We start from the raw sequence: 57,671 nt of genomic DNA on the forward strand, positions 1-57,671 counted from the left end.
GGGCGCCGCCGATGGCAGTGCCGGCCGCCGCGGGTGCCGCCGACGGGCAGGACCCGACCCCGTTTACCGGCACGGCGCCATTCGGTGCGCCCACGTTCGTCCCGAAAACCGGCTCAATGGTGGGCGTCGGACAGCCGATTATCATCAATTTCCCCGGCCGGGTCGATGACTCCGGCGCGGCTCAAGCTGCCGTGCACGTGTCGTCGATCCCGCCTGTCCCGGGCAAGTTCTACTGGATGACACCGACCCAATTGCGTTGGCGTCCAACGAGTTTCTGGCCCGCCAACACCGCGGTGAACATCGATGCCGGTGGCACCAAGTCCAGCTTCCGGACCGGAGACAGCCTGGTGGCGACGGCCGACGACGCCACGCACCAACTGACGGTCACGCGTAATGGCGTGGTGGAGAAGACCATTCCGATGTCGATGGGCATGACCGCCGGTAACCACCAGACCCCCAACGGCACCTACTACGTGCAAGAGAAGATGCCTTCGGTGGTGATGGACTCGTCGACCTACGGGGTCCCGGTGAATTCGACGTACGGCTACAAGGTGACTGTCGAGCTGGCTGTGCGGTTCGACAATGTCGGCGACTTCGTGCACAGCGCCCCGTGGTCGGTTAACGACCAGGGCAAGCGCGACGTCAGCCACGGCTGCATCAATATCAGCCCCAGCAACGCGAAGTGGTTCTTCGACAATTTCGGCACGGGCGATCCGATCATCGTGAAGAACTCCAGCGGCGGCTCGTACAAGAAGAACGACGGTTCCAGCGACTGGATAACCAACTAGCCGGACGGCAGGCGGTCCGGGCCGAGATTGTTCGTGACGACCAGGTGTTCGTCGGTGGTCGACAACGGCGCGTCGGACCGATTCGATTCGCTCGCATGGTGATTCGCACGCAGAATCAGCGGCCGGCTCATGTCGACTGACAGGCTGAAGATGTCCGCGCGGTTGTAGGTGCCCACGATGTCGTGGGCCTGCTTGGCGATGACCTCTTTGCTCAGGTCGACCTCGGCGTGCAGGATCCCTTCCGGCTGGGTCATCGGCCCGGCGACGACCTGACCGTCGGGGCCGATCACCATCGCGGCGGGAGGGGCTGCCGTCAATGCCTTTTCGATGCGAGCATCGCCGCGGGCGACCGCACGGATGGCAGTCTCGTCCAACGTCGTCGCGGCGACCACGACGAACACCTTGCCCTCGAACGCGTGGGCGGCGCTGCGAAGACGGATGAACTCGGCGAGGTCGTAGTCGAAGTCCTCGGACCGGCCGTCGAACGGCCAAGCCGGTGGATAGGTCGCGATATGCAGCCGTTCCCCCTGGGCGAGCAGAGTGAATCTCGCCAGCGTATTAGTGTTTTCGCCGCAGATGAGCGCACCGAGGCGCCACCCGCCGAGTTCGACCGGCCGCAGGTCGTGAGCGTCTCCGTGGGACCAGGTCAGGCGCTCGTACCAGGTGGCCACGAGCTTGCGGCGGTGATTCACCAGCCGGCCGCTCGGGTCGAACACCAGGTTCGAGTTCCAGAGTTGGCCCAAGCTGTCGGGGTTGCGTTCGTTTATCCCCACCGACAATGTCACCCCGTGCGTGCGGGCGATGCGACCGAGTCGATCCGTAGCGGGACTGGGTACCACGATCGATTCGGCAACGAGTCGCTCGTGCCAGTCATGCTGATCGATCGGAGGCAGAACAGCGTTCCAGACCGGGAATCCGGCAAGAAACGCCTCACCGAAAACGACCAACTGCGCCCCGTCTCGAGCTGCGGTTGCCACCAGGCTATCGACCTTGTCGAGGCTGGCCTGCAGGTCGAGAAAGACGGGCGCCGCGTTCACGGCGGCGACCGCCACCTTCGGGAGGTCGAGTGACGACATGTCGTTGCCCTTCTCGAGACTGTTTTGATCTATCGACAATATTGCGGGTTCCGATCGACCCGCGAATCCCACCTTATCCCTGACCGATTGACTATCAATTAGATTGTCCTGTCAACGATTCCGCTGCGATTGTCGACATTTCTCGACAACCACGAGCGGCTGGAAGTTTCTACCGAGCAGCTAGGAGGTAAAGCCTTCCACCGCTGAGTTGCCGATGAAGAATCGCCACTTATAGTGATGCACAACACTATTCGAAGCTGTCATCAAGTGTGTCGACGTTTCTCGACGCACTATTTTGCGCTGAATTCGGAGGTTCACGTGTCACAGCCAACAACGAGTAGCGAGCAGCAACGTGGTGCTGCGGCGCCTGGTGCGCCGCTGCAGCCGCCCAATAATGGCTATGTGTCCACTAATTCGGCTCCGGTAAGTCTCGATACCGGTCGGCCAGCAGAGCATCGCGCGGTGCGCACAACGCCGAGTCTTGACGACTTCGCGCGAGTGCAAGCCTCCCCGGAGTTCCAGGAACTGCGACACCGGCTGCGCCGATTCGTCTTTCCGATGACGGCGTTCTTCCTGGCCTGGTACCTGGTCTACATGTTGCTCGCCACCTACGCGCACGCGTTCATGGCGACAAAGGTGTTCGGTCACATCAATCTCGGTGTAGTGCTTGGCTTTGGGCAATTCGTCACGACCTTCGGGATCACGATTCTGTACGTGAGGTTCGCCGGCCGAACGCTCGATCCGCGGGCCGCGAAGATCCGCGCCGAACTGGAAGGAGCCGGCGCGTGACCGCCAGGCTGGTGGCTGCCGCCAACGTCGGAAATCCACTGATCAACATCGGAGTCTTCGCGGTTTTCGTGATCGGCACCATGGCGTTGGTGATCTGGGCCGGCCGCAGCACCAAGAAGCCCAGCGATTTCTACACCGGCGGCGGTGAATTCACCGGAGCCCAAAACGGATTCGCCATCTCCGGCGACTACCTGTCGGCGGCGTCGTTTCTCGGCGTGTCCGGCGCCATCGCGGTCTACGGCTATGACGGATTCCTCTACTCGATCGGCTTCTTGGTGGCGTGGCTGGTGGCGCTGCTCCTGGTCGCGGAGTTGCTGCGCAATACCGGCCGATTCACGATGGCCGACGTGTTGAGCTTCCGGCTCAACCAACGTCGCGTCCGGATGGCTGCGGCGGTGTCAACCCTGACCGTGTCGCTGTTCTACCTGCTCGCCCAGATGGCCGGCGCCGGCGGACTGGTCGCGTTGTTGCTCGACGTCAAAAGTGAAGTGGGCCAGTCGGCGGTGGTCGCGGTCGTCGGCGCGTTGATGATCGCCTACGTGCTCATCGGCGGAATGAAGGGTACGACGTACGTCCAGATGGTGAAGGCCGTTCTGCTGGTCACGGGCGCGGCGATCATGTTTGCACTGGTCGTGATCGCGGTGCGCGGCAACTTCTCCCAACTGCTCGCCAACGCGCAAGGCGTGGTGGATCATTCGAAAAACCATGCCGTCGCCGGTCACAACATCCTGGAACCGGGTGCCAAGTACGGCGCCACAGCAATCACCAAACTGGACTTCCTGTCGCTGGGGATTGCTTTGGTGCTGGGCACCGCCGGATTGCCCCACGTGCTGATGCGCTTCTACACGGTCCCCACCGCCATCCAGGCACGCCGCTCAGTGACGTGGGCGATCGGCGCGATCGGCCTTTTCTACCTGTTCTCGTTGGCCATCGGTTATGGCGCGGCCTGGCTGGTCGGCCCCGACGTGATCCTTGCGACCGCGGGCAAGGAGAACTCCGCCGCGCCGTTGCTCGCGTTCAAATTGGGCGGGATAGTATTCCTCGGTGTGATCGCCGCCGTCGCATTCGCGACGATCCTGGCCGTGGTGGCCGGTCTGGCGATCACCGCAGCCACCTCGTTCGCCCACGACATCTACGCCGGCGTGATCAAAAGGGGTGCGGCCTCCGAGGCACAACAGGTTCGGGTGTCGCGATTCATGGTCGTGGTGATCGGCATCCTGGCCATCGTTCTCGGAATCCTGGCGATGGGCCAGAATGTGGCGTTCCTGGTGGCTCTGGCATTTGCCGTCGCCGCCTCGGCCAACCTACCGACCCTGCTGTATTCGTTGTTCTGGAAGCAGTTCAACACCGTCGGCGCCTTGTTCAGCATCTACGGCGGGCTACTCAGTTGCCTGGTGCTCATCATCTTCTCGCCCGCGGTTTCCGGAAATCGCTCGGCGATGTTCCCGCACGCCGACTTCGCCTGGTTTCCGCTGGCGAACCCGGGCATTGTCAGCATTCCGCTGGCGTTCGCGCTCGGCATTGTCGGCAGCTACGTCGGGCGACGCCAGCCCGAGGATCCGGCCAAGCAAGCTGAAATGGAGGTGCGATCCCTCACGGGCGTCGGTGTGGAAAAGGCCCTGGTCCATTGACGCAGATCTGATCGGAGAGACACGCAATGTGGGCAGAGCTCGTTGAAGCCGGGCTTGAACCGAAGGAGGCTCAGTTCTACCTGGCCGCGCTCAACATGGACTCGGCAACCATTGCCCAACTCGCCGAGGCGTCGCGGATCGGCCGCACCAACGCGTACGACATCGCCAAACGCCTTGCCCAGCGTGGGTTGATCTCGCTGATCGAAGGCGGTAGCCATCACGATGACCCCAAAGCCAGCGGACGCCCCAGAATCATTGTGCGAGCGGCAGATCCGCAACGCCTGCTGGACGAATGGAGTCAGCGGCGCCGGGTCCTGGAATCGGTGGTGCCACAACTGCGCGCCTTTCATGCCAAGGCCGGCACGGCCCCCCGGATGCGATATCTAGAGGGCGCGACTGGCATCAGGACCGCCTTGTTCGAAACCCTGGACTGGTCTTCGCCGGTGCGCGGTGTGCTGTCGATGCGCGACTTGTTGAGTGTGCCGGGAGTCGAGGCGATGGAGGAGTACATCGCCGGCCGTCGTGCGCGTCAGTTGTGGCTGCATGTGCTGCGCTCACCCGAGAAGGACCTGCCCGGCGGCTGGCCCACCAGCCAGCGCGACTATCGCCGCACCCGGTATGTGCCCGCCGAATATGTCTTCACGATGTCGATGATCATCGGCGATGTGTCGGCGGCGATGATTTCGTCCAAGCGCGAAAACTTTGCTCTGGTGGTCGAGAGCCTCGAGTACGTCGAGATGCAGCGCAACCTGTTCGAGGTTCTTTGGGCCTCTGGTAGGGAAGCCGCGCAAGATCCGCCCGCGCCCGGTTCGCACGGCCGCCGCGACGACTGATCCCGCCAATTTGCTACCGAGAACTTCCGCTAGCAGGCGAATTATGTATAGCATCATACATAGGCTGAGAGGAGCCCCGATGCGAAGTCCCCGCGAGCGGATGGTCATCTCCGCTGCGTTGTTGATCCGGGAAGGGGGCGCCCACGCCACCGCGATTTCGGACGTTCTGCAGCACAGCCGCGCGCCGCGCGGGTCGGCCTACCACTACTTCCCCGGCGGGCGAACCCAACTGCTCTGCGAGGCGGTCGACTATGCCGGCGATCACGTCGGTGCCGTCATCGACCGGGTCGGCAGCGGCCTTGACCTGCTGGACACGCTGATGGACAAGTATCGGCGCCAACTGCTCGACAGTGACTTCCGGGCCGGCTGCCCGATCGTGGCGGTCTCCGTGGAATCCGGTGACGAGCAGGACCGCGAGCGGATGCTGCCCGTGGTCGAACGGGCGGCAGCGGTGTTCGACCGCTGGACCAGTCAGATAGCGCAGCGCCTGATCTCCGACGGCATCCCGGCCGAGCAGGCCCATGAGCTGTCGGTGCTGACGACCTCGGCGCTGGAGGGCGCCATTGTGCTGGCAAGGGTGCGGCGCGACGTGGCGCCGCTGGATCTCATTCACCGTCAGCTGCGCAACTTGCTGCTGGCTGCGTTAGAAAAGTAATCCGAAAGGAAGTCCCGCGATGGCCGCTGAGTGGCAGTCAACCGCATGCATCCTCTGCGAATGCAACTGCGGCATCGTCGTAAACGTCGAAGATCGCACGCTGGCCCGCATCCGCGGCGACAAGAACCATCCGGCGTCGCAGGGCTACACCTGCAACAAGGCGTTGCGACTGGACCACTACCAGAACAACCGTGCTCGCCTGACCTCGCCAATGCGCCGTCGCGCCGATGGCACGTTCGAGGAAATCGACTGGGACACCGCGATCGTGGAGATTGCCGAGGGTTTCAAGCACATCCGTGACACCTATGGTGGGGACAAGATCTTCTACTATGGCGGCGGCGGGCAGGGCAACCACCTGGGCGGGGCATACAGCGGCGCCTTCCTGAAGGCCCTCGGGTCGAAATATCGGTCAAATGCGTTGGCACAGGAGAAGACCGGCGAGGCTTGGGTCGACGCGCACCTCTACGGCGGGCACACCCGCGGCGAGTTCGAGCACGCCGAGGTGTCGGTGTTCGTCGGCAAGAACCCGTGGATGTCGCAGAGCTTTCCCCGAGCCCGGGTTGTGCTCAACGAGATCGCCAAGGACCCCACGCGATCGATGATCGTCATCGACCCCGTCGTCACCGACACCGCCAAGATGTCCGACTTCCATCTGCGGGTGCGACCGGGCACCGACGCCTGGTGCCTGGCCGCCCTGGCCGCGGTGCTGGTTCAGGAAAACCTTTGTAACGAAGCATTTCTCGCCGAGTACGCGCACGGTGTCGAGACCGTGCGCGACGCGCTGCGCGACGTCCCGGTCGCTGACTACGCCCAGCGTTGCGGGGTGGACGAAGAGCTGCTGCGGACCGCGGCCCGGCGCATCGGCACCGCCGAGAGTGTCTCGGTTTTCGAAGATCTCGGAATTCAGCAGGCGCCCAACAGCACGCTGAGTTCCTACCTGAACAAGCTGCTCTGGATTCTCACCGGAAACTTCGGGAAAAAGGGTGGCCAGCACCTGCATTCGTCGGTGGCGCCGTTGTTCAGCACCGTTTCGGGCCGCACACCCGTCACCGGTGCGCCGATCATCGCCGGCCTGATCCCGTCCAATGTCGTGCCCGAGGAAATCCTCACCGATCACCCGGACCGATTCCGGGCGATGATCGTCGAAAGCGGAAATCCCGCGCACTCGCTGGCCGACTCGACGGCGTGCCGGGCGGCATTTGAATCCCTGGAACTGATGGTAGTCGTCGATGTCGCGATGACCGAGACCGCACGACTGGCTCACTACGTGTTGCCCGCGGCGTCGCAATACGAGAAGACCGAAGCCACATTCTTCAATTTCGAGTTCCCGCACAACGGCTTTCACCTGCGCCGACCGCTGCTCAAACCGCTGGCGGGAACGCTGCCCGAACCGGAGATCTGGGCTCGGCTGGTGCGGGCGCTCGGCGTCCTGGACGACGCGGAGCTACGGCCGCTGCACGAGGCCGCCCAACAGGGCCGCGAGGCTTACGCCGAGGCGTTCCTCACCGCCGTCGCGGGCAATCCGACGATGGCGCGCCTGGTTCCGTACCTGCTCTACGAAACACTCGGGCCGACGCTGCCCGACGGCATGGCCGGGGCGGCCGCGGTGTGGGGGTTGGCCCAGAAGACGGCGATGACCTATCCCGACGCCGTGCGGCGAGCTGGACATACCGACGGCAACGCACTGTTCGACGCCATCATGAACAGCCCGTCGGGCGTCGTCTTCACCGCGCACAACTACGAGGACGACTTCGCGCTGATCAGCCATTCCGATCACAAGATCGCCCTCGAAATCCCGGAAATGCTAGACGATTTGCGGGCGCTCGCCGCCACGCCGCCACAACTGACCACGTCGGAATTGCCGATCGTGCTCTCGGTGGGCGAGCGGCGCGCATACACCGCCAACGACATATTCCGCGACCCGTCCTGGCGTAAACGCGACACCGATGGAGCCCTTCGCGTCAGCGTCGAAGATGCGCAGAACCTCGGACTCGTTGACGGCGCTCGGGCTCGCATCACCACCGCGGCCGGCAGCGCCGAGGCGACCGTCGAGATCACCGAGACGATGCTTCCCGGACATGCGGCCCTGCCCAACGGTTTTGGGCTCGACTACGTCGATCAGGACGGGCGAACGGTCATTCCCGGCGTCGCACCCAACGCGCTGACGTCAACCGGGTGGCGCGACTCCTACGCCGGAACGCCCTGGCACAAGCACGTACCGGCCCGCATCGAGGCGTTGGCTGGGGTCAGTTCCAGATCCTGACCCGGCGCTGCGGCGCCAGGAACAACGCGTCGTCCTCGGCCACGTCGAAGGCTTGGTAAAAGGCGTCCAGGTTGCGGATCACGCCGTTGCACCGGAACTCCGGCGGCGAGTGCGGATCCACTGCTAGTCGCCGGATCGCTTCTGCCTCACGGGATTTAGTGCGCCAAACTTGGGCCCAGCCGTAGAGTACCCGTTGCACGCCGGTCAGGCCGTCGATCACCGGGGCAGGCTCGCCGCCCAGCGACAGCTGATAGGCCAGCAGCGCGATAGACAGCCCACCCAGATCGCCGATGTTCTCACCGACGGTGAAGGCGCCGTTGACGTGGTGGGTGTCGCCGAGCTCGCGGGGGATGTACGCCTCGTACTGCTCGATCAACGCCTTGGTGCGGGCGCCGAACTCGCTGCGGTCGTCGTCGGTCCACCAGTCGACCAGATTGCCGTCGCCGTCGTACTTGGCGCCCTGATCGTCGAAGCCGTGCCCGATCTCGTGTCCGATCACCGCCCCGATGCCGCCGTAGTTGGCGGCATCGTCGGCCTGGGCATCGAAGAACGGCGGCTGCAAAATGGCTGCGGGGAAGACGATCTCGTTCATCCCCGGGTTGTAGTACGCGTTAACGGTCTGTGGTGTCATGAACCACTCGTCACGGTCCACCGGTCCACCCAGCTTGGCCAGCTCACGGTCGTGATTGACGGCGTACCCGCGCAGGTAGTTGCCGTACAGGTCGGCGCGGTCGATCACCAGCGGCGAATAGTCCCGCCACTTCGCCGGGTAGCCGACCTTCGCGGTGAACTTACGCAGCTTGGTCAGTGCGCGCTCGCGGGTCTGCGGCGTCATCCAGTCCAGGTCGCTGATGCTGACCCGGTAGGCCTCTTGCAGGTTGTCCACCAGCGTGTCGATGCGGGCCTTGGCATCCGGCGGGAAATGCCGCTTGACGTATAGCTTTCCGACGGAGTCACCCATCAGGGTCTCCACCAGCGAAACGCCGCGCTTCCAGCGGTCGCGGATCTGCTCGGTCCCGGTCAGCAGACGGCCGTAGAAGTCGAAGTCCGCGGCGACCAGAGCATCGGTCAGCCACGAGGCGCGGGCGCGGATCAACCGCCAGCGCGCCCAGCACTTCCAGTCGTCGAGGTCTTCGCTGTCCCATAGCGCCGCGAAGGCGGTCAGATAATCAGGTTGGCGCACAACGATTTCCGCAACAGCGTCGGCAGTGCTGCCCAGCGCGGTGACCCAGCCGGTCCAGTCGAAACCCGCACCTTCGGCCTGCAGCGCCGCGAAGGTACGCAGGTTGTAGGTCAGATCGGCGTCGCGGCGTTTGACTACATCCCAGTGCGCGGCAGCAAGTTTGGTCTCCAGCGCCACGATCCTGGCCGCGGTCTCGGCATGGTCTTTCGCGTCCCCGCCGTACACCAGGTGAAACATCCGCGCGATGTGTCCGGGGTAAGCCGCGAGGACCGCGGCGTGCTGTTCGTCGCGGTAGTACGACTCGTCGGGCAACCCGATGCCGGACTGGTTGACGTGCACCAGGTAGCGGGTCGAGTTCTTGGCGTCGGTGTCCACGTAGACGCCGACGCCGCCGCCCACCCCGGTGCGCTGCAACGCACCGACGACAGCGGCCAGGGCCGCGGCATCGACGGCGTTGTCGATGGTGGCCAGTTCGTCGTGCAGCGGTTGGGTGCCCCGGCGCTCGACGGTGTCCTCGTCGAGGAAGCTGGCGTACAGGTCGCCGATGCGTTGTGCGTCACCGTGGGCGGCGCAGCTTTCGCTCGCTTCGATGATCAGGTCGCGGACCTGCTCCTCGGCCTGGTCGAACAGGGTGCGGAAGGCGCCGTCGGTGGCCCGGTCCGGGGGAATCTGGTAGTCGGCCAGCCAGCGACCGTTCACATAACCGAACAGGTCGTCCTGGGGACGGGCATTTTCGTCGATGTGGCTCAGGTCGAGGCCGGAGCGGGTGGCCGCATACGTCACCCTGCCATCCTTACCATCTTCCGCGTGCCGGGCGCCTGCTGCGCCGACCCCGAGCGGCGGCGGGGTAACCTCGCGCCCATGCCTGAGGCCGAACAGACCGAACCGGCGGCCGACGAAGACACGCAGGATGCCGAGGCCAGTGCGCCGGAGGCCGACGAGGCGCAGGATGCGGGTCTTTCCCCGTACGGCGTCGCCTCGGCAGTTCTCGGCGTGCTGTCGGTCGCCGCGGTCGTGCTCGTCGCGATCATCTGGTCCGACCACCGCGACGAGTCAGCCGAACGCAGCTACCTGAGTCGCGTCATGCAGACCGCGGCCGACTGGACCGGCGTGCTGATCAATATGAACAGCACCAACATCGACGCCAGCCTGCAGCACTTGCATGACGGAACTGTCGGCGAGCTCAACACCGACTTCGACGCGACGGTGCAGCCCTATCGCCAGGTGGTCGAGAAGCTGCAGTCGCAAAGCAGTGGGCGTCTCGAGTCGGTGGCGATCGAGTCGCTGCACCACGACCTGGACACCCAACCCGGTCTCGCGCGGCCGGTCGTCACCACCAAGCTGCCGCCGTTCGCCAGCCGGACGGATTCGGTGATGGTGGTCGCGACGTCGGTCAGCGAGAACGTCGGCGCCAAGCCGCAGACGGTGCACTGGAGCCTGAGCCTCGACGTCTCCAACGTCGACGGCAAGCTGATGATCTCCCACCTGGAGTCGATCCGATGAGAAACCTCTGGCGGCTGCTGGCCTTCGACGTGCTGGCGCCGTTGGCCACGATCGGCGCGCTGCTGATGATCGGCGTCATTACCGGCTGGCCGCTGTGGTGGGTGTCGGCGTGCTCGGTTCTGCTGGTGCTGATCGTGCAGGGGGTGGGAGTCAATTTCTGGCTGCTGCGCCGTGATTCGGTCAGCGTCGGCACCGACGACGAGGCACCGGGTCTGCGCCTGGCCGTCGTGTTCTTATGCACGGCCGCCCTGTCGGCCGCGGTGCTGACCGGATACACGCACTGGACCAGCACCGACCGTGCCTTCAAAAAGGACTCCCGGGACGCGGTCCAGGTCGCCAGCGGGATGGCCGAGGCGATGGCGTCGTTCACCCCGAGTTCCCCGACCAGCTCCATCGACCGGGCCGCGGCGATGATGGTGCCCGAGCGCGCGGACGCGTTCAAGGAGCAGTACCACAAGTCCAGCGTCGATCTCGGGCAGCGCAATGTCACGGCGCAGGCCTCGACACTGGCGGCCGGTGTCGAGGCGATCGGACCCACGGCGGCCAGTGTTGCGGTCATTCTGCGGGTAACCCAGAACACTCCCGGTCAGCCGCCGAGTCGGGCGGCGCCGGCGTTGCGGGTGGCACTGGTCAAGCGGGGCAGCGACTGGCTGGTCAACGACGTGCTGCCGATCAACGCCCGCTGACGAATCAGATTGAGTCGGACGTGGGTGGTGACTTCACCTTCACGAACCGGTCCGAGAGCCGGCGTATCCGGATCATCAGCGAGGCCGACGGGCTGACGCTGCCGTCGAGGTAGCTGGCCAGGTCGCCGGCCGCCACCCCGATGCGGGCCGCGAATTCCTGCTGGGCCAAGCCGGAGCGCTCGATCAGCAGCCGCACGTGGCGGGCCACCTCGGTGCGTTCGTTTGCCTCCAGGTGGGTGCGGGCGCGCTCCAGCACCTCCCACAGTGCCTTGGAGATGCCGTAGGGGCGGGTGCCCTCGAGGACTTCCTCCACCTGGCGGGCGGTGCGTCCGAACGGGTCGCGTTTCAGCGCGGCGGCAATCCGCTTCCAGGTGTCGATGTCGCCGCCCTGCAGCGCCGAGCGGACGGCGGAGGTCGGCCAGAACTCCACCGGCTGGTCGAGATCATGAGGACGAGGTTCCGTGGCGGGCTGCTCGGGCGGCGGCACGCGTCGTCGGTCGGCTGCCAACGTCACCTCGCCTCCTCCAGCATTGCGACGGCCACCGACAGGCAGCGCTGCCTGACCTCATCCCAGTCTGCCTTGGCCTCTGGTTCTGACCAATGATCGTCAGGCAAATCGGAAGGATGCGGATCCGCGAGTTGACGGACCAACTCCGACGCGATCCATTGCTGTCTGGGCGGTTGACAACAGTAATACCTGTCCATTCCGGCCAGCACCACTGCCGCTGTTTCGGGTTCTAATGTGTCGACCATGTCAGCAAATTCGGCATAATCGCGGCTGCTGTTACGGCACATGATCAGGTAGCCCTTTAGGCGCAATGTCTCGGCACCGGTCGGGACCTGCAGCCGATCGCCGGTAGGCAATTGCACGTGGGTGGTTTCCACCGGGCTGCGACGCGCGAATTGCGGCGGGTTGGCCGATTTGGCGCCGGCCTCGAGTGCGTCGATGGCAACCGACAAACGCCCCCGCCACAGCGTGACCGGATGCACCGGCCGGTCGCCCCACGGCATGGCTCGGGTGATGCTATTGCGCGACGCCAGGCCGTCGACCAATTTCTTGGCCCCCGACTGAGCCCGCGGGTGGCCGTTGGTTCCGCTTTTCGGCCCGCCGGCGCCCACCGCGATGCTGAGGGCGTCCTCGCTGATGTTGACCTGATGCGGAATCTGTCCGGGCCCCTGGCCGCGGGGTTCCTCGGTGTCCTTGCAGTTGCGCCCACAGCCGGTGAAGGCCAGCGGATCGGCCACGGTGATGGCGTCGGGTGCCAGGTGCTTGAGCTTCGCGGCCGACTTGAGCATCATCCGCAGGTCCGCGCTGGGCGCGGTCAGCGCCGAGATGTCGTCGGGGATGACGACGACGTCGCCGAGGTCGACCTCGGGCAGCGGCCTGTCGAAGTCGACCGACGGCAGCACCCGGCGCAGCCATCCCGGCAGCCACCAGTTCCACTGCGCGAACATCGCCATCAGCGCCGGCACCAGCACCAGCCGCACCACCGTGGCGTCGACCGCGATCGCCACGGCGCACGCCACCCCGATTTCGGCGACCAGCGGCATGCCGGCGAACGCGAAGCCGATGAACACCGCGATCATGATCAGCGCGGCGCTGGTGATCGTGCGGGCGCTGGTGCTCACGCCGTAGGCCACCGCGTCGCGGGTGTTCCCGGTGTGTAGGAAGCGTTCCCGGATGCGGGTGAGCAGGAAGATCTCGTAGTCCATCGACAACCCGAACGTCATCGCCAGCACCAGGGGCGGAACGGTGCTATCGATCGACGTGATGTGGGCGAAGCCGAGATCCCGCAACCACCCCCACTGGAACACCATCACCAGGCTTCCGTAGGCGGCCGCGACCGAGAGCAGTGTCATCAGCACGCCCTTGAACGCCAAGAACACCGAGTGGATCGAGAGCAACAGCATCACGAAAGCGATCGCCGCGACGAAGAGCAACACCAGCGGCTCGGTCGCCGACACCCGGTCGTCGAAATCCTTGATCAACGCCGTCGGGCCGCCGACATCGACGCGCGCCGTTCCCTCGCTGGGCACCCTGGGTAGCTGGGCGCGCATCCAGTCGACGGATTGCCGGGCGCCCATGTCCTCGGGATCGACCGACAACACCGCCGACAGCAAAGCGCTGCTGTTGTCGTCGGCGAATTGCGGCGGGGTGACCGAACCGATGTCGGGGGCCTGCGCCATGCGCTGCCGGATAGCGGCCAGCGTCTGGGTGTGCTCGGGCGAGGACGCATTGCCGTCGGGGAAGCTGACCATGACCTGGATCGGACCGAGCGCGCCGGGCCCGAGGGCTTGGGATGCGTCGGCGACGCCGGCGCGGATCTCGTGCGCGGAGTCGAACTGGCGCAGCAAGCTGTTGCCCAACACCATCGATGTCGCGGGTGCGGCCATCACAAGCAATACCGTGGCCGCCGCGATTGACGATATCCACGGCCGGCGCATCACCGATGCGACCCAACGGTTCCAGAACCGGGACTGCGTGCTCTCCGGGCGGCGCGACCAGTGCAGCAGCATCGATCTCTTGGCGGCGGCCCGGCCGAACGTCGCGAGCGCCGCGGGTGTCAAGGTCGTCGATGTCAGCATGGCGACCGCGACGGCCAGAATCGCGCCGGTGGCCATCGATTTCAGCGCCGGGGTGTTGATCAGGTAGATCCCGGTGAGCGAGGCGACGACGGTCATCCCGGACAGCACCACCGCCAGTCCGGAGGTGGCCATCGCGGCGTCTACCGCTTCGCGGTGCTGGCGCCCGGAACGCAGTTCCTCGCGGAACCGCATCAGGATGAACAGCGAGTAGTCCACCGCGAGCGCGATGCCGAACATCGACACCGTCGAGGTCACGAACACCGACATCGTGGTGAAGGCGGACAAGAAGTAGACCAGGCCCATGGTCACCACGACCGTGCAGACACCGAGGGCCAGCGGTATCGCGGCGGCGGCCAGCGAGCCGAACACCGCGAGCAAGACGATCAGGATAATCGGCAGGTTCCAGCGTTCCGCCTCGGCGATGTCATGTTTGGTGTTTTCCGCGGCGGCGGCACTCAGCGCGCCCTGCCCGATGACGTAGAGCCGCACTCGGCCGTTCGCGGTCTGTCCGGACTGGTCGCCCTTGACGCCCACTTTTTGGCGTAACCGCTTGGCGATGTCGCTGGTACCGGCGTTGCGGGAGTCGAGCCGCAGCGTCAGCACATAGGGCCGGTCGGGTTGCGGTGGGCGCTGGGTGGGGTTGGTTTTCTCCGTCACGCCGGGAAATTCGCCGGCGATTTGCCGCAGCTGTGCCACGGCGTCGTTCATGTCCTCATAGCTGGCGTCGGGGCGAGGGGCGGCGACCAGCGCAAGCGAGGAGGCTCCGAGGTCGTGGTACTGATCCTCGAGCTGGTCGTGGACCTTCAACGACTGGGAGCCGGACACTTCGAAACCACCGCCGGTGAGATTCCCGGACTGCGTCATGGCCAGATAGATCGCCGGGACCAACGCCAGCAACCAGCATGCGAAGACCAACCAGCGGTACCTGCGCAGACTGCGGCTGAGGCGCATCATAAACTGCTGGATTTCAGGCTCCCCGAATATCTCGCTTACGCGTGGTGGCGACGATACCGCAGCAGCCTATGCATTAGTTCGGCTTAACGAATTCGTGAGCTGCGCAGACGCCTCTGTTGCCAAGCTGCGGCCAAGTCGTTGCGAACCGGTGACCAAGCGGGATCTCGGTCACCCAGCTGGCAAGGCACCGGCCCGGATGGCAGGATGTCGCTGGGCCGAGCCGGGGGGGACATGAAGAAACTATTTGCGACCAGACGACACAAGCTCGTGGCAGGGGTGATCGCCGGCGCAGTGCCCGCCGCGGCCGCTGCACTGATGGCCGGGCCGCCGGCGACGGGCGCCAACGACCCGTGCGCCGCCAGCGAAATCGCCCGCACGATCGGTTCGGTCTCCAAATCGATGGGCGACTATCTGGATTCGCATCCCGAGACCAACCAGACGATGACCTCGATGCTGCAGCAGCAGGCCGGCCCGCAGTCATTCACCGGGTTGAAGACTTACTTCGAGGCCAATCCGAAGGTCGCCGCTGACATGACATCCATCGCGCAGCCGCTGACCAACCTGTCGACGCAGTGCAAGCTGCCGATCAGCATCCCGCAGGTGATGGGCATGATGCAGCAGGCGCCGGGTGCCGGCGGCTTGCCCGCGTTGCCCGCCGCGCCGGCCGCTGGCCTGGGGATCCCGCCCGCGAAGACCGCGCCGGTCCCGCCCGCCGGTGGCGCGCTGGGTGGCCCGTCGCGGCAGAACAACGTCGGCTAGCGCCACAATCGCTAGCCGTTGGCGTCGGGCGGCGGTAACGGACCCTGCAGCGCGGCCTCGTCGGCGGCGGGATCGTCCCAGTGCCGCAGCCTGGGCTCGATCACGGGCAGCGGACCGGTTGGCGGGTCGTCGTCGGAGCTGTCCGGCTTTTCGGTCCGGAACACGAAGAAGAACACCACCCAGCCGATAGCGGAGATGAGCAGCCAGCTGATCAGCCGGTAGAGCAGCATCGCCGAGATCGCATTGGGCAACGACATGCCGCTGGACACCAGGCCGGGCACCAGCACCGCTTCGACGACCAACAGTCCGCCGGGCATCAGCGGAATCGTCCCGACGGCGCGCGCGGCCGCGTAGGCGACCGTCAACCCGGCGATGGATGCGTGGTCGCCGGCGGCGTACGCGGCGAACGCCAGGCAGGCCACGTCGGCGATCCAGTTGAACATCGACCAGCTGAACGCCACCCCGAGGTCGCGCCGGCCCAGGCTGACCGACTCGAGCTGCATCAGGATCTCGCGCCACTTCGCCAGGCCGGTGTCGATGGGCTTGCCGCGCACCGAGTTGAACCGCGACAGGATGCGGGTGCCGATGCCCTCTATCAGCTCCGGCCGAGATGCCACCGCCTGAGAAAGCAGCAGCAATGCGATGAAGCCGCCGAGGGTGAACAACAACGAGAAGGGGTTGTTCTTTGCGCCCAGGAAGAAGGCGCCGCCCAGCCCGAGCAGCGCCAAACCCACGGCCTGCAGTACGCCCGACATCACCAGCTGCCAGGACGCCACCACGGTCGAGGCGCCCCAAATGCGTTGCTGCCGAAGCAGAAACGTTGCCGACAGCACCGGCCCGCCGGGCAGCGTGGTGCTCAGTGAGTTGGCGGCATAGAAGGCAGCCTCCGAGCGCAGTTGCTTCACGTGCACCCCAGCGGACTTGAGCAACGTGCGCTGGATCTGGGCGAAGCTGTGCATCGACGCGGCCGCCGCCGCTACCGCCGCGAGCAACCACCACCAGTTGGCCGCGAACAAGCTCGTCCATGCCTTGGCCAGCTGATCCCAGCCCAGCGCGACCTCGACGCCGAGCACGATCGCGACCACACCCAGGATCGCCCACCGCACCCACCAGTACTTGCCCCGCAACGTCTCGCCACCGCGCGCGGGCGCGGGCAACTCACCCTCGGGGGCGAATGCACCGCCGCCCGGGAAGCGGAGGTTGCGGATCGGCGCGTCGTGCGGCACGTGTTTTAGGGTAACCGCGCAGGTGGCGCGGTAATCGAGGCGCAACTCCGAGCGTGTCGCCGTCGTAACCGGATCGTGCTGACGCAGCCGCTCAGCAGGGCCGCGGCAGATAGGCTGGCCGGATGTCGGCAAACACCGAAGACGCCTCGGTCGAACCCCTTGTCCGCAAGACCGCTGCCTGGGCGTGGCGTTTGCTGGTCATCCTGGCCGCGGCGGTCGCCGCGCTTTGGGTGGTGGCCAAGCTCGAGATCATCGTCGTCCCGGTGCTGTTGGCCCTGATGATCAGCGCGCTGCTGGTACCGGTGGTGGACTGGCTGGACCGACGTGGCCTGCCGCGCGGCGGCGCCGTCGCGCTGGTGTTGCTGGGCGGATTCGCGCTGCTGGGCGGCATCCTCACGTTCGTCATCACCCAGTTCGTCGTCGGGTTGCCCGATCTGACCGAGCAGGTCACCCGCAGCATCGACACCACCCGCAGGTGGCTGATCGAGGGGCCGGCGCATCTGCGCAGTGAACAGATCACCAACGCGGGCAATGCCGCGATCCAGGCGCTGCACAACAATCAGTCGAAACTGACCAGCGGCGCATTGTCCACCGCGGCCACCATCACCGAACTGCTCACGGCCGCGGTCCTGGTGCTGTTCACTTTGATTTTCTTCCTCTACGGCGGCCGCAACATCTGGCAGTACGTGACCAAGATCGTCCCGGTCGGCGTCCGCGACCGGGTTCGCGAGGCGGGCCGCGCCGGATACGGATCGCTGATCGCCTACGTCCGGGCCACCTTCCTGGTGGCCTTCACCGACGCGGCCGGGGTCGGTACCGGGCTGGCCATCATGGGCGTGCCGCTCGCGCTGCCCCTGGCCTCGCTGGTGTTTCTTGGCGCCTTCATACCGCTGATCGGTGCGCTGATCTCGGGGTTGGTGGCGGTGGTGGTGGCGCTGCTGGCCAAGGGGATCGTCTACGCGTTGCTTACGCTCGGCTTGCTGATCGTGATCAACCAAATCGAGTCGCATCTGCTGCAGCCGCTGGTGATGGGCCGCGCCGTCTCGATTCATCCGCTCGGGGTGGTGCTGGCCATTTCCACCGGCGGCGTGCTGGCCGGAATTGTCGGCGCCCTGCTGGCGGTCCCGTCGGTAGCGTTCCTCAACAATGCGATACAGGTGCTGCTCGCCCGGGATCCGGAGGCCGAAGCCGAAGAGCTGACCGACGACGCCGAGGATACGGCCATTCTCCAGCTCGAACCGGACCACCCGGAGCGCAAGCCCGACTAGGACGCGAACGGGGTTATAACCGGCCTTCGCGGCGCAGCAGATCCTGCGCGGACAGCCCGCCGCCGGCGCGGCGCCGCGGACGCGGATTCTCGCCGTTATCGCCCTTGCCGCGCGCGTTCATCTTCTCGGTGGCAGCGTCGGAGTCGTTGCCGTCGGGCCGCATCACCGGAAGCGCGGTGGTGGGATCGGCCGGGTCGCCCTTGCTCTCCCGGTTCCCCGGGGCCGGTATCGCCCGCGTCTCACCGGCCGATGGCGGCAGTGCCGGCGTCGGGGGCCGCGCGGTGGTGGCCTCGGAGTTGGGTTGCGCCGAGAAGCGCGTTGTCTTGGCTTCCGTCGGCTGGCTGGGCCGCGACTGTGTGCGGGCGGCGCTCGGGCCCGCAGGCAGCTCGGCGGGAGGCCGGACTTCAGGCTGGGCCGACGGACCTGGACGGTTCGCGCGCGACGGCTCGGGCGGCGAAGCGGGGTGCGTGGGGTCGTGCGGCGCACGCGGTTTCGCGGCGACCAGGCTGGCGGCCACCGGCGGTCGAATCGCCCGGCCGTTGACGGAACTCCGCTTGCGCTCGTCGGGCAGGTCGATCTCGCCCAGGCCGATCTTGTTCTGCAGCCGCCGGGCCCAGCGCGGAGCCCACCAGCAGTCGTCGCCGAGCAGCTTCATCACCGAGGGCACCAGGAACATCCGGACCACAGTCGCGTCCAGCAACAGCGCAGCCATCAGACCGAACGCCAGATACTTCATCAGCACAAGGTCGGAGAACACGAACGAACCGGCGACCACGGCGAGCACCAGCGCGGCGGCCGTGATCAAGCGTCCGGTGGTCGCGGTACCGATCCGGATGGCTTCCGCGGTCGACATGCCGCGTTCGCGTGCCTCGACCATTCGGGACACCAGGAACACCTCGTAGTCGGTGGCCAGGCCGAAACCCACGGCGACGACCAACGCGATCACCACCACCATCAGCGGAGTCGGCGTGAAATTCAGCCAGGTAGAGAAGTGCCCGTCGACGAAGATCCACGTCAGGATGCCCATCGTCGACCCGAGCGTCAACGCGCTCATCACCGCCGCCTTGACCGGTAGCACCACCGACCCGAACGCCAGGAACATCAACAACATCGTGGCGCTGAGCAACAGCACGAGCATCAGCGGAGCCTTGTCGAACAAACTGTGGATGCTGTCCTGTTCCAGCGCCGGCGTGCCGCCGACCAGCAGGGTCAGGCCCTTCGGTGGGTTGATAGCCCGCAGTTCGCTGATCTTCTTCGCAGCATCGTTCTTGTTGACCAGGCCGTTCTGGATCACGCGCACCGAGTCGTCCTTGGGCTGCGTGGTGCCGTTCGGACCGGCGACGCAGGGGTTGCCGGCGATGGTCGGGCACGGCCGCTCCTCCCACGTCTTGTCGGTGAACCCGGTGATCCCCGAGATTCGGTTGCGGATGTCGGCAACCTGCTGGTCGGTGACCTTGCTGTGGTTGTTGCTCTCGATCACCACGGTCAGCTGCTCGGTCCGGTACCCGGGGAAGAGCTTGTCGAAATGCTCCTGCGCCAGGCGCACGGAGTTTGTGGGCGGCAGGTACTTCTCGCTCATGCCGCCGAACGACAGGTTGCCCAACGGGATGACCAGCAGGATCATGGCGACGGCGATCGGGATGGCGAAGGCCAGCGGCCGTTTCATCACGAAGTTGACGAGCTTGCCCCAGAAACCGGCCTCTACTTCTTCGCGGGTCTTGGTCTTCTGCAACCGGTCGGCGAGCCAGTTGAGGTAGGCCCGCGAATACTTCCAGTTGCGCAGGAACGGCACCCGGAACGCGGTCCGCACGCCCAGCGCGTCGACGTGGCGCCCCAGGATGCCCAGGCACGCCGGCAGGAAGGTGATCGACAGCAGGGCAGCAAGGCCCACCGCGGCGAAGATCGCGTAGGTCAGTGAGTGCACGAAGCCCTGCGGCAACACCAGCAGGCTGGCGCTCGAGGCAATGATCAGCACGGCCGAAAACACGATGGTCCGCCCGGCGGTCATCACGGTGCGCCGCACCGCGGCCTCGGTGTCGTAGCCCTCGGCGATCTCTTCCCGGAACCGGCTCACCACGAAAAGTCCGTAGTCGATCGCGATACCCAGACCGACCAGCGAGACCACCGGCTGGGCGAAAAAGTGCACCGGCCCGAACATGGCGACAAGCCGCAAGATGCCCAGCGCGCCCGCGATGCTCAGGCCGCCGACGATGGCCGGCAGGCCGGCCGCGACCGCGCCGCCGAAGACCAAGAAAAGCACCACCGCGACCAACGGCACCGCGAGGACCTCCATGCGGCGCTGGTCGGTGGCGATGGTGCCGGTCAGGGCGTTGGCTATCGGCTCGAGGCCGGCGAGTTGGACGGTACCGCCGTTGAGTTTTTGCAGGTACGGTACGACGTCCTTGTAGTTGTTGAGGATGGTGTCGTCGTCGTCACCCTTCAGCGGGATGCTGACGAAGGTGTGTTTTCGGTCATCGGAGACCATCCCTTTGATGATGGGATTGGTGCTCTCGGGCGCGGCCAGCCAGCCGGCCCAGCCGACGATCTGGTCGGGGTGGTCGTTCTTCAGCTTGTTGAGCTCGCCGACGACTTTCTCTCGCCACGCCTGGTCGTCAACCGTCTGCCCGTTGGGGGCGGTGAGGGTGGCGACGACGTGGCTGGTGCGGTCGCGGCCGTAGGTCTTGTCGCCCAGTATCGAGGCCTTGACGGATTGGCTGCCCTCGTCGTAGAAACCACTCTGCGTGACATGCTTACCCAGGCTCATCCCGAAGATGCCGCCGCCAAGGCACAGAGCCACCATGACCCCGATCACGATGTACCGATAGCGGTACACGGTTCGACCCCACCAGGCGAACACGTAAGCTCCTTACTGGATCACTAACAGCGACCCGCGCATTGGTTTTCCAGTGTCACACACGCGCGGTCAATAGCGCGGACAGCGGCCGGAACGGCTGCAGCCATGCTCCCTGGTCGGGCAGCGAATCCAAACCGATCCGCGGTAACGGCTCCCGGAAAACACCTTCGATGTCCTCCAGGTCAACGAAGTCCAAGGTATCCGACGCTAGCGCCCAACTTGCGTGTTCGCGAAATCCGATTACTTGGACAGGCGTTGCACCACCAACCCCGCTACGTGCGATTTCTTCCAGCGGCTGACGGAACGCTTGACCGTCGGCGGACGCGACAACCAACGCTGCGAGGCCTTCTTGACGCCGCAGCTCGATGTGCCCGAGCATGTCCCGGTCGACATCGCTGTCTTCATCTATTTTCGGCTTGGCAAAAACCGCAAATCCCACGTTACGCAACGCATCCACCCAGGGTCGGACGACATCGGCGCTGCCCGGGGCGATGTTGGTGAACACGGTGGCCTCGGGTTCGACGACGACGCCCGGGCGACCGGCGCTGACCTCGGCCGTCCGCGTCAGCAGCCACCGACCGAGCGCGTCGAAGCGGGGACGTTCCAGCGCCGTGGGGCGGCGGCCCAGGATCGAGCCCAGACCCATGTCGAGGTTGGGGGCGTCCCAAACCAGCAGCACGCGCCGCGGCGGCGTATCGAGGCCGCCTGGGTCGGCGCCGGACGGCACCGTCGCTGAAGCGGTGGCGGTCGCTTCTTCCGTGAGGCTCATACTCAGCGCCTTCTCCAAATGAACTCGGATACGGAGCTGCCCACTTCTTGGGCTTTCATCTCGTACTTGGTGGTCGGGCGGACTATCGAGATCGGCAGCCGGCTGCCGGGATCGGCGCGACACAGTCGGGGTTCGCCATCGCCGACCTCAGCCATCTGCTCGGCGTAGCCGCTGTGATCCGTCGCGGCATGCAGCACACCACCGGGGAGTAACCGGTCGGCGATCAGGCCAACCGTGCCCGGCTGAAGGAAGCGGCGCTTGTGGTGACGCGCCTTCGGCCACGGGTCCGGAAAGTAGAGACGGAAGCCGGTCAGCGAACCCGGCGCGATCAGATGCTGCAGCACCTCGATCCCGTTGCCGCGGATCAACCGGATGTTTCGCACCTGCTCGCGGTCGATCGCGCACAGCAGCTGGGCCAGGCCCCGCTTGTAAACCTCCACCGCGATCACGTTGATTTCAGGTTCCTCGCGCGCCATTGCCAGCGTCGATATGCCGCTGCCGCAACCGATCTCGAGCACTAGCGGAGCTTCCCGGCCGAACCAGGCGCGGGTGTCCAGCGGTTCGAAGCGGCGCGGAACTTCGGAGCGGCCCACCGTCGGCCACAGCCGCTCCCAGGTCTCCCGCTGGGCGCCGGACAGGTTGGACCGCCTGGAGCGGAAACCCGTGGCGGGCAGATAGCCCCATTCGGCGGCGCCCGAACCCGACGGCTCCGGTGCTGGCGTCATGGCGTCTTCGGTTTCCAGGCCGGCTCCCACCTCCGCCCGTGCATCGGGACATGTCCCGATCCCGGGTTGCGCATGCATTTGTCCATGGTGGCCCATGAACCCCCGTTGTAGCCGCTCCTGGTCCAGATTGATACCCAACAGTTGCCTTCAACTGGTAACAGACAGACGGTGGCTCGCAACTCGAGGACGCAAGTGCCACTATGCGGTAGGGCCGGACCGGCTGGTCCGCAAACGGGCCAGCCGGCGGCGACGACCCCGCATTCGGCGGGAGCAACGCCGGCGCGGGGAGCCGGCCGATCGGGATCGAGCAGGCAGGAAATGAAGGTACGGGGGAACCAGGTTTTCGTCGACGAGCTGGCGCGATTTGCTGCTCGATGTGCCGACGCACATGTGAGCGCGATCGCCGAGAAAGCCGCGGCACCGCTGCGGGTGGCGGTACGCGGCCGTCCGGGAGTGGGCCGCGGCACCGTGGTGCGTGCCCTGGCGCACGCCACCACCGCGCCGGCAATCACGGTGCTGCCATCCGCGGGTGGGGCCGATGTCGTCGTTCAGGTGATCGCTGAAGTGCTCAAACCCGAGGACTCCAGGGTGATCGCGGCGGCCGGTCGCCCGGTGCTGGCGGTGCTCAACAAGGCCGATCTGCTCGGCTCGCTGTCGGGGCGCGCCGGCGACGGGCCGGCCGCGGCCGCGCAGCGCAGGTGCGCGGAACTAAGCAAGCTCACCGGGGCGCCGGTCGAACCGATGATCGCTTTGCTGGCCGTCGCGGCGCTGCGGGGACTGGACGGCACGTCGTGGGCGGCGTTGCAGACCTTAGCCGCCCATCCGGCTGGCCTGGACGGCTCCTTCGAGGGATTCCTAGCGGCCGATAACCCCGTGCCGACAGACACGCGGCTGCGGCTGCTGGACACCCTGGACCTGTTCGGCACGGCGCTGGGCATTGCCGCGGTCCGCCGGGGTGCGACGCCGGCCGGGGTCCGGGCCCTGCTACGCCGGATCAGCGGCGTCGACGCGGTGATCGCCACGGTGTCGGCTCTCGGCACCGAGGTGCGTTACCGGCGGCTGCTTGAGGCCATCGCGGAGCTGGAGGCCCTGGCCGTCGGTCGTCCTGGGATCGGCGCGCAGGTCAGCGGGTTCTTGTCCCGCGATGGCACGGTGATCGCGCGGATGGCCGCCGCCGTCGACGTGGCCGAGGCGGCAGGGCTGGATGTCGACCCCGCCGATCTGGACGACGACGACCCGGCCGGACACTTGTCCCGGGCGTCGCGCTGGCAGCGCTACAGCCGCGGATCAGCGAGCGCCCTGCACCGCGCCTGCGGTGCGGATATCGCCCGAGGATCACTGCGGCTGTGGTCGGCCGCCCAGGAGGCACGATGAGCGGCGATTCGGTGGCCCAGGTCGACGAACTGGTGGCGGCGATCGGGCCGCGGCTGGAGTCGCCCGCCATCAGTCGCCGCGACGTCGTGTTGGTGACCGGGCCGTGGATGGCCGGTGTGACCGGGGTGGCCACCGTGCTGGGCGAGCGGCTGCCCGAGCATAAATTCGTCGAGTCGACGGACCTGCAGCCCGGCGAGGCGCCGATGGCGGTGGTGTTCGTCGTCTCCGCGGCCGCCGAACTCACCGAATCCGACTGTGCCCTGCTCGACGCCGCCTCCGAGCACACCGACGTGGTCGTCGGCGTGGTTTCCAAAATTGACGTGCACCGCTCCTGGCAGGACGTGCTCACCGCTGACCGCGACAGGCTGGCCGCACACGCGCCGCGCTACCGCCAGGTGCCCTGGATAGGTACGGCGGCCGCGCCCGACCTGGGCGAGCCGCAGGTCGACGAAGTTGTCGAGGCCGTCTCGGCACAACTCGCCGTTTCCGATGTCGAGCGGCGAAATCGGTTGCGGGCCTGGGAATCCAGGCTCCGTACGGTCGCGCAGCGGTTCGATCGCGACGCGGACAGCGCCGGCCGGCGGGCCCGGGTCGACGCGCTGCGCGAGGAGCGCAGCACCGCCCTGCGTGAGCGCCGGCAATCGAAATCCGAACGCACCGTCACGCTGCGCGGCCAGATCCAGCAGGCGCGGGTTGCGCTGTCGCACTCGGCGGTCAACCGATGCTCGTCGGTGCGAAGCGAATTGCAAGAGCAGGCCGCGCGCCTGCCCCGCCGGAACTTGGCCGGCTTCGAGGCGCACGCGCGTGCCCGGGCCGCCGAAGTCGTCGGTGAGGTGTACGAAGGCACCACCCGGCACCTCGATGACATTGCGCGCGAGCTCGGCACGCCGATCGACCTACCGTCCGTCGAGCTGCTACCGACCGTCGACGTCGCGCCCCCGCCGCTGAAATCGCGGCGGCAGGAGACCTGGCTGATGACGCTGTTGGGCGTCGGGTTCGGGGTGGGCGTCGCGCTGACGCTGTCTCGCCTGGTGGCCGGCGTGGACCGGCGGCTGAATCCGGCGGTCGAGATCGCCGGCGCCGCGGCCTGCGTGGCGGTCGGCTTGGCGGTCACCTTCCTGGTGGTGAACCTGCGCGCCCTGCTGCGTGACCGCGGGCTGCTGGACCGTTGGGCGGGCGATCTGACGTCGTCGCTGCGGTCGGTGTCCGAGGAGCTGGTCGCGACGCGCGTGCTGGTTGCCGAGACGCTGCTGACCAGCGGGCTCGTCGTTCGTGACGAGGCGGACCACGCGCAAGTGTCAGATCAGGTGAATGCCATCGACGCCGAACTGCGCGAGCATGCGATCGTGGCGGCACGGGCCGCGGCGGTCCGGGACCGGGAAATGCCCATCGTCGCGGCCGCGCTGGACGCGGTGCGTGCAGAACTCGGGGAACCGGGTATACGTCAACCCGATGACCCTGCCGAGAACGCCGACGGGCAGAAAACCCCCAAATCAGCTTCGAGGAGCACCGATGAGAACAATTTCTGACCTTTTAGGAGCTTCTGAATCGTTGTTGTGAGAAGGCTTATACCCGCCCAACCCTTCCCCAGCAAGGGGATCGCGATAACCTGTAGCTAACGCCACCATGTCAATATCTGTGTGGGCGACTGCATATGCAATCACACTGTGCCCGCACCATACGGAGATGAATTCAGGAGAGTTCGATGACCTCAGCGACCATTCCCGGTCTGGACACCGCACCCACGAATCATCGGGGGCTACTGGCGTGGGTAGAGGAGGCTGCGGAGTTGATGCAGCCCGACCGGGTTGTGTTCGCCGACGGCTCCGACGAGGAGTTCAACCGGCTGGCCGCCCAACTGGTCGAGGCCGGCACCTTGAAGAAGCTGAACGAGGAGAAGCGCCCCAACTCCTACCTGGCGCTGTCGGACCCGTCCGACGTGGCGCGCGTGGAGTCCCGGACCTTCATCTGTTCCGAGCGTGAGATCGACGCCGGCCCGACCAACAACTGGACGGACCCGGCCGAGATGCGGTCCACGATGACCGAGCTGTACCGCGGCTGCATGCGCGGTCGCACCATGTGGGTGGTGCCGTTCTGCATGGGCCCGCTCGGCGCTGACGACCCCAAGCTGGGTGTGGAGATCACCGATTCGGAGTACGTCGTCATCTCGATGAAGGTGATGACCCGGATGGGCAAGGCGGCCCTCGAGAAGATGGGCGACGACGGATTCTTCGTCAAGGCGCTGCACTCGGTGGGTGCCCCGCTGGAGCCCGGCCAAAAGGACGTGCCGTGGCCGTGCAATGACACCAAATACATCACCCACTTCCCGGAGACCCGCGAAATCATGAGCTACGGCTCGGGCTACGGAGGTAACGCGCTGCTGGGCAAGAAGTGCTACTCGCTGCGGATCGCCTCGGCGATGGCACACGACGAGGGCTGGCTCGCCGAGCACATGCTGATCCTCAAGCTGATCTCCCCGGAGAACAAGGCGTACTACTTCGCCGCGGCCTTCCCGTCGGCGTGCGGCAAGACCAACCTCGCGATGCTGCAGCCGACCATTCCGGGCTGGCGCGCCGAGACCCTCGGTGACGACATCGCGTGGATGCGGTTCGGCAAGGACGGCCGGCTGTACGCGGTCAACCCCGAGTTCGGTTTCTTCGGCGTCGCGCCGGGCACTAACTGGAAGTCCAACCCGAACGCGATGCGCACCATGGAGGCCGGCAACACCGTCTTCACCAATGTCGCGCTGACCGACGATAACGACGTGTGGTGGGAAGGCCTGGAAGGCGAGCCCGACCACCTGATCGACTGGAAGGGCAACGACTGGGTCCTGCGCGAGACGGATACCAAAGCGGCCCACCCGAATTCGCGGTACTGCACCCCGATGTCGCAGTGCCCGATCCTGGCCCCGGAGTGGGACGACCCGCAGGGCGTGCCGATTTCCGGCATCCTGTTCGGCGCGCGCCGCAAGACCACGGTGCCGCTGGTGACGCAGGCCCACGACTGGCAGCACGGCGTCTTCATGGGCGCCACCATGGGCAGCGAGCAGACCGCCGCTGCCGAGGGCAAGGTCGGCACCGTGCGCCGCGACCCGATGGCCATGCTGCCGTTCCTGGGCTACCACGTCGGCGACTACTTCCAGCACTGGATCGACCTGGGCAAGAACTCCGACGAGTCGAAGCTGCCAAAAGTGTTCTTCGTCAACTGGTTCCGCCGCGGCGACAAGGGTGAGTTCCTGTGGCCGGGCTTCGGCGAGAACAGCCGGGTGCTGAAGTGGATCGTGGACCGCATCGAGCACCAGGCCGGCGGCCAGGACACCCCGATCGGCATCGTGCCGACGGCCGACGATCTGGACCTCGACGGGCTCGACGCCGAAGGCGGCGACGTGACCAAGGCGCTGGCGGTCAACGCGGCCGAGTGGCGTGAGGAACTGCCGCTGATCGAGGAATGGTTCGAGTTCGTCGGCGACAAGCTGCCCACCGGCGTCCGCGACGAGTTCGAGGCGCTCAAGCAGCGGCTGTCCGAGGCGGACTAACACCGCAAGCAACGTTGAATCGGGCTGGCGCGCAAGACGCGTCGGCCCGATTCATATACGGGGAGGCGTTGTCGGCAACGGCATACGGCCGATTCCGCTTTCGTGTTTGGAACCCCACGCTTCGGTGTATAGATAGCTAACACCCCGATTCTGGAAGGCCCGACGATGAAGTCAACGACAACCTCCGCGCTCACGATTGTGGTTGCAGCGGCGGGAATTCTATTCAGTGGATGTTCGGCGTCGCAGGTGATCAACACCGGCGGGGACACCAAGTGCAAGGACTTCACCACCCAGGACGAGAAGAAGCAGAACGACGAAATCAGCAAAATGCTCAAGGACAAGAGCGGCGCCGATCCGAACAATCTCGAGATCTCGGCGACCCGGTTGTCCGCGCAGACGTATTGCCAAACGTTGGGCAAGCCGGACAGCAAGATCTCTGAGGCGCCACACGGCTGACGGGTTCGCCGCAGCCTGCTAGTGAGAACCTAGTACTGCCGAGTTGCGCGCGTGCGGTACCGCTGAACATCATCGAATCGTGGACGGACTCGATGATTGTTGATCGGCGTCGTGCGCTCGGTGGGGCGGTCGCGGCTGCGGGGCTACTTGCTTCCGGCTGTCAGACCGCGCCCGCTGGGACGCGCGGCGCTGAACCCGCGGTGCCCTGGCCCGATGGCGACACCCTCGGCATCGGCTTGGAGGGCTACCCCTACCCGTACCCGGTGCAGTATCTGGACGTCACGCACGTTGCGCAGGCGGTGTGGATCGATCGTCAGGCTCCGGAGTCCGAGCAGCGGGCGCGGCTGGCGTACATGGATATTCAGCCGGAGAGCGGGCAGCCAAGGGGTGCCGTCCTACTGGTGCACGGAAAGAACTCCTTCGGCGCGTATTGGCGCGAGGTCATCCAGGCGCTGCGCCACGAGGGTTACCGGACAATCGTTCCCGACCTGGTCGGCTGGGGTAAGTCCACCAAGCCCTCGACATTGACCGCGGAATCACTGGTGACGCATCTACGCTCCCTACTCGATGCGCTCAAGGTGAATTCTGTTGCCGTCGTGGGGCATTCGACCGGCGGACTGGTGGGCATGCATATGACCCGGCTGCTGCCGGAGCGGGTGGGATCGCTGGTGCTGGAGAGCCCGATGGGACTCGAGGACTATCGGAACGGGCTGATCCGGCAGGTGGGACATCAGGACTGGGCGCGCGACGAACGGTCCTCGACCGCCGATCAGATCCGGCAGTACATCGCGCACTACTTCGTCAACAAGGATCCGCGATTCATCGATCCGTTCGTCGCGGTGCGCACGGCAATCGGACGCTCGCCCGAGTTCGAGCGCTGGGTGCAGAGTTTGGCGGCGGCAACCGACATGCTGCTCAACGAGCCCGCAGTGGACTTCGTCGCAACGCTACCCGTGCGCACGCTATTCGTCTGCGGCCTGTCCGACCGCACCTATGTCGGCGCAAAGTACACCGAGCCCAACCATCAAGCTGTCAAAGGGAATATCGCCGCGATGGCGCAGGGATTCGCCGCCAGGATGCCCGCCGCCCGTTTCGTCGGTCTGCCCGAGACCGGCCATGTGGCGCATCTGGAATCACCGGCGGCGTTCCTGGCGCCGGTGCTGGAATTTCTGCACTTGAACGCCGGCTAGTGCGGGCGGCGGCGTAGTCATGAGGCACCGTCCGCGGGCCACTTGACACCCGTCAAATTCGACGGCGGTACAGTCCAAGCATGCAGATCCGCTCCTATCTCGGCGCCGACAATCCGGCGATCATTTTGTACCCATCCGGAACGGTCGTCACCTTCGATGACCTGGAAGCACGGGCCAATCGGCTGGCACACCGGTTTCGTCAGGCGGGTCTGACCGAGGGTGACAGCATCGCGATCCTGATGGAGAACAACGAGCACATTCACGCGGTGATGTGGGCGGCTCGCCGCAGCGGTCTGTACTACGTACCGATCAACACCCACCTGACCGAGGCCGAGGCGGCCTACATCATCGATAACAGCAATGCCAAGGCGATCATCGGCTCGGCGGTGCTGCGCGACACCTGCGCCGGCCTGGCCGAGCATTTGCCGAACGGGATGCCGGAACTGCTGCTGATCGCTGATGGTGATTTGCCCGGCTGGGATCGCTACCCGGAATGCGTTGCCAATCAACCGGATACGCCAATCGACGACGAGATCGAGGGCGACCTGTTGCAGTACTCGTCGGGCACCACCGGCCGGCCAAAGGGGATCAAACGCGAATTGCCGCACGTCCCACCCGAAGACGCGCCGGGCATGATGTCGGCTCTAGTCGGATTCTGGATGGATGCCGAAACGGTGTATCTGAGTCCGGCGCCGCTCTACCACACCGCGCCGTCGGTATGGTCGATGACGGTGCAGGGTGCGGGAATCACCACGGTGGTGATGGAGCGCTTCGATCCCGAGGGGACGCTGGACGCGATCCAGCGGCACCGGATAACGCACGGCCAGTTCGTGCCGGCGATGTTCGTCCGGATGCTGAAATTGCCGCAGGACGTTCGTGATTCGTACGACCTGTCCAGCCTCAAGCGGGTCATGCACGCCGCCGCGCCGTGCCCGGTGCAGATCAAGAAGCAGATGATCGACTGGTGGGGCCCGATCGTCGACGAATACTACGCGTCCTCCGAAGCGCACGGATCGACGCTGATCTTCGCCGAAGACTGGCTGGCGCATCCGGGCTCGGTCGGCAAACCGATGGCGGGCGGTGTGCACATTCTTGACGAGAACGGCAACGAGCTGCCGTCCGGCGAGGCCGGTGAGATCTACTTCGAGGGCGGGCACTCGTTCGAATACCTTAACGACCCAACGAAAACCGCCGCATCCCGTCACAAGCGCGGTTGGGCCACTGTCGGAGACATCGGCTATTTAGACGACGAGGGTTACCTGTATCTGACCGACCGGCGCCACCACATGATCATCTCCGGCGGGGTGAATATCTACCCGCAAGAAGCGGAGAACCTTCTGGTCACCCATCCGAAGGTGTTGGACGCCGCGGTGTTTGGAGTTCCTGATGACGAGATGGGCCAGCGGGTCGTGGCGGCCGTACAGACTGTCGACGAAGCCGATGCCACCGACCAATTCGCCGAGGAGCTGCTGTTGTGGCTGCGAGACCGTCTCTCGCACTTCAAATGCCCGCGCTCGATCGCGTTCGAGGCACAGCTGCCGCGCACCGACACCGGCAAGCTCTACAAGAGCGGGCTGATCGAGAAATATTCGGTGTGACCGATGTTCCGGGTGGTCCAGCTAGCGGACTCAGCATCGATCGGGCCGGAGGACGGCTTGGCGTCGCCGCCCGGCGTGATCGTCGTCGCCGGCTCGGCCGCTGAGATTGCCCAAAGTCAATCCTGGCTGGAGGCAGCGACTTTCACGCTGACCGAGGATGACTGCGACGACCGCCGCGTCGTTACCGTCGACTCGATTCCTGAGACGCTTGCCGAGCTGTGCAAGCGCTGCGAACACTGGCCGCAGGCCAGCAGCGTCTGCGACGACGTGCTACGTACCGTGGCGCCCGAAGGCTCCACGTTGGCCGGTGTGCTGACGGAATCGCTGGCCTACTCCACGTTGCAGTCCGGTCCGGAGTTCGCGCGCTGGCTCGACGAACGCGGGCCGGCCCGGATGCCCGAGATCGCCGACCCGGTGCAGGCGGAGCGCCACGGCGACACCCTGCGAATCAGGTTCAACCGCCCGGTTCGTCACAACGCGTTCTCCACCGATGCGCGCGCCGCGCTGCTCGAGGCGCTGACCGTCGCGCAGCTGGTTCCGTCAGTCACCGGGATTGTGTTGAGCGGCAACGGCCCATCATTTTGCAGCGGCGGAGACCTGGCCGAATTCGGTACCTTCGCCGATCCCGCGAGCGCGCATCTCGCCCGCACCCGTCACAGCCCGGCCCTGGCGCTCAGTGCGCTCACCGCGCGGCTCGGCCGAGCCTGCCGCGCCGAGGTGCATGGGCGAGTGCTGGGCAGCGGATTAGAGATGGCCGCATTCTGTGGATGGGTTGAGGCGCACGAAGATTCGCTCTTCGGCCTGCCCGAACTGGGTCTGGGGTTGATCCCGGGCGCCGGTGGAACCGTCAGCGTGACGCGCCGCATCGGCCGCTGGCGTACAGCCTATCTGGTGCTGTCCGGCCGTACCGTCGGCGCCGACGCCGCGCTGCGCTGGGGACTAGTGGACGCGACTTACGTTGGCCCGCAAAGGGTTGCTCAGTAGCCCGAGAATGTGGTGCCCGTCGTTGACGGGATGCTCGATACGGCGACCACGGCGATCACGATGTACAGGATCGCGATGATCGCGTACGTCACGCCACCCGCGATGGCACCGATGATCGCCCACTTCTTGGCGTTGCTCGACGCCTCCTGCGCCTCGGCGGCCCGGCCCTGGGCCCACAATCCGGCGACCTTGTTGGAGTAGACAAGCGACACGATCCCAAACGGCAGGCAGCACAGGACCGTGCACAGAATCGCCCAGACGAGGTAGTTATCCGGCTCCTGCTGACCCGGCCAAGCCCCTGGCTGCTGGCCCGGCCAGCCGCCAGGCTGTTGCGGCTGCTGCCAGCCCTGCTGCGGTTGGCCCTGCCACTCCGGCTGCTGCGGTTGGCCCTGCCATTCGGGGGAACCTTCGTACGGCCCTGGGGGATAACTCATGGCAACCGACTTTCTTTCGGTCCAACAGGTTTACTCCCGCGCCGGTTTGCTGGTGCGCAAGTCAGGCAAATATAGCGCACAAGCGGTGGTCAGGCGCTAGATCCAGGTTTGCTCAGATGCCGCCGCGAGTCACCAGCTGCCCGGCAATCACATTGCGCTGAATCTCGTTCGTGCCTTCACCGACGATCATCAATGGCGCGTCGCGAAAGTAGCGTTCGACGTCGTACTCGGTGGAGTAGCCGTAACCGCCGTGGATGCGTACCGCGTCCAGCGCGATCTCCATCGCAACCTCGGAGGCGAACAGTTTGGCCATCCCGGCCTCCATGTCGCAACGTTCGCCGCTGTCGTAGCGCTCGGCGGCGTAACGGGTGAGCTGGCGGGCGGCGGTGAGTTTGGTAGCCATGTCGGCCAGGTAATTGCCGACCGACTGATGCTTCCAAATGGGCTGGCCGAAACTCTCCCGCTGCTGGGCATAGGCCAATGCGTCCTCGAGCGCCGCGGTCGCGACGCCCAGAGCCCGGGATGCAACTTGGATGCGGCCCGTCTCCAGCCCCTTCATCATTTGCGAAAAGCCCTCGCCCATAAGGTCTCCCAGGACGGCCGACGCGGGCACGGAGAAGTTGTCGAAGGACAGCTCGCAGGATTCGACACCCTTGTAGCCCAACTTGGGCAGGTCCCTCGAGATCGTCAGACCCGGCCCGTGTTCGACGAGCACAATCGAGATGCCCTTATGGCGCGGCGTGACGTTCGGATCGGTCTTGCACAGCAGCGCGATCAGTCCGGAATGGCGCGCGTTGCTGATCCAGGTTTTGGCGCCGTTGATCCGCAAGCCTCCGGAGCCGTCCGGCAGTGCGGTGGTCGACATGTTCTGCAGATCGGAGCCGCCGCCGGGCTCGGTCAGCGCCATCGTGGCCCGCACCTCGCCGGTGGCCATCCGCGGCAGGTAAGTCCGCTTCTGCTGCTCGGTGCCGAACAGCGTCAGCAGCTTGGCGACCACGGTGTGTCCGCCCATCGCACCGGCCAGGCTCATCCAGCCCCGGGCCAGCTCCTGGGTGACGCGTACATAGCCCGGCATCGACACCGGCGACCCGCCGTATTCCTCGGGAATGGCCAGGCCGTAGATACCGATGCGCTTCATCTGTTCGATCCACGCCTCGGGATAGGTGTTGGCGTGCTCGACCTCGCGGACGGTCGGTTTGACCTCGCGGTCGATGAACGCGCGCACCGTGGCGACCAGCATGTCTTCTTCGTCATTGCGTCCGCTGCTCACCCTTGCCATTGTAGCGTTGTGACTTATGCCGATATCCGCGAGGGTGGTCCCTACTTCGACGACCTCTCGATAGGTCAGGTCTTCGACTGGGCACCGGTTGCGACGCTCTCGGCGGGTTTGGCCGCCGCGCATCAGGCGATCGTGGGGGACCGGTTGCGACTGGCCATGGACCCGGACCTGTGTGCCGCCGTGGTCGGTACGCCCGGTCCGCTGGCGCATCCGGGGCTGGTGTGCGATGTCGCCATCGGGCAGAGCACGCTAGTCACCCAGCGCGTCAAAGCCAATCTGTTCTACCGGGGGCTGACGTTCCATCGATTCCCAGTGATCGGGGACTCTCTCTACACCCGCACCGAAGTCGTTGGGCTGCGTGCGAACTCGGTCAAGCCCGGCCGGCCTCCGACGGGACTCGCGGCATTGCGGATGACCACGATCGATCAGGCCGACCAATTGGTGCTCGACTTCTACCGCTGCGCCATGCTGCCCGCGAGCCCGCACTGGAACCCCGATACCGCGCCGGCCGACGATCTGTCCACCGTCGGCGCCGACGCGACACCGCCCGCGGTGGCACCGGCCGCGCAGTGGGACGGCGATGCCTTCCGAAAGCGGGTTCCCGGAGCGCATTTCGATGCGGCCATGGCTCCTGCGGTGCTGCACAGCACCGGCGACGTCGTCACCAGCGCACCGGAACTGGCCAGGCTCACGCTGAACATTGCAGCGGTACATCACGACTCGCGGGTAGGCGGGCGCCGCCTGGTATACGGCGGGCACACCATCGGGCTGGCGCTCGCGCAGGCCAGCAGGCTGTTGCCGAACTTGGGGACGGTGCTGGGCTGGGAGTCGTGCGACCACACCGGGCCGGTGTACGAGGGCGACACGTTGTACAGCGAGTTGCACGTCGAGTCGGCCGAGCCCACCGACAACGGGGGCGTCCTGGCCCTGCGATCGCTGGTCTACGCGGTCGGCGACGGGGTCGGCGAGCCCGACCGAGCGGTGCTGGACTGGCGACTGCGCGCGCTGCATTTCTGACCCGGAGGACAATGGTCCAGGTGCACAATGCGGTGTCCCGATGGGGGAGCAGCGGACTGGCCTGCCTGACCGGCCTGCCCGATGGCCCACCCGACTTCTCCCGCGCCGAGGCGCTGGCCCGCGCCACCCGCGTCGCCGCGGCCGTCGGTGATCGGCTGGATGTCACCGTCGATGCGACGACCTTGCTGACCGGGCGGGCCGGATTGCTCGGGTTGACCCGCGGCGGGCAGATCTCGGCCGGTGGCGGCACCCGCCTGCTCTCGGCCCGCGACGGCTGGTGTGCGATGACGCTGACACGCCCTGACGACGTCGCCGCCGTCGCCGCGCTGCTGGAAGTCGACGAATCACCCGTCGATCCGTGGCCGATGTTGCAGCGCTGGGCCCCAACACGTCTCGTATCCGCGATCACCGAGCGGACGAGTCTGCTGGACATCCCGGCGGCCGGCCTCGGCGAGGTTGCCGAAGCACCGCCGCGCATACAGCAGATCAGCACCCGGGCCGGGCCGTGCCGAATCGCCGACCTGCTGGTGGCCGACCTGTCGTCGATGTGGGCCGGACCGCTGTGCGGGCAGCTGCTGGCCCGCGCGGGAGCCACCGTCGTCAAGGTGGAAAGCCCGCGCCGCCCGGACGGTACCCGGGGCGGCAATCGGGAATTCTTCGACTGGATCAACGGTGAAAAGCTCTCCTACTGCCTCGATTTCACCGACCATGCCGACGACCTGCGCGAGTTGCTGGCGGTCGCCGACATCGTGATCGAAGGTTCGCGGCCCGCGGCGCTGGCCCGGCGCGGGCTGGGTCCCGAGCATATTGCACCGCGGCCGGGCCGGATCTGGTTGCGCATCAGCGGGTATGGCGAGGATTCCACCCGACCCGCGTTCGGGGACGATGCGGCGGTGGCCGGTGGCCTGGTCGGCGCCAGCGCCGAGGGGCCGGTGTTCTGCGGGGACGCGATCGCCGATCCGCTCACCGGCCTGGAAGCGACCTCGGCGGTTGTCGAATCGCTGTCCCGCGGCGGCGGCGAGTTGATCCACGTGTCGATGGCGGGGATAGCGGCCGGTTATGCGGCTCTGCCGGGCGCCACGTCGGCCTCCGAATGCCCGGCGCCATCACCGCAACCTGCGCTGCCGCACCGCCGGGCCGCCGAACTGGGTGCCGACAACGACACCGTAGGCCACCTTATCTCTGAAAGACGGCTACTGTCATGCTGATTCGGCGGGCGACGTTGCTGGACGGCACCGCGACCGACATCCGGGTCGGCGCGCAGATCGACGAGGTGGGCGACGGTCTGGCCGGCCAACCCGGGGAGACCGTGTTCGACGCGCGCGGCGGAACCGTGCTGCCCGGCCTGCACGACCATCATGTGCACGTGCGTTCGGCCGCCGCCGCGTTGGACTCGCTGATGCTCGGGCCTCCTTCCGCTGTCACTAAAGATCAACTGGCACAGGCATTGTCGAATGCGACGCCGAGCGCCGACGGCTGGATCCGGGCGATCGGCTACCACGAATCCGTCGCCGGTGCGTTGGACCGCGCGGCGCTCGACGCGATGGTGACCGACATTCCAGTCCGCATCCAGCACCGCAGCGGGGCCCTGTGGGTTCTCAATTCCGCGGCATTGCGCCTGCTCGGAATGGCCGACCACCCCGATGGGCGGTTGCGCGCCAGCGACCGTTGGTCGGAGGCGCTGCGGCGTCACCACGCCGATCTCACCGAACTCAGCCGGCGTCTCACCGCGTTCGGCGTCACTGGAGTCACCGACGCCACACCAGATCTCGACGCGGACGACATGGTGTCGCTGTTGGTGGCGCATCGCCACGGCGAGTTCCGGCCACAGCCGGCCTTCCTGGCCCCGGGCAAGAAAATCCTGCACGACGACCATCTCGACCTGGAGGCGCTCACCGGATGGATCGCCGATCACCACGCCGACGGGCAGCCGGTGGCGGTGCACTGCGTGACCGCTGCACAATTGGTGGTGACCATCGCGGCACTGCGCGCCGCCGGTAGTCATCCGCACGACCGTATCGAGCACGCCGCTGTCGTCGACGACGACAATCTGGCCGACCTCGCCGAGCTCGGGCTCACGGTGGTGACCCAGCCGAATTTCGTTGCCGAGCGCGGAGATCAGTACCTGGCCGATGTTCCCGCGGCCGAGCACTCCTGGTTGTGGCGGGTCGCGTCGCTGCGCAAAGCGAAGGTGCGCGTGGCGCTGTCGACCGATATGCCTTTCGGTCGCGGTGACCCGTGGGCGGCGATGCGTGCCGCGGTGCGGCGCACCACGCCCAGCGGGGCGATTTTAGGAGTCGGCGAATGTGTCTCGGCACCAGACGCTTTGACGATGTTTCTGGGCTGTGCCGATCAGCCGAGCCGGATCAGGACCATCGACGTGGGGCAGCCGGGCGACCTCTGCGTGCTGACTGAGGCGCCCGCGGCGGTGCTGGCCGAGCTGGACGCCGGACTGGTGGCCGCGACCGTGATCGGCGGCGCGATCGCTTACGCGGCGGACTAGCGCGCGGCTGCCAGAGCGGCCCCCAAAGTCTCGCACTGGCTGTCGAAAAAGCGCTGTGACACTTGTACTTTCGGCGCCACCAGGTCGAAGCCGTGGAAGGCGCCGGAGATGATCTCGACTTCGCACGGCACTCCGGCCGCGCGCAGGCGCTCGGCGTAGGCAAGGTCTTCGTCGTGGAACAAGTCGTGCGTCCCCACGCCAATCCACGCCAGCGCCAAGCCGCTGAGGTCATCTCGTCGGGCCGGGACGGCGACCTGCGGGTCGGCATCGCCCAGATACGCCGTCCAGCCGAACTGATTGCTGCGGGTGTTCCACAGGCGATAGTCCGGCTTCTCGGCGGTCAGGGAACTTCGATCGTCGAGCATCGGGTATGCCAACAGCTGGAATAGGGGCGCGACTTCGCCGCGGTCTCGGGCCAGGAACGCCAGCGCCGCCGCCAGACCGCCACCGGCACTGGCGCCGCCGATCGCCAGCCGCGTCGGATCGACCGCGGGGAGCCCGGCCAGCCAGGTCAGCGCCGCGTAACAGTCGTGCAGCGGAATCGGGTACGGATGTTCGGGTGCCAGGCGGTATTCCACCGACGCGACGGTGATGCCCAGCCTGGTGCTGAACCCGTGGCACACCCGATCGTCTTGCTGCGCGCTGCCCATCACGTATCCGCCGCCATGTATCCACAGCAGCGCCGGCGCGGGTTCGGTGACACGGGGTGGCCGGAACAGCCGGATGCCGGCGCCGGAACCCAGGGTGATCACTTCGGCGTGGCGCGACGCGCCGGGGTTGCGGCGATCTCGCAAGGTGGTCAGGACCCGGATGGTGGACAAGCTCCGGGGAGTGACCAGTTGTCGCGGGGCGAAGCGCGCGATCCGGCGCAAATCTGGGTGAGCGTCGCTGTTCGGCACCGGTTCAGTATCACCGAACGGAAAAACAGCCGGCCGGGGGCTTGACCACGTTGGTTCCGCGAGTTGTCGACACCGTCCCCGGCGGGTTTCGCATTCGCCGACATCCGTAGCCATCCAAGCTCGCCTCGGCTCCGAATGATCCGCGTGACGCAATTCGTCCTGTCGAATGCCCAGCGTTGATCGGCGTGGTTAACCGGCGCGGGATCGGGGTATCGATCGCAGTGATTCATATGCTGGCGCCCCGCAGGTGCGCCCGATCGTGCACGACGCGAGGGACGTGAAATGCTGGGGCAACTTTACGAGCGTGCACTCGGCGGCGAGCGATGTTGGATTCGTCATGAGGACGGCGAGGTTCGAATTCTGCCGGCACACCGCTGGCTCGGCGCCCGATGTCCCTCGAACGGCGGATTGGTCGATGCCCTTGACGAGGTCTTCGACGAGGCCGTCACGCAGATGTGCACCGGGCCGACGATCGAGCTCGGTTGCGGGCCGGGGCGATTGGTGGCTCGGCTGTTCGAGCGGGGGATACCCGCACTCGGCATCGACCGGTCCGCCACCGCGATTCGGCTGGCCGGTCGCGGTGGCGCACCGGCGCTGCTGGGCGACGTATTCGAACCGCTGCCTGGAATGGGCCGGTGGCAGACGGTCCTACTGGTCGACGGCAACGTCGGCCTCGGCGGGGACCCTCGGCGAATTCTGGGTCGCGCCGCCGAGCTGCTGCGCCACGGTGGGCGCTGTGTGGCCGAGTTCGAGGCCGATGCCATCGGTATCCGGGCGCGCTGGGTGCGGCTGGAGTCGGCCTGCGATGTCGGGCCCTGGTTCCGCTGGGCATCGGTCGGAGTGGACAGCGCCGCCGCCCTTGCGGCGCAAGTGGGCCTGACGTTGAGCGGTGTTCGGCTGATCGGCGGCCGGGTGATTGCGAGTCTGGCCGCACCGTGAGCGGCTTGCTCGCCCGGTTCCGCAGTCCACTGCGCGGCCCGTGGCTGACGTCGGTGTTCGGGCTGGTGCTGTTGGTGGCACTGCCGCTGATCACCATCACCGGGCTGCTGTCTTACATTGCCTATGCGCCGCAATTCGGCCAAGCCATCCCCGCCGACGTCGGCTGGTTGCGGCTGCCGTTGTTCGCCTGGCCTACCCGCCCGTCCTGGCTGTACCGGCTGACCCAGGGCATCCACGTAGGGCTCGGGCTGGTGATCATCCCGGTGGTGCTGGCCAAGCTGTGGTCGGTCATCCCGCGGCTGTTCGTCTGGCCGCCGGCGCGGTCGGCGGCTCAACTGCTGGAGCGGTTGTCGCTGGTGATGCTCGTCGGCGGGATCCTGTTCGAGATCGTCACCGGAGTGCTGAACATCCAGTACGACTACATTTTCGGGTTCAGCTTCTACACCGCGCACTACTTCGGAGCGTGGGTCTTCATCACCGGATTTCTGATGCACATCGCGATCAAGCTGCCACGCATGATCACCGGGTTGCGGTCGCTGTCGCTGCGCGAGGTGTTGCGCACCAGCCGCGCCGACACCCGACCCCAGCCAGCCGACCCCGACGCCCTGGTGGCCACCGATCCGGCCGAACCGACAATGAGCAGGCGCGGCGCCCTGGCATTGGTCGGCAGCGGCGCCTTGTTGATCGCGGCACTCACCGTCGGCCAGACCGTCGGCGGGTCTGCCCGGGGTGCCGCGCTGCTGCTGCCGCGGGGGCGGGGCCGGGGTGATTTCCCGGTCAACAAGACTGCCGCCGCCGCGGGAATCAGCCGTGAAAGTGTCAGCGAGAGTTGGTCATTGATGCTGCGCGGCGGGTCCACGCACATCACGCTGGACCGCGCCAGGCTGGCCGCTATGCCGCAAACCACCGCACGCCTGCCGATCGCGTGCGTCGAGGGATGGTCGACCGTACAGACCTGGAGCGGGGTGCGGCTCGCCGAGCTGGCCCGCCTCGCGGGCGTGCCCAGGCCGCGCTTGGCGCGAGTGGTGTCACTGCAGCGAGGCGGTGCATTCGGGGAGGCGACGTTGCAGGCCAACCAGATTGGCGATCCCGACGCGCTGCTGGCACTGCGGGTCAACGGCTCCGATCTGTCGTTGGACCACGGTTATCCGGCCCGGATCATCGTTCCCGCGCTGCCCGGTGTGCACAACACCAAATGGGTGTCGACCATAGAATTCGAAGTTGATTGAAATGCCTGGTTTCTCAACGCGTTTCACTGCGATCTACGGGTCCCGTCCGCTGCACCTGCTGACGATGGTGTCCGGGTTCGCCCTACTGGGCTACATTCTGGCCACCTTCAAACCGGCGACACTGTGGAACCCCGGCAGCTGGTGGCAGTCGATCGCCGTCTGGTTCGCCGCGGCCGTGGTTGCCCATGATCTGCTGCTCTTCCCGCTCTACGCGCTGGCCGACCGGGCGCTGCCCGCGAGCCGGCGAACGGCTCGCGGCCATCCAAAAGTGCTTGCCCGCAACTATATTCGGATTCCGGCTCTGGGGGCTGGATTGACATTGCTGATCTTCTTGCCCGGCATCATCGAGCAGGGTGGGCCGACCTATCAGGCGGCGACCGGACAAACCCAGCAGCCCTTCCTGGGCCGGTGGCTGCTGCTCACCGCGACGCTGTTCGGGATGAGCGCTATCTGCTACACAATTCGGCTCGCCGTGGCGCGCCGCCGCACCTAGCGCAGCGAAGGCAAACACCCTGTCAAGAACTGCAATTTCGGCAATTCAGCAAACGTTGGTCCGGACCATTCTGCGACATCTTTAGGACTTCTACGCAATCGTCAGTTTCCCTCGACGACGTGCGGGTACAGTCCCCTACATGACGGCGAGGGTCCCGAGCATGACACCGTGTTTGAAATGGTTGCTGCGGGCTCGTCCCGGTGACTATGCGCTGGCATTAAGCGTTGCCGGTGCTTCGCTGCCGGTGGTGGGAAAGCACCTAGAGCCGCTGGGCGGAGTGACCGCGATGGGGGTCTGGGGCGCGCGACTTGCGCCAGAGGCTATTGCCACGCTGCGCAAGGACTGGCGGAAGCCGGGCGTCAGCGAGGAGCGCCGCCGGGACCGGGAAAGCATGCACGACGTCTCCGTTGCCGCCCTGCGCGGAGTCGTCGCGGCCGCGGACCTCGACCTGGAATGGCCGGTGGCCGACAAAACGCCGCCGATCTTGGATGCGCTGCGACAGCGCCGCTACCTGTACCGCCGGGCGGTCCACTACGGGGACCAGCCAGGCCAGGTGCTCGATGTGTGGCGACGCAAGGATTTGCCGGCCCAACCCGCGCCGGTGCTGATCTTCGTCCCCGGCGGCGCCTGGGTGCACGGCCGCAGCATGGGGCAGGGGACTGCGCTGATGTCGCGACTGGCCGAGCAGGGCTGGGTGTGCCTGGCGATCGACTATCGCGCGGCGCCATATCACCGCTGGCCGCGTCACATCACCGACGTCAAGACGGCAATCGCGTGGGCGCGTGCCAACGTCGACAAATTCGGCGGCGATCGCGAATTCGTCGCGGTGGCAGGCTGTTCGGCCGGCGGGCACCTGTCCGCGCTGGCCGGCCTCACCCCCGACGACCCGCAGTTCGAGCGGCGGCTGCCCGAGGGCGCCGACAGCTCGGTGGACGCGGTGGTCGGCATCTACGGTCGCTACGACTGGGAGGACCGGTCCACCCGCGAGCGCGATCAGTTCGTCGACTTCCTGGAGCGAGTGGTGGTCAAAAAGTCCATCGGTCGCCACCCCGAGGTGTTCCGCGACGCGTCGCCGATTGCGCGGGTGCACCGGAATGCTCCGCCGTTCTTGGTGATTCACGGCAGCAAAGACAGCGTGATCCCCGTCGAGCAGGCTCGCAGCTTTGTCGAGCGGCTGCGGGCGGTCTCGCATTCGATGGTTGGCTACCTGGAGTTGCCCGGGGCCGGACACGGCTTCGACCTGATCGACGGTGAGCGTGCCGGCGTGGCGGCGCACGCGACTTCGTTGTTCCTCAACCAGGTCTATCGCACCAAGGCGCAGATGAGGGCAAAAGAGGTCATCTAGCTTCGCTGCTGAGTAAGGTCCTCCCTTGAGGGGAAGGGGCAGCGATGAAACGGCTGAGCGGCTGGGACTCGGTACTGCTGTACAGCGAGACCCCCAACGTGCACATGCACACGATCAAGGTGGCCGTCGTCGAGATCGACCCGGATCGCCATGACTTCGACATCGACTCGTTTCGCCAGGTCATCGGGGCCAGGCTGAACAAGCTCGAGCCGTTCACGTATCAGCTCGTCGACATCCCGTGGAAGTTCCACCATCCGATGTGGCGGGAGCACTGTGAGGTCGACCTCAGCTACCACATTCGCCCGATGCGGCTGCCCGAGCCGGGCGGGCGGCGCGAATTGGACGACGCGATCGGGCGCATTGCCAGCACGCCGCTGGACCGCGCTCATCCGCTGTGGGAGATGTACTTCATCGAAGGTCTGGCCAACAACCGGGTGGCGGTGGTCGGCAAGATCCACCACGCGCTGGCCGACGGTGTCGCGTCGGCCAACCTGATGGCCCGGGGCATGGACCTGTTGCCGACGCCGGAGAGTGGCCCCCAGGTCACCGACCCCGCGCCCACCAAACCGCAATTGGTGCGCTCGGCCTTTTTCGATCATCTCCGCCAAGCCCGCAAACTGCCCGGGACCTTCCGCTACACGGCGCAAGGGATCGGCCGGGTCCGGCGCAGCTCACGCAAGCTGTCGCCGGAGCTGACGATGCCGTTCACCCCGCCGCCCACCTTCCTCAATCACCGGATCACCCCGGAACGCCGTTTCGCCACGGCCACCCTGGCGCTCGCCGACATCAAGGAGACCGGAAAGCGTTGCGGCGCAACCATCAACGACGTGGTGCTGGCGATGTCCACCGGAGCGTTGCGCACCTTGCTGCTGCGCTATGACGGCACGGCCGAACCGCTGCTGGCCTCCGTTCCGGCGAGTTTCGACTTCTCACCCGAACGCATATCGGGCAACTACTTCACCGGGATGATGGTGGCGTTGCCGGCCGACCTCGATGATCCGCTGGCCCGGCTGCAGGCCTGCCACGACAACGCCAACTCTGCCAAGGAGGCCTTCCATCTGGTTGGCCCCGAATTGATCAGCCGGTGGTCGAACTACATGCCGCCGCTGGCCACCGAGTCGTTTTTCCGCTGGGCGTCGGGCCGCGACGGCCAGAACAAGGTGCTCAACATTCCGATCTCGAATGTTCCGGGGCCCCGCGAGCGCGGCCGGGTCGGCGGTGCGCAGGTCACCGAGGTGTATTCGGTGGGGCCGTTGACCGCCGGCAGCGGCCTCAACATCACCGTGTGGAGTTATGTCGACCAGCTCAACATTTCCGTGCTGTCCGACGGCGCCACCGTCAAGGACCCGCACGAGGTCACCGAGGCGATGGTCGCTGACTTCATTGAATTACGCAGGGCTGCAGGGCTTTCCGAAGAGCTGACGCCCGTCGAGGTCGCGATGGTGCCGGCTTGACCGGCCCGGCCACCGCATCCGGGTAACCCGATTCTTTGCTGGTGCTAATGCCATTTCTGCCGGCGGCTACCATCGGTCTTCAAACAGCCACTGGTTACTACTGCTAGTCGAAGGAGCTCGTAGCACCGTGAGCACTGGGAACGAAGAAGTCAACGAGCCCGAGGTTCTGGTCGAACAACGCGGCCGGATCCTGATCATCACGATTAACCGGCCCAAGGCCAAGAACGCGGTCAACTCCGCGGTGGCCAATGGCCTGGCCGCGGCCGTGGATCGGCTCGACGACGAGCCCGGCCTCTCGGTGGGCATCCTTACCGGGGCGGGCGGCTCGTTCTGCGCGGGCATGGACCTCAAGGCGTTCGCCCGGGGCGAACTGCCCATCGTCGAGGGCCGCGGCATGGGATTCACCGAGCGTCCGCCGGTTAAGCCACTGATCGCGGCTGTCGAGGGCTATGCGCTGGCCGGTGGTACCGAGTTGGCACTGGCCACCGACCTGATCGTGGCGTCCAAGGATTCGGCCTTTGGCATCCCGGAGGTCAAGCGCGGGCTGGTCGCCGGCGGCGGCGGGCTGCTGCGGCTGCCGCAGCGCATCCCGTCCGCTATCGCGATGGAGCTGGCGTTGACCGGTGAGAACCTCAGCGCCGAGCGCGCGCACGCCCTCGGGATGGTGAACGTATTAGCCGAGCCCGGTTCGGCGCTGGACGCCGCGATCGCGCTGGCGGAAAAGATCGCCGCGAACGGGCCGCTGGCGGTGGCCGCCACCAAGCGGACCATCGTCGAGTCCCGCGGCTGGAGTCCCGACACCATGTTCGCCGAGCAGAACTCGCACCTGGCTCCGGTGTTCTCCTCGAATGACGCCAAGGAGGGCGCGATCGCATTCGCCGAGAAGCGCGCGCCGCAATGGACCGGCACCTGAGACTCGACAGGCGCGTTACTCGCCGCTGGCCCAGGTCGACGGCGCTGGGCGGCAAGATAGCCGCGTGATCTAAACTACAGTCGAGCATGACACTTCTGCCCAGCTTTGTAACGTGTTGATACCGGAGAACCTTCCAGCGTGAGCATTTCTTTGCTTCTCGAGATGGCTGCGTCGAGCAACCCCGATCGCACCGCCGTCGTCTCTGGTGACCTGCGGCTGACCACGCAGGAGCTCAGCGATCTGGCCGACGGCGGCGCGGGGGTCATCGCGGAATCGGGCGCCCAGCACGTCGCCTATGTGGGCGTCGGCGGCGCGATGCTGCCGGTGCTGATCTTCGCCGCGGCGCGCGCCGGGCTGCCGTTCACTCCGCTCAACTACCGGCTGTCCGCCGACGGCATCCAGGCGCTGATCGAGCGCCTGCCGCAACCCCTGGTCATCGTCGACAGCCGCTATCAGGACATGCTCGGCGACTCGCCCAAGCGCGTGGTGGGATCCGACGACTTCCTGACGGCCGCGCGCAGCGCCGAACCCGCTGCGGAGTTTCCCGATCCGGAGTCCGTGGCGATCGTGCTGTTCACCTCGGGCACCACGTCGCAACCCAAGGCCGTCGAACTCTCACACAACAACTTGACCAGTTATGTCACCGGAACCGTCGAATTCGATTCGGCCGGAGCACAAGACGCGGCGTTGATCTGCGTGCCGCCGTATCACATCGCCGGGGTCGGCGCCGCGCTGTCGAATCTGTATGCCGGGCGCAAGATGGTCTACCTGCCCAACTTCGATGCAGGCGAATGGGTACGGCTGATCGGCGCCGAGCAGGTGAGCACCGCGACGCTGGTACCGACCATGCTGGACCGCGTCGTCACCGTGCTCGAGACGGGCGGCCATCAGCTTTCGTCGCTGCGCAACCTGGCCTACGGCGGGTCGAAGGTCGGCCTGCCCCTGGTCCGCCGGGCGCTCGAGCTGTTGCCGGGTGTCGGCTTCGTCAACGCCTACGGGCTGACCGAGACGAGTTCGACGATCGCGGTGCTGACGCCCGACGACCATCGTGCCGCGCAATCGGCGTCGGAATCCGCCGCCGTCAAGCGGCTGGGTTCGGTCGGGCGTCCGGTACCCGGCATCGAGATCGAGATCCGCGACGACCAGGGCAAGGTACTGGGCGCCGGTGAGACCGGTGAGCTCTTCGTGCGCGGGGAGCAGGTCTCCGGCCGCTATACCGGGATCGGTTCGGTGCTCGACGAAAACGGTTGGTTCCCAACCAAAGACATCGCAATGCTGGATGATGAGGGCTACCTGTTCATCGGCGGGCGCAGCGACGACACCATCATCCGCGGCGGCGAGAACATCGCGCCCGCAGAGCTGGAGGAGGTGCTGGTCGAGCATCCGCACGTGCGCGATGTCGCCGTGGTCGGGGTCGAAGACCCGCAGTGGGGACAGGCGATCGTCGCCGTGGTGGTGCCGCGGCCCGGCGTCGACCCCGATCCCGAGGAATTACGCGAGCATGTCCGCAAGAGTTTGCGCGGTTCGCGTACCCCCGACCGCGTAGTGTTTCGCGACGAGCTGCCGACCACACCCACGGGCAAGGTGCTCCGCCGGGAGATCATCGAAGGATTGCAGGCCGCACCGGCCGAGTAGCAAGCAGAGGACGAAAAATCATGATTAAGAACGGAACCCGCCTCGCAAGCCAGGTGTGTGACACCCAGGTGATCGTCGTCAGGAGCGCCGACAGCCTCGACGACCTGCGCTGCGGTGGGGTGCCGATGGTGCCGATCGGCGGCGAGCGCTCGGGCGAGCTCGACCCGGCTTTCGCCGACGGCACGGTGATGGGCAAGCGGTATGTCGACGACGCCGGCGCCGAGGTGCTGGTGACCAAGCCGGGGGCGGGAAGCCTGAGCATCGGGCATACCGCGCTCGCGCTCAAAGAGGTCAAGCCGCTACCGGCGAGCGACTGAGATCCCCCGGCTGGGCCGTTAGCCGTCCTACTTGCCCGGAATTCCATTTCGGGTAACGAATTCCCTTGCCTTGATTAGGAATTCGAGCTGTTCGCCAACCTGACTGAGCGGGCGGACACTGCGGGTCGAGCGGGATAGCACGATCGCACCCTCTAGCGCGGAGATCGACATCACCGCCAGTGAGGCCGCGTCGTCGTGGTCGAATCCGTCATTCATGAAGGCCCGGGTCAATGCCGTGCACCACCGGCCCAAGATCATGCCGGCTTCGTTGGTCAGATCCTGATCGGTTTCGTCCGCGGTGATCGCGGCCGCGACCACCGGGCAGCCGGCCAGGAAGTCGCCGTCAGTCAGCAGACGCTCCCAGAGTCGGATGAACTCACGGAGCAACGCCCTGGCGCCGTGTTCGGCGGCCGCATCGATGGTGGCGGTGATGGAATCCCCCGAAAATCGCAGCGCCTCGCTCAGGATCTGGTTGCGCCCTTCGGGAAAGTGGTAGTAGACCGAACCGCGCGGGGCGCCGCTGCGCGCCAGCACGGCGTCGATGGTGACCCCGGCGGCCCCGCGCTCGCGCATCACTTCGGCGGCGCTGACGAGCATCTTGGTTCGGGTGCCGCCGCGCTTCGTCGGCGTGGCTTGCGGCGCGATATCGCTCTTGGTCGGCACTTTCGTACCTCCTGGGGCAGACGTCATGCAGCGTGCGAATGCCGCGATACCGGCCAGTGCATATTACGCGGACTGAACCGGAACGACCGGCGTTTCAGGTCGGGCACCTCGCGGGTGAATCGATAGCCGGCGACGTTGAGCTCGATGATCCACATAATTTTCTCCCGGCCTAGTCCTGCTTTCATGCGCCGGGGCCGGCGGCTCATGATTATGCTGAGAATCATATAAGACACTGGTCCACTAAGCAACTTGTTAGCGGTACTAAACTCGCAGACCAGGGAAATGTGTGACGTAGGTCATTTTTCTTGTCTAATTCGAAGCTTAACAAACCCTAAGGATTATGCCTTATTGCATAATTTCTGCCGGTGAGCTTCACTGGGTCGATGGCACCCACGTTCAACAGCCCGACTGGGCAGATCCTTCCCGCCCTCGACACGGTGACCCTGGAGCGTGACGGCCACGTTTTGCTGATCGGCTTGAACAGAGCTCACAAACGCAACTCGTTCGACCGCGCGATGCTCGCCGATCTCTCCCGCGCCTATGCCCTGCTGGAGTCCGACGAGTCGCTGCGCGCGGGAGTGCTGTTCGCCCACGGCGACCACTTCACCGCGGGTCTCGATCTCGCGGACGTCGGCCCGGGCATCGCGTCCGGGGAGAATCCCTTCCCCGACGACGGCCGGGACCCGTGGCGCCTCGACGGCGCGTGGACAACACCGCTGGTCGCTGCCGCGCACGGCCGGTGCATGACGCTGGGCATCGAGCTGCTGTTGGCCGCCGACATCCGCGTCGCCGCCGCCGACACCCGGTTCACTCAGCTCGAGGTGCGGCGCGGGATGTACCCGTTCGGCGGCGCGACGATCCGTCTGCCCCGGGCGGCCGGCTGGGGCAACGCCATGCGCTGGCTGCTCACCGGCGACGAATTCGACGCCGCCGAGGCGCACCGGATCGGGCTGGTCCAGGAGGTGGCCGACGACGCGGCGGCGGCCCTGGCCCGGGCCCGCGACATCGCGCACACCATCGCCGAACGCGCGGCGCCGTTGGGTGTGCGCGCCACGCTGGCGTCCGCGCAGTTGGCGCGTGTCGAGGGCGAAGCCGCGGCGATAGAGCGGCTGCGGCCCGTGGTCACCGAGCTCTTCGCCAGTGCGGACGCCGCCGAGGGTGTGCAGTCGTTCATCGAGCGCCGCGACGCCCACTTCGTCGGGCGCTAGCGCCTTTTCGCGTCGAGCGTCACGCCAGCGTGCCGCGGCCTGCGACTATCACTCGACGGTGTAGCCCATCGGCATCAGCACGCTCTTCTGCTGGGTGAAGTGCTCGACACCTTCGGGCCCGTTCTCGCGGCCGATGCCGGAGTTCTTGTAGCCACCGAACGGGCAGCAGGGATCAAAGGCGTACCAGTTGATCGCGTAGGTCCCGGTGCGGATCTTCTCCGAGATCTCGATGCCCTTGGCGATGTCGGTGGTCCACACGCTACCGGCCAGGCCGTAGGCCGAGTCGTTGGCGATCTTGATCGCGTCCTCTTCGCTGTCGAAGGGGATGATGGCGAGCACCGGCCCGAAGATCTCCTCCTGGGCGATCGTCATCTTGTTGTCGACGTCGGCGAACACCGTGGGCTGCACGAAGAAGCCGTTGTCCAGACCTTCCGGGCGGCCGCCGCCACACACCAGGCGGGCGCCCTCCTCGATACCCTTGGCGATGTAGCCCTCCACGCGGGCCCGCTGCTTCTCCGAGATCAGCGAACCGATCTGGGCGGCCGGGTCCGACGGCGGACCGACCGGTAGCGCCTGCACGAATTGGCTTACCGCGTCCACGATTTCGTCGTAACGCGAGCGGGGTGCCAGGATGCGGGTCTGGCCCACGCAGGCCTGCCCGGTGTTCATGATCCCGGAGAACACCAGCATCGGGATTGCCGACGCCAGGTCGACGTCCTCGAGCAGGATGGCCGCCGACTTACCGCCGAGCTCCAGCGTGCAGGGCTTGAGCATCTCCGCGGCGCGACGGCCGATCTCCTTGCCGACGCCCGAGCTGCCGGTGAAGGTAAACAGGTCGACTCCCGGGTTGGACGTCAGCGCCTGGCCCGTTTCGATACCGCCGGGCACTACCGACAGCACACCCTCGGGCAGGCCGGCCTCGGCGAAGATATCCGCCAGAGCGTTTGTGGTCAGCGGGGTTTCGGCAGCCGGCTTGAGCACCACGGTGCAGCCGGCCAGCAGTGCCGGACCCAGCTTGTTGACCGCCAGGAACAGCGGCACGTTCCAGGCGACGATCGCGCCGACGACGCCGATCGGCTCGCGGTGCACGATGGTCTGCCCGTAGGAGCCGTTGCGAATCTCGCGCCACTTGACCTGGTCGACGGCCGGGCCGGCGAAGAAATTCATCGCGCCCATCGAACCCATCCAGTGCATCGTCTCGATGGTGGTCGGCGGCTGGCCGGTCTCACCGGCGAGCAGCGCGCTGAGCAGCTCCTTGCGCTCCTCCATCAGCTTGACCACGTTGGCGATGACGGCCGCGCGTTCCTTCGGCGGCGTCGAGGGCCAGGGGCCGTTGTCGAACGCGGCGCGGGCCGCGGCGACCGCGGCGTCGACGTCTGCCGCCGCTGCCGCCGGCGCCTTGCCGAAGTACTCGCCGGTGGCCGGACAGCGCACCTCGAGAACTTCAGAGGTCGACGGCGCCGTCCACTTGCCGCCGATGAAAAGCTTGTCGTATTCGGTCTTTATGTCGCCCATGGCGCCACCCTACATAAGCCGGGGCAAAACGAGAACATGTTTCATTCTTGCGGCTGTAAGACCAGCACCAGATTGCTCACCAAGAACTCGCGCAGCACCGGCACCGACGTCAGCCACCAGGCCCATCGCGGGTGGTAGCGGGGGAATGCGGCCAGCAGCGCCCCGGTGTCGGCGGCCCAGTTCAGCCCCTCGGCGGCGGACACCGCGAACAACGACGACCCGTAGTTATTCTTTGCCCGATGTCCGTGTTTGCGCGCATACCGTGCGGCCGCCCGCTCGCCGCCCAGATAGTGGGTCAGACCCATCTCGTGGCCGCCGAAGGGGCCCAGCCAAACGGTGTAGGACAGCACGACCAGCCCGCCGGGCTTGGTCACCCGCAGCAGCTCGGCGCCGAGCTGCCACGGCCGGGGCACGTGTTCGGCGACGTTGGACGACAGGCAAATGTCGACCGAGTCGTCGGCAAACGGCAACGCCATGCCTGACGCCCGGACGAACGCATCCGTCGCACCCGCCACCGCGGGACCGGCGGCGTGCATTTCGCTCGGGTCGGGTTCGACGCCCAGGTAGCGAACACCGGCCTGGGCGAAGGCCTCGGCGAAATAGCCCGGCCCGCCGCCGACGTCGAGGAGGGTGCGGCCGGTTGGCGGTGCGCCGCGGGCGGCCAGCCAGAGGTCGCCGACCATCGCCGCGGTATCGGCCGCCAGCGCTCCGTAGAAGCGGGCCGGGTCCGGCTGTTCATAGCGGAACTCGGTCAGCAGCCGCACCGAGCGCGACAGCTTGGCCCGTCGCGCAAAGACGTCAGTCACCGCCACCGGCCACACCCTACGTCGGGCAACGGCTACGCTGACCATGATGTCTGGTCTGCGCTCGGTACTGCTGTTGTGCTGGCGCGACACCGGACACCCGCAAGGCGGCGGCAGCGAAGCCTATTTGCAGCGCATCGGCGCGCAACTGGCCGCATCCGGCGTCACGGTCACCCTGCGCACCGCCCGCTATCCGGGTGCGCCACGCCACGACGTCGTCGACGGCGTTCGGATCAGCCGCTCGGGCGGGCGCTACTCGGTTTATGTGTGGGCCTTGCTGGCGATGGCTGCCGGCCGGCTGGGGCTCGGCCCGCTGCGGGACGTGCGGCCCGACGTCGTGGTCGACGCCCAAAACGGTCTGCCGTTTTGCTCCCGGCTGTTGTACGGCCGCCGGGTGGTGGTGCTGGTACACCACTGCCATCGCGAGCAGTGGCCGGTCGCCGGGCCGTGGTTGGGACGGCTGGGCTGGTTTGTCGAGTCGTGGTTGTCGCCGCGGTTGCACCGGCGCAATCAGTACCTGACGGTGTCGCTGCCGTCGGCGCGCGACCTGGTTGCCCTGGGCGCGGACAACGAGCGGATCGCGGTGGTGCGCAACGGCCTGGACGAGGCGCCGGCCCAGTCGCTGTCCGGCCCGCGTTCGGCCGTGCCGCGGGTGGTGGTGCTCTCGCGGCTGGTGCCGCACAAGCAGATCGAGGACGCGCTGGAAACAGTCGCCGACCTGCGGCCGCGGCTACCTGAGCTGCATCTGGACATCCTCGGCGACGGCTGGTGGCGTCAACGCCTGGTCGACCACGTCCGGCGGCTCGGCATCAGCGACGCGGTCACTTTCCACGGCCATGTCGACGATGTGACCAAACACCATGTGTTGCAAAGTGCTTGGGTGCACGTGCTGCCTTCGCGCAAAGAAGGCTGGGGCCTCGCGGTCGTCGAGGCCGCACAGCACCGGGTGCCCACCATCGGCTACCGATCCTCGGGTGGGCTGTCCGACTCGATCGTCGACGGGGTGACCGGGATGTTGGTGGACAACCGCGCCGAGCTGGTGGACCGCCTCGAACAACTGCTGTGCGATCCGGTGCTGCGCGACCAACTCGGTGCCAAGGCGCAGACGCGCAGCGGCGAGTTCTCCTGGGCGCAAAGCGCTGACGCGATGCGCGCCGTGCTGGAAGCGGTGCAAGCCGGCGAGTTCGTCAGCGGCGTCGTCTAACCGCGGCCGCGCCGCCGGACACCGGCGACCAGTGCACCGCCGCCGCCCACGACCAGCAACCCCAGCCAGGCCAGGTGTGCGATCACCGTGGTTAGGCGATCAGCCGACGACGCTGCGGGGGTGTTGCCGCCGATCCGGTACAGCGTCAGTTCCTCGTCGCGGAACACCGGTGTCAGCGCGCCCAGGGTGCGCGCGGCCGAACCCATGTCGCCGGCGCTGTCGGATTCGACGACCAACCACCCGACGCCGGCCGGGGCCAACGCCGACGGAGCAAGCCCGGACAGCAGCAACTGCTGGATCGACCGGGCGCGGTCGCCTTCCCCGGGCACGACCAGCCCGGAGATCGCCAAGTCGCCGGTGCTCAGCACGTCGGCGCACAGCCAGCGCGGCAGCGGATCCAGCACCGGCGCCGGACCCGACCACACGAAGCGCCGCATCGAGCCCGCGGGCAACACCGCGACCGGCGCGGGCGCACCGTTGATCGTCGCCGCCACGGCAGCCCACCCCGGCGGGTAGTGGGCCGGCGCGACCTTGCCGCCGGCGCCCCACGCCAAGTCGGGCAACACCGCAATCAGCGCGAGACAGCCGGCCAGCGCCGTGGCGAAGTCTGCCCCAGCGGGCACCCACCGCCGCACTGTCACCACCGCCCCGGCTCCCGCGAGTGCGTATCCGGGCATCGCCAGCGCGACCCACTTCTGCCCGTCGCGCAGCACACCCAGGCCGGGTGCGGCGTCAACCACCACGCTCAGCACGTGCAGTCCGGGGCCGGTGGCCAGCGCGGCCGGCACCATCACCGACACCGCCGCCAACACCAGCAGCGGCGCCACCGCCGGGCGACGTATCACCGTCGGTAAACCGGCCACCACCACACAAAGCAACACCAGCGCCGAGATCACCGCGAAAAGCGTTGCCCGGGAACTGGGTACGGCCTCGCCATTCCAGATCCCGCCGAGGCTAGCCAGGCTGACCAACGTGCCCAGACCGGGCTCAGCGCGCGGCGCGAACGCGAGAACGCCCAGGGCGCTCGCCGCTTTGGGGGTGGCCAACGACGGGCCCATCGCCGCGGCCGTCAGCCACGGCAGCGCCGCCACCAGCGCGGCACCCAGCGTCGCCGCAGCGCACAGCCACCGCGTCCGGCCCGCACCCGGTGCTGCCACGCACACCAGGCTCACCGTCGCGGCGAGCAGCAGCCCGGTCGGGGTCAGTCCGGCCAGCGCGATCCAGAACGCCAACGCGAAAAAGCCGGAGGCTTGCGCCGAGCGCAGCCTGCACATCGACGTCGCCACCCAGGGCAGGCAACCGTAGCCGACCAGCAGGCTCCAATGCCCCTGCAGGAGTCGTTCGGCGACATAGGGATTCCAGATCGCCAGCGTGACCGCGACAAATTGGCCGGACATGCCGGCGCACGGCAGAGCGGTCGCGACGAGTCGCGCCGCACCCCAGCCCGCCAGCCATAGCCCCGCGACGAGCAACACCTTCACGACGACACCGCCGTCGATCAGGTGCGAGGCCAGCGCCACCGCGAAATCCTGGGGCGTCGCCCGCGGCGGAGCCGTCAACCCCAGCGCGGTGTCCGACAGGTACGAGCGCGGCGTGGACACCGCGTCGCGCAGTAGCAGGTATCCCGGCCGCAGCAGCGGCGCAACAACGAGCAGCGCCAGGACCAACGCATATCCGGGGAGCGACCAAAGCACCGCCCGGCGGTACGGCGCGGTCACCGTCGGCGCGACCGCGGGCTAGTCCCGGTCGGGCGGGCCGGGAGGATTCGGTTCGGGCGACCCCGGTTCGGGCGGATCGCCGTCGGGCGGATCGTCGTGCGATTCGGAGCGCTGGGTGGGCAGCTTCTCGGTCTCGGCCTCGGCGCCGGGCACCCGTTCCTCGAGCCCGCTGCGACCGAAGAACTCCTCGTCACCACGGTCCAGGCCGGGGTCGGTCAGCGCGCTCTCGGTCCGCAGGCTAAACGATGCCAGCAGCCCGCCGCCGATCAGCGCGATCAGGCCGACCGCGGTGAACGTGATCGGCAGTACCCGCGACCACAAGGCGAGGCGGTCACGCTCGTCGCGGGCCGCGTTCACCTGAGATTCCACGGTGTCCTCGTTGGAGGTGACCTTGTAATCGGCCAGCGTCAGCTCCGGCTTCACCGGATCGCGGGCAAAGAAGTGGTTAGCGTGCTCGGTCTCTTTGATGATGGTGCCCGAGACCGGGTCCACCCAGAACGTCCGCTGCGCCGCGTAATAACGAGTCATCGTGATCTGCTCGGCAGGATCGCCACCCTGGATGCCCCACATCGCCGCGGATGTCGTCACCTTGCCGTCTTCGTCGCCGGCGTATAGCGACGGGTACTTCACCGGCGCCACCAGCTTGCCGTCGGCGCTGTAACCGATGTTCTGCGTGAAGCGGTACGCCGTCAGGCCATTGACGTCCTCTTGGGTGTCGTAGTTGACGTCGTAGGTCTTCTGCGCGACCGGGTCGAAGTACGGATAGGTCTTCTTCTCGGTATGGAACGGGAATCGGTAGGACAGGCCGTCGTGCCGCACCGGGATCGAGGTGGGCGGGTTCTCGTCGTTGAAGGTCCGCGGCTTCTGCACGGCGCCACCGGTGTGGGTGTCGTCCGAGACGGCCATCGCCGTCTTGCGGTTGAGCGTGACGGTGTCGACGATCGCCAGCAGCAGCCCGGTGTCCTTTTGCTTATCGGTGCGCCGAAGGGAGGTGCCGACTTGCAGCGTGACCACGTCGGCGTTGGCCGGCGACTCGACGCTGATCTGCTGCTGGGAAACCAGCGGCACGTTCTGGTTGACGACGACGTGATCGGTGGATAGCGACGACGAATCGAGCGCCGTACCGCTGCCGTCGCCGACCAGGGTGGTGTCAATGTTGAGCGGGATCTTGGTAATCCTGCTGGTCGTATAGGTCGACAGCAGCAGCGCGGCGATCAGCAGGGCGGCCCCGAGTCCGATGATTCCGCACGCGGCGAACCGCAACATAACCGCTCGGTTCACGTGGCCGTGCCCTCCCTAATGCGCTAGGCAAATCCGTTTGACCCTAACAGCAGTACCCGATTCGGCAGGTAACACTTCGCAGGCAGACTGTGATCGTGACCGATAGCCAGCAGGCGGGTGGAGTCCGTAGCTTCCTCCCCGCCGTCGAGGGTATGCGCGCCTGTGCGGCCATGGGTGTGGTCACTACACATGTGGCCTTTCAGACCGGCCACTCCAGCGGTGTCGACGGCCGGCTGTTCGGCCGCTTCGACCTCGCCGTAGCGGTGTTTTTCGCGCTGTCGGGGTTCCTGCTGTGGCGGGGTCACGCAGCGGCGGCGCGGGAGCTGGGATCGCGGCCCCGCACCGGTCACTACCTGCGCTCGCGGGTGGTGCGCATCATGCCGGCCTATCTGGTGGCGGTCGTCGTGATCCTCACCCTGCTGCCCGACGCGGATCACGCCAGCCTGACGGTGTGGCTGGCAAACCTGACGCTCACCCAGATTTATGTGCCGCTCACCCTGACCGGCGGCTTGACCCAGATGTGGAGCCTCTCGGTGGAGGTGACCTTCTATCTGGCGTTGCCGATTCTCGCGTTGCTGGCCCGCCGCGTTCCGGTAAGAGCCCGGGTGCCGGTCATTGCCGCGCTGGCGGTGCTCAGCTGGGCGTGGGGTTGGTTACCGTTGTTTTCGGGGCACGCGGGATCCGGCAATCCGTTGAACTGGCCGCCGGCCTTCTTCTCCTGGTTCGCCGCGGGCATGTTGCTGGCCGAGTGGGTGCACAGCCCGGTCGGGCTGCCACACCGGTTGGCGCGACGGCGCATGCTGATGGCCGCCATCGCGTTGCTGGCCTTTCTGGTGGCCGCCTCCCCGTTGGCAGGACCGGAGGGGTTGACTCCGGGCACCGCGACGCAGTTCGCGGTCAAGACCTCGATGGGCGCGGTGGTCGCGTTCGCATTGGTCGCGCCGCTGGTGCTGGATCGCGTCGGCACCCGTCACCGGCTGCTGGGTAACACCGGCATGGTCACCCTGGGCCGCTGGTCCTACGGCCTGTTCATCTGGCACCTGGCCGCCCTGGCCATGGTGTTCCCGGTAATCGGGACGTTCCCGTTCACCGGCAACATGCCGACGGTGTTGGCGCTGACGCTGATCTTCGGTTTCGCGATCGCGGCGGTGAGCTACGCCCTGGTCGAGTCGCCGTGCCGGGAGGCGTTGCGCCGCTGGGAGAAACGCGAGACAACCGCTCAGGTGGTTGATGCCGAGGCGGACGCGATAGCACCCTAGCCGGTGCGGTCCATCCACTCTTCCAGGGCATCCGCGGACGGCAGGCAGATGGCCTGCTCGATCTTGTCGATCAGATCGGCCCCGTACTCGACGGTGGACCTGATGAAGTTGCCCAGCGCCGCCAGGTGGACGCCGTCGGTCAGCAGGTAAGCACTCTCACCCACCACATTGACGTAGTTGGTCGCAGCGGTCTCCCGCACAAACGCCTTGGGCCAATGGTTGTCGCGATTCCACTCGTTCACCAATTCCATCAGGCGCGGGCGCTCGCTGGCGTGGTAGTACCTGGCCGGGCTGACCGAGATCTCCAGAATGTCGGGCCGCAGTCCGTTGATCCGCAGATTCACGTGCAGCTTGCCGCGCTCATAATTGGACAGCACCATCATGAATTCCCCGCCGTCGTCGCTGCGGAAAAACCGCAACTGGCGTGAGCGCAGATAGCGTTCGATCAGCTCGGTACTCAATGGCTCGATCTGCATGCCCTCATGGTGGTGCCGGGGACTTGGAAGATTCTTGGTGCCTTCTGGTCAGCCCGCTTCAGCGGCCGGCTGTCTCGCCATGATCTCGGCCCGCACCGCCGATCGCCGGGCCTTGCCGGCGTCGTCGCGCAGCGGGGTGTCGACGAATTCGACCGTGTGCGGCACCTTGTGCCCCGCGATGTTGGCGCGCAGAAACTCCTGCACACCCGCGGCATCCAGGGTGGAGTCGTCGGCCGTTTGCACCAGCGCGTAAGGCACCTGCCCCAGATCGCCGGCATTGGGATCGGGGACGCCAACTACTAAGCAGGACAACACATCCGGATGTGCCGACAGGGCATTCTCGATCTCCGCGGGGTAAACGTTGCGGCCGCCGACGGTGAACATGTCGACCCGCCGGTCCGACAGATACAGAAACCCGTCGGAGTCGAAGTAGCCGAGATCGCCCAGCGAGTCCCACCCGTCCCGGCTTTTCGCAGTCGCCCCGACGTAGCGATAGGTGGGCGCGCTGCCCGGGCTGGGCCGCATGTAAATCTCGCCCACCACACCGGGCGGACAGGCGTTGCCGTCGTCGTCAAGCACCTTCATCTCGCCGGCGACGACCACGCCCACCGAGCCCCGGTGGGTCAGCCATTGGTCACCGGAGATGAAGGTCAGTGCCTGTGATTCGGTGCCGCCGTACAGTTCCCAGATTTTTTCCGGGCCCAGCAGATCGATCCACGCCTGCTTGATGGCCGGCGGGCACGGCGCCGCCAGATGCCAGAACCGCCGGATCGACGAAAGGTCGTAGGCCTGCGGGTCGGCCTGGTAGACCGGCAGCGTCCGCTGCATGATCGTCGGCACCGCCGTCAGGAACGTCACGCGGTGGTCGCTGATCAGTCGCAGGAATTCGTGCGGGTCGAATCGGCTCATCAGCACCAGATGCTGGCGCATCAGCAACGCCATCGTCGCCGCGGTGAAGCCGGTGTTGTGGCTCAACGGCACCGGCACCAACGTGGTGTCGCCCTCTTGGGCGCCGAGCGGATAGCCGATGGCGGCCGGTATCCGGCTGTCGCCGCCGGACTCGATCAGTTTGGGCCGCCCGGTGCTGCCGCCGGACCCCATCGCCTTCCACACCGGCGACACCGCTTCGGGTAGCCCGGCATCCGCCAGCGCCAGATCGGGAGTGAAATTGATTGGCACACTTGGTATGTCGGGGTGTTCCTGGCCCACCAGCAGGGCGGGCGGGCGCAGGTCCAGCAGCCCGGCCAACTCGGCGGCCGGCAACCGTGCCGACAGCGGCTGTGGCACCGCGCCCAGTTTCCAGCACGCCACTGCGGCCTGAATCCACTCGACCGAGTTGGGCAGCACCATGGTCACGTAGTCGCCGACGCCGACGCCGCGCTCGGCGTAGGCGCGGGCCAAC

At 66.7% G+C, this 57,671-nt stretch carries 49 protein-coding genes (1 of these 49 running past the window's edge); 31 read left to right on the forward strand and 18 right to left on the reverse strand.

Annotation, left to right across the window (positions count from 1 at the left end; translation table 11 throughout):
- A partial coding sequence (locus DB708_RS11775; protein WP_108922085.1) for a L,D-transpeptidase occupies positions 1 to 788 on the forward strand: 788 nt, incomplete at its 5' end.
- Here the strand turns inward: DB708_RS11775 and DB708_RS11780 are convergent.
- A complete protein-coding gene (locus DB708_RS11780) occupies positions 785 to 1,864 on the reverse strand; it encodes a carbon-nitrogen hydrolase family protein (protein ID WP_108922276.1) in 1,080 nt (359 codons plus the stop codon). The two genes, DB708_RS11775 and DB708_RS11780, sit on opposite strands and share 4 nt — an antisense overlap.
- 462 nt (positions 1,865 to 2,326) lie before the next feature.
- Between DB708_RS11780 and DB708_RS27650 the strand changes: the two genes are divergently transcribed.
- The 5 genes from DB708_RS27650 to DB708_RS11805 all read left to right on the forward strand — a co-directional run bounded on the left by DB708_RS27650 (position 2,327) and on the right by DB708_RS11805 (position 8,035).
- Positions 2,327 to 2,653 (forward strand): DUF485 domain-containing protein, encoded by a 327-nt coding sequence (locus DB708_RS27650; protein WP_235616734.1) that lies wholly within the window; start codon positions 2,327 to 2,329, stop codon positions 2,651 to 2,653.
- Positions 2,650 to 4,284: a solute symporter family protein gene (locus DB708_RS11790; protein WP_108922087.1), complete on the forward strand. Its 1,635-nt coding sequence runs from the start codon at positions 2,650 to 2,652 to the stop codon at positions 4,282 to 4,284. The genes DB708_RS27650 and DB708_RS11790 overlap by 4 nt, the downstream gene beginning before the upstream one ends.
- Positions 4,285 to 4,310: 26 nt before the next feature.
- Positions 4,311 to 5,117: a TrmB family transcriptional regulator gene (locus DB708_RS11795; RefSeq protein ID WP_108922088.1), complete on the forward strand. Its 807-nt coding sequence runs from the start codon at positions 4,311 to 4,313 to the stop codon at positions 5,115 to 5,117.
- 79 nt (positions 5,118 to 5,196) lie between these two features.
- Complete coding sequence (locus tag DB708_RS11800; protein ID WP_108922089.1) at positions 5,197 to 5,772, forward strand: TetR/AcrR family transcriptional regulator; 576 nt, start codon at positions 5,197 to 5,199, stop codon at positions 5,770 to 5,772.
- Between the two features lie 19 nt (positions 5,773 to 5,791).
- Positions 5,792 to 8,035 carry a molybdopterin-dependent oxidoreductase gene (locus tag DB708_RS11805; RefSeq protein ID WP_108922090.1) on the forward strand — a complete coding sequence of 748 codons (2,244 nt, stop codon included), beginning with the start codon at positions 5,792 to 5,794 and terminating at the stop codon, positions 8,033 to 8,035.
- On the opposite strand, the gene DB708_RS11810 is transcribed toward DB708_RS11805, so the two are convergent.
- Positions 8,019 to 10,001, reverse strand: a complete 1,983-nt coding sequence (locus DB708_RS11810; protein WP_108922091.1) for a M13 family metallopeptidase — start codon at positions 9,999 to 10,001, stop codon at positions 8,019 to 8,021. The two genes, DB708_RS11805 and DB708_RS11810, sit on opposite strands and share 17 nt — an antisense overlap.
- A 78-nt stretch (positions 10,002 to 10,079) precedes the next feature.
- On the opposite strand from DB708_RS11810, the gene DB708_RS11815 reads away from it, so the two are divergent.
- Together DB708_RS11815 and DB708_RS11820 are read left to right on the forward strand one after the other, a co-directional pair.
- Positions 10,080 to 10,721, forward strand: coding sequence for a hypothetical protein (locus DB708_RS11815; protein WP_108922277.1), 642 nt, complete (start codon positions 10,080 to 10,082; stop codon positions 10,719 to 10,721).
- The gene (locus DB708_RS11820) at positions 10,718 to 11,407 is read left to right on the forward strand and encodes a hypothetical protein (RefSeq protein WP_108922092.1); all 690 of its coding nucleotides are present in this window, start codon (positions 10,718 to 10,720) and stop codon (positions 11,405 to 11,407) included. The genes DB708_RS11815 and DB708_RS11820 overlap by 4 nt, the downstream gene beginning before the upstream one ends.
- Positions 11,408 to 11,411: 4 nt before the next feature.
- On the opposite strand, the gene DB708_RS11825 is transcribed toward DB708_RS11820, so the two are convergent.
- A complete protein-coding gene (locus DB708_RS11825) occupies positions 11,412 to 11,921 on the reverse strand; it encodes a helix-turn-helix domain-containing protein (protein ID WP_108922093.1) in 510 nt (169 codons plus the stop codon).
- On the reverse strand, positions 11,918 to 14,947 hold the full coding sequence (locus DB708_RS11830) for an MMPL family transporter (RefSeq protein WP_108922094.1): 3,030 nt from the start codon (positions 14,945 to 14,947) through the stop codon (positions 11,918 to 11,920). Before DB708_RS11830 ends, DB708_RS11825 begins: the two co-directional genes overlap by 4 nt.
- Positions 14,948 to 15,178: 231 nt before the next feature.
- On the opposite strand from DB708_RS11830, the gene DB708_RS11835 reads away from it, so the two are divergent.
- Positions 15,179 to 15,706, forward strand: a complete 528-nt coding sequence (locus DB708_RS11835; protein WP_108922095.1) for a hemophore — start codon at positions 15,179 to 15,181, stop codon at positions 15,704 to 15,706.
- 11 nt (positions 15,707 to 15,717) lie between these two features.
- On the opposite strand, the gene DB708_RS11840 is transcribed toward DB708_RS11835, so the two are convergent.
- On the reverse strand, positions 15,718 to 16,932 hold the full coding sequence (locus DB708_RS11840; RefSeq protein WP_409347589.1) for a lysylphosphatidylglycerol synthase transmembrane domain-containing protein: 1,215 nt from the start codon (positions 16,930 to 16,932) through the stop codon (positions 15,718 to 15,720).
- Positions 16,933 to 17,054: 122 nt separating this feature from the next.
- On the opposite strand from DB708_RS11840, the gene DB708_RS11845 reads away from it, so the two are divergent.
- On the forward strand, positions 17,055 to 18,200 hold the full coding sequence (locus DB708_RS11845; protein ID WP_108922096.1) for an AI-2E family transporter: 1,146 nt from the start codon (positions 17,055 to 17,057) through the stop codon (positions 18,198 to 18,200).
- 13 nt (positions 18,201 to 18,213) lie between these two features.
- Here DB708_RS11845 and DB708_RS11850 read toward each other — a convergent pair whose 3' ends face one another.
- From DB708_RS11850 to trmB, 3 genes are read right to left on the reverse strand one after another with little or no spacing between them, the layout of a single operon-like run.
- The gene (locus DB708_RS11850; RefSeq protein ID WP_108922097.1) at positions 18,214 to 21,057 is read right to left on the reverse strand and encodes an MMPL family transporter; all 2,844 of its coding nucleotides are present in this window, start codon (positions 21,055 to 21,057) and stop codon (positions 18,214 to 18,216) included.
- A gap of 52 nt (positions 21,058 to 21,109) precedes the next feature.
- A complete protein-coding gene (locus tag DB708_RS11855; RefSeq protein ID WP_108922098.1) occupies positions 21,110 to 21,823 on the reverse strand; it encodes a PIN domain-containing protein in 714 nt (237 codons plus the stop codon).
- Positions 21,824 to 21,825: 2 nt separating this feature from the next.
- On the reverse strand, positions 21,826 to 22,644 hold the full coding sequence (trmB, locus tag DB708_RS11860) for a tRNA (guanosine(46)-N7)-methyltransferase TrmB (protein ID WP_108922099.1): 819 nt from the start codon (positions 22,642 to 22,644) through the stop codon (positions 21,826 to 21,828).
- 222 nt (positions 22,645 to 22,866) lie between these two features.
- Between trmB and DB708_RS11865 the strand changes: the two genes are divergently transcribed.
- The 7 genes from DB708_RS11865 (at position 22,867) to DB708_RS11895 (ending at position 31,685) form a co-directional block, all read left to right on the forward strand.
- On the forward strand, positions 22,867 to 23,922 hold the full coding sequence (locus DB708_RS11865; protein ID WP_108922100.1) for a hypothetical protein: 1,056 nt from the start codon (positions 22,867 to 22,869) through the stop codon (positions 23,920 to 23,922).
- Positions 23,919 to 25,451 (forward strand): hypothetical protein, encoded by a 1,533-nt coding sequence (locus DB708_RS11870; RefSeq protein ID WP_108922101.1) that lies wholly within the window; start codon positions 23,919 to 23,921, stop codon positions 25,449 to 25,451. Before DB708_RS11865 ends, DB708_RS11870 begins: the two co-directional genes overlap by 4 nt.
- Before the next feature lie 176 nt (positions 25,452 to 25,627).
- Positions 25,628 to 27,457 (forward strand): phosphoenolpyruvate carboxykinase (GTP), encoded by a 1,830-nt coding sequence (locus DB708_RS11875; RefSeq protein WP_108922102.1) that lies wholly within the window; start codon positions 25,628 to 25,630, stop codon positions 27,455 to 27,457.
- Between the two features lie 165 nt (positions 27,458 to 27,622).
- Positions 27,623 to 27,913: a hypothetical protein gene (locus DB708_RS11880; protein WP_108922103.1), complete on the forward strand. Its 291-nt coding sequence runs from the start codon at positions 27,623 to 27,625 to the stop codon at positions 27,911 to 27,913.
- Between the two features lie 92 nt (positions 27,914 to 28,005).
- Positions 28,006 to 29,103, forward strand: coding sequence for an alpha/beta fold hydrolase (locus tag DB708_RS11885; protein WP_108922104.1), 1,098 nt, complete (start codon positions 28,006 to 28,008; stop codon positions 29,101 to 29,103).
- A gap of 80 nt (positions 29,104 to 29,183) precedes the next feature.
- Positions 29,184 to 30,701: a fatty-acid--CoA ligase FadD4 gene (fadD4, locus tag DB708_RS11890; RefSeq protein ID WP_108922105.1), complete on the forward strand. Its 1,518-nt coding sequence runs from the start codon at positions 29,184 to 29,186 to the stop codon at positions 30,699 to 30,701.
- A 3-nt stretch (positions 30,702 to 30,704) separates the two neighbouring features.
- Positions 30,705 to 31,685, forward strand: coding sequence for an enoyl-CoA hydratase/isomerase family protein (locus DB708_RS11895; protein WP_108922106.1), 981 nt, complete (start codon positions 30,705 to 30,707; stop codon positions 31,683 to 31,685).
- On the opposite strand, the gene DB708_RS11900 is transcribed toward DB708_RS11895, so the two are convergent.
- Together DB708_RS11900 and DB708_RS11905 are read right to left on the reverse strand one after the other, a co-directional pair.
- A complete protein-coding gene (locus DB708_RS11900; protein WP_108922107.1) occupies positions 31,679 to 32,119 on the reverse strand; it encodes a CD225/dispanin family protein in 441 nt (146 codons plus the stop codon). The two genes, DB708_RS11895 and DB708_RS11900, sit on opposite strands and share 7 nt — an antisense overlap.
- Positions 32,120 to 32,231: 112 nt before the next feature.
- Positions 32,232 to 33,398, reverse strand: coding sequence for an acyl-CoA dehydrogenase family protein (locus tag DB708_RS11905; protein WP_165839808.1), 1,167 nt, complete (start codon positions 33,396 to 33,398; stop codon positions 32,232 to 32,234).
- A gap of 9 nt (positions 33,399 to 33,407) precedes the next feature.
- Here DB708_RS11905 and DB708_RS11910 point away from each other — a divergent pair, with 9 nt between their 5' ends.
- The 3 genes from DB708_RS11910 to DB708_RS11920 are packed head-to-tail and all read left to right on the forward strand — an operon-like array spanning position 33,408 to position 36,918.
- Positions 33,408 to 34,415 carry a MaoC family dehydratase gene (locus DB708_RS11910; RefSeq protein ID WP_108922109.1) on the forward strand — a complete coding sequence of 336 codons (1,008 nt, stop codon included), beginning with the start codon at positions 33,408 to 33,410 and terminating at the stop codon, positions 34,413 to 34,415.
- Positions 34,416 to 34,426: 11 nt separating this feature from the next.
- The gene (locus DB708_RS11915; protein ID WP_108922110.1) at positions 34,427 to 35,623 is read left to right on the forward strand and encodes a CoA transferase; all 1,197 of its coding nucleotides are present in this window, start codon (positions 34,427 to 34,429) and stop codon (positions 35,621 to 35,623) included.
- The gene (locus DB708_RS11920) at positions 35,617 to 36,918 is read left to right on the forward strand and encodes an amidohydrolase family protein (protein WP_108922111.1); all 1,302 of its coding nucleotides are present in this window, start codon (positions 35,617 to 35,619) and stop codon (positions 36,916 to 36,918) included. The genes DB708_RS11915 and DB708_RS11920 overlap by 7 nt, the downstream gene beginning before the upstream one ends.
- Here DB708_RS11920 and DB708_RS11925 read toward each other — a convergent pair.
- On the reverse strand, positions 36,915 to 37,817 hold the full coding sequence (locus DB708_RS11925; RefSeq protein WP_201263498.1) for an alpha/beta hydrolase: 903 nt from the start codon (positions 37,815 to 37,817) through the stop codon (positions 36,915 to 36,917). The two genes, DB708_RS11920 and DB708_RS11925, sit on opposite strands and share 4 nt — an antisense overlap.
- Before the next feature lie 282 nt (positions 37,818 to 38,099).
- Between DB708_RS11925 and DB708_RS11930 the strand changes: the two genes are divergently transcribed.
- From DB708_RS11930 to DB708_RS11965, 8 genes are all read left to right on the forward strand, one after another.
- The gene (locus DB708_RS11930) at positions 38,100 to 38,756 is read left to right on the forward strand and encodes a class I SAM-dependent methyltransferase (RefSeq protein WP_108922113.1); all 657 of its coding nucleotides are present in this window, start codon (positions 38,100 to 38,102) and stop codon (positions 38,754 to 38,756) included.
- Entirely contained in the window at positions 38,753 to 39,985 is a 1,233-nt protein-coding gene (locus tag DB708_RS11935) for a molybdopterin-dependent oxidoreductase (protein WP_108922114.1), read from the forward strand. Before DB708_RS11930 ends, DB708_RS11935 begins: the two co-directional genes overlap by 4 nt.
- Before the next feature lies 1 nt (position 39,986).
- Positions 39,987 to 40,478: a hypothetical protein gene (locus tag DB708_RS11940; protein WP_108922115.1), complete on the forward strand. Its 492-nt coding sequence runs from the start codon at positions 39,987 to 39,989 to the stop codon at positions 40,476 to 40,478.
- A gap of 139 nt (positions 40,479 to 40,617) precedes the next feature.
- Positions 40,618 to 41,823 (forward strand): alpha/beta hydrolase, encoded by a 1,206-nt coding sequence (locus DB708_RS11945; RefSeq protein WP_108922116.1) that lies wholly within the window; start codon positions 40,618 to 40,620, stop codon positions 41,821 to 41,823.
- Between the two features lie 44 nt (positions 41,824 to 41,867).
- A complete protein-coding gene (locus DB708_RS11950; protein ID WP_108922117.1) occupies positions 41,868 to 43,277 on the forward strand; it encodes a WS/DGAT/MGAT family O-acyltransferase in 1,410 nt (469 codons plus the stop codon).
- Between the two features lie 127 nt (positions 43,278 to 43,404).
- The gene (locus DB708_RS11955; RefSeq protein WP_108922118.1) at positions 43,405 to 44,190 is read left to right on the forward strand and encodes a crotonase/enoyl-CoA hydratase family protein; all 786 of its coding nucleotides are present in this window, start codon (positions 43,405 to 43,407) and stop codon (positions 44,188 to 44,190) included.
- Positions 44,191 to 44,328: 138 nt separating this feature from the next.
- Positions 44,329 to 45,825: a class I adenylate-forming enzyme family protein gene (locus DB708_RS11960; protein WP_108922119.1), complete on the forward strand. Its 1,497-nt coding sequence runs from the start codon at positions 44,329 to 44,331 to the stop codon at positions 45,823 to 45,825.
- 20 nt (positions 45,826 to 45,845) lie between these two features.
- Positions 45,846 to 46,142 (forward strand): hypothetical protein, encoded by a 297-nt coding sequence (locus DB708_RS11965; RefSeq protein ID WP_108922120.1) that lies wholly within the window; start codon positions 45,846 to 45,848, stop codon positions 46,140 to 46,142.
- A gap of 27 nt (positions 46,143 to 46,169) precedes the next feature.
- Here DB708_RS11965 and DB708_RS11970 read toward each other — a convergent pair whose 3' ends face one another.
- Entirely contained in the window at positions 46,170 to 46,739 is a 570-nt protein-coding gene (locus DB708_RS11970) for a TetR/AcrR family transcriptional regulator (protein ID WP_108922279.1), read from the reverse strand.
- A 449-nt stretch (positions 46,740 to 47,188) separates the two neighbouring features.
- Between DB708_RS11970 and DB708_RS11975 the strand changes: the two genes are divergently transcribed.
- Entirely contained in the window at positions 47,189 to 48,013 is an 825-nt protein-coding gene (locus DB708_RS11975; RefSeq protein ID WP_108922121.1) for a crotonase/enoyl-CoA hydratase family protein, read from the forward strand.
- Between the two features lie 48 nt (positions 48,014 to 48,061).
- Here DB708_RS11975 and DB708_RS11980 read toward each other — a convergent pair whose 3' ends face one another.
- A complete protein-coding gene (locus DB708_RS11980) occupies positions 48,062 to 49,528 on the reverse strand; it encodes an aldehyde dehydrogenase (RefSeq protein ID WP_108922122.1) in 1,467 nt (488 codons plus the stop codon).
- Between the two features lie 41 nt (positions 49,529 to 49,569).
- Complete coding sequence (locus DB708_RS11985) at positions 49,570 to 50,340, reverse strand: class I SAM-dependent methyltransferase (protein ID WP_108922280.1); 771 nt, start codon at positions 50,338 to 50,340, stop codon at positions 49,570 to 49,572.
- 40 nt (positions 50,341 to 50,380) lie between these two features.
- Here DB708_RS11985 and DB708_RS11990 point away from each other — a divergent pair, with 40 nt between their 5' ends.
- The gene (locus tag DB708_RS11990) at positions 50,381 to 51,535 is read left to right on the forward strand and encodes a glycosyltransferase family 4 protein (RefSeq protein WP_108922281.1); all 1,155 of its coding nucleotides are present in this window, start codon (positions 50,381 to 50,383) and stop codon (positions 51,533 to 51,535) included.
- On the opposite strand, the gene DB708_RS11995 is transcribed toward DB708_RS11990, so the two are convergent.
- Positions 51,532 to 53,229, reverse strand: a complete 1,698-nt coding sequence (locus tag DB708_RS11995; protein WP_108922282.1) for a hypothetical protein — start codon at positions 53,227 to 53,229, stop codon at positions 51,532 to 51,534. The genes DB708_RS11990 and DB708_RS11995 overlap by 4 nt on opposite strands.
- Before the next feature lie 42 nt (positions 53,230 to 53,271).
- Positions 53,272 to 54,534 carry a DUF3068 domain-containing protein gene (locus tag DB708_RS12000; RefSeq protein WP_108922123.1) on the reverse strand — a complete coding sequence of 421 codons (1,263 nt, stop codon included), beginning with the start codon at positions 54,532 to 54,534 and terminating at the stop codon, positions 53,272 to 53,274.
- Positions 54,535 to 54,623: 89 nt separating this feature from the next.
- Between DB708_RS12000 and DB708_RS12005 the strand changes: the two genes are divergently transcribed.
- Positions 54,624 to 55,793: an acyltransferase family protein gene (locus DB708_RS12005; protein ID WP_108922124.1), complete on the forward strand. Its 1,170-nt coding sequence runs from the start codon at positions 54,624 to 54,626 to the stop codon at positions 55,791 to 55,793.
- Here the strand turns inward: DB708_RS12005 and DB708_RS12010 are convergent.
- Both DB708_RS12010 and DB708_RS12015 read right to left on the reverse strand, forming a co-directional pair.
- Positions 55,790 to 56,269, reverse strand: coding sequence for a type III secretion system chaperone family protein (locus DB708_RS12010; RefSeq protein WP_108922125.1), 480 nt, complete (start codon positions 56,267 to 56,269; stop codon positions 55,790 to 55,792). The genes DB708_RS12005 and DB708_RS12010 overlap by 4 nt on opposite strands.
- A gap of 48 nt (positions 56,270 to 56,317) precedes the next feature.
- On the reverse strand, positions 56,318 to 57,671 hold the 3' portion of the coding sequence (locus DB708_RS12015; RefSeq protein ID WP_108922126.1) for an AMP-binding protein. Its footprint extends 128 nt past the window's final position; only the last 1,354 of its 1,482 coding nucleotides appear in the window; its start codon lies beyond the right edge, outside the window; it ends in the stop codon at positions 56,318 to 56,320.

This window comes from Mycobacterium montefiorense, assembly GCF_003112775.1.
Taxonomy (GTDB): Bacteria; Actinomycetota; Actinomycetes; order Mycobacteriales; family Mycobacteriaceae; genus Mycobacterium; species Mycobacterium montefiorense.

What these genes read in the sequence shown, in the direction of transcription:
- DB708_RS11780 (WP_108922276.1), bottom strand. Translation starts at nt 1,864, where the DNA reads ATGTCGTCACTCGACCTCCCGAAGGTGGCGGTCGCCGCCGTGAACGCG.
- DB708_RS11795 (WP_108922088.1), top strand. Translation starts at nt 4,311, where the DNA reads ATGTGGGCAGAGCTCGTTGAAGCCGGGCTTGAACCGAAGGAGGCTCAG.
- DB708_RS11800 (WP_108922089.1), top strand. Translation starts at nt 5,197, where the DNA reads ATGCGAAGTCCCCGCGAGCGGATGGTCATCTCCGCTGCGTTGTTGATC.
- DB708_RS11805 (WP_108922090.1), top strand. Translation starts at nt 5,792, where the DNA reads ATGGCCGCTGAGTGGCAGTCAACCGCATGCATCCTCTGCGAATGCAAC.
- DB708_RS11815 (WP_108922277.1), top strand. Translation starts at nt 10,080, where the DNA reads ATGCCTGAGGCCGAACAGACCGAACCGGCGGCCGACGAAGACACGCAG.
- DB708_RS11820 (WP_108922092.1), top strand. Translation starts at nt 10,718, where the DNA reads ATGAGAAACCTCTGGCGGCTGCTGGCCTTCGACGTGCTGGCGCCGTTG.
- DB708_RS11830 (WP_108922094.1), bottom strand. Translation starts at nt 14,947, where the DNA reads ATGATGCGCCTCAGCCGCAGTCTGCGCAGGTACCGCTGGTTGGTCTTC.
- DB708_RS11835 (WP_108922095.1), top strand. Translation starts at nt 15,179, where the DNA reads ATGAAGAAACTATTTGCGACCAGACGACACAAGCTCGTGGCAGGGGTG.
- DB708_RS11845 (WP_108922096.1), top strand. Translation starts at nt 17,055, where the DNA reads ATGTCGGCAAACACCGAAGACGCCTCGGTCGAACCCCTTGTCCGCAAG.
- DB708_RS11855 (WP_108922098.1), bottom strand. Translation starts at nt 21,823, where the DNA reads ATGAGCCTCACGGAAGAAGCGACCGCCACCGCTTCAGCGACGGTGCCG.
- trmB (WP_108922099.1), bottom strand. Translation starts at nt 22,644, where the DNA reads ATGGGCCACCATGGACAAATGCATGCGCAACCCGGGATCGGGACATGT.
- DB708_RS11865 (WP_108922100.1), top strand. Translation starts at nt 22,867, where the DNA reads ATGAAGGTACGGGGGAACCAGGTTTTCGTCGACGAGCTGGCGCGATTT.
- DB708_RS11870 (WP_108922101.1), top strand. Translation starts at nt 23,919, where the DNA reads ATGAGCGGCGATTCGGTGGCCCAGGTCGACGAACTGGTGGCGGCGATC.
- DB708_RS11875 (WP_108922102.1), top strand. Translation starts at nt 25,628, where the DNA reads ATGACCTCAGCGACCATTCCCGGTCTGGACACCGCACCCACGAATCAT.
- DB708_RS11880 (WP_108922103.1), top strand. Translation starts at nt 27,623, where the DNA reads ATGAAGTCAACGACAACCTCCGCGCTCACGATTGTGGTTGCAGCGGCG.
- DB708_RS11885 (WP_108922104.1), top strand. Translation starts at nt 28,006, where the DNA reads ATGATTGTTGATCGGCGTCGTGCGCTCGGTGGGGCGGTCGCGGCTGCG.
- fadD4 (WP_108922105.1), top strand. Translation starts at nt 29,184, where the DNA reads ATGCAGATCCGCTCCTATCTCGGCGCCGACAATCCGGCGATCATTTTG.
- DB708_RS11895 (WP_108922106.1), top strand. Translation starts at nt 30,705, where the DNA reads ATGTTCCGGGTGGTCCAGCTAGCGGACTCAGCATCGATCGGGCCGGAG.
- DB708_RS11900 (WP_108922107.1), bottom strand. Translation starts at nt 32,119, where the DNA reads ATGAGTTATCCCCCAGGGCCGTACGAAGGTTCCCCCGAATGGCAGGGC.
- DB708_RS11905 (WP_165839808.1), bottom strand. Translation starts at nt 33,398, where the DNA reads ATGGCAAGGGTGAGCAGCGGACGCAATGACGAAGAAGACATGCTGGTC.
- DB708_RS11915 (WP_108922110.1), top strand. Translation starts at nt 34,427, where the DNA reads ATGGTCCAGGTGCACAATGCGGTGTCCCGATGGGGGAGCAGCGGACTG.
- DB708_RS11920 (WP_108922111.1), top strand. Translation starts at nt 35,617, where the DNA reads ATGCTGATTCGGCGGGCGACGTTGCTGGACGGCACCGCGACCGACATC.
- DB708_RS11930 (WP_108922113.1), top strand. Translation starts at nt 38,100, where the DNA reads ATGCTGGGGCAACTTTACGAGCGTGCACTCGGCGGCGAGCGATGTTGG.
- DB708_RS11940 (WP_108922115.1), top strand. Translation starts at nt 39,987, where the DNA reads ATGCCTGGTTTCTCAACGCGTTTCACTGCGATCTACGGGTCCCGTCCG.
- DB708_RS11945 (WP_108922116.1), top strand. Translation starts at nt 40,618, where the DNA reads ATGACGGCGAGGGTCCCGAGCATGACACCGTGTTTGAAATGGTTGCTG.
- DB708_RS11950 (WP_108922117.1), top strand. Translation starts at nt 41,868, where the DNA reads ATGAAACGGCTGAGCGGCTGGGACTCGGTACTGCTGTACAGCGAGACC.
- DB708_RS11965 (WP_108922120.1), top strand. Translation starts at nt 45,846, where the DNA reads ATGATTAAGAACGGAACCCGCCTCGCAAGCCAGGTGTGTGACACCCAG.
- DB708_RS11970 (WP_108922279.1), bottom strand. Translation starts at nt 46,739, where the DNA reads ATGCTCGTCAGCGCCGCCGAAGTGATGCGCGAGCGCGGGGCCGCCGGG.
- DB708_RS11975 (WP_108922121.1), top strand. Translation starts at nt 47,189, where the DNA reads ATGGCACCCACGTTCAACAGCCCGACTGGGCAGATCCTTCCCGCCCTC.
- DB708_RS11980 (WP_108922122.1), bottom strand. Translation starts at nt 49,528, where the DNA reads ATGGGCGACATAAAGACCGAATACGACAAGCTTTTCATCGGCGGCAAG.
- DB708_RS11990 (WP_108922281.1), top strand. Translation starts at nt 50,381, where the DNA reads ATGTCTGGTCTGCGCTCGGTACTGCTGTTGTGCTGGCGCGACACCGGA.
- DB708_RS12010 (WP_108922125.1), bottom strand. Translation starts at nt 56,269, where the DNA reads ATGCAGATCGAGCCATTGAGTACCGAGCTGATCGAACGCTATCTGCGC.